Consider the following 55,371-nt stretch of genomic DNA (forward strand, 5'->3'; position numbering starts at 1 on the left):
TTCGCCGGGTCCGAGCGTGGCGGGCAGCGCGCCGCCGCCATGTATTCCCTGATCGGCACGGCCAAACTGAACGGTATCGATCCGCAGGCCTGGCTCGCCGACGTCATCGCCCGCATCTCCGTATCCGTCCGGTCTGACTGGTGTTGACTTATTCGGCCTTGATAGGAGACATTCTGTCGGTACCAGGTCGGAAAGTGATACTATGGTCGAACTACATTCGAACCATTGAAAGTCTCTTGGTCCGTATTCCTGGCGCAGTTGCTATCTACGGAGCGACCCCGAATGATGAACGTCAGGAAATAGCGCGGCGTTTTCAAGAAGACGCAGAAACGCGGGTTCTGATTGCGAACCCAGCCGTTGCTGGCACTGGTTTCACCTTCACCGCCGCCAGCTTCACAATTTACGAGTCGTTGTCTTGGCGCTACGACCACTATGCGCAAAGTCAGGATTGCAACCATCGCATCGGACAGACTGAACCCGTCACCTATATGAGGTTACTCGCTGCCGACACCATTGAGGAAGCCGTCGTGATCGCACTGGAACGCAAGTCCGCACTGGCACGTGGATTGCTTGGCGATGAAGGAGCAGACGCATCGGTGTCACAATTGTCACAGGCAGAAATGTGTGAGTTGCTTGCGTACAATCGCCTTCCTGAAAATGAAGCAACAGACCGCTCCACTATGGTGCTCTCGTAGACAATGCACCAGATCACGCCAAGGTAGCGACCAAATAGCGTATCTCACATTTGATCCCGGGACACAAAGCTAATGTCCTACGCAATAGGTTTTGAGTAACTATCTCAAATTAAATGATAATTTGGTGCGGGCGGTGCGCATTGAAGGCTTAAATCATCACGCTTCACCATGTATCAAATTTAATATACTTCAATAGCTTACGCTCAACCTCCCACTCCACGCTGTTGCATTCTGCTCCATACTATACCACATCCTGAGGGGGACGCTAAGGGGGACGGAATGACGAGAGCATTGAACAAGTTATCTGCGGCTTTCGTAAAGTTTGCGCCACTAGGAAAACACTCCGATGGCGGTGGTCTCTGGCTTCATCGACGAACCGATGGTGGCGGGCAGTGGGTTTTGCGCGTGACTGTTCACGGGAGGCGGCGTGAGATGGGGTTGGGTTCTGCCACCAACACTCCGTTAAAGCAGGTCCGAATTGAAGCCGAAAAATGGCGGGCAGTAGCCCGTGACGGCAAGGATCCGATTAAGGAACGCGAAAGACAGCGCCGCCTTGCCGAGCGCAGTATGCACATTCTGAGCGATGTGGCTCGCGATTGCTTCGAAACCCGCAAAGCCGAACTCAAGGGCGAAGGGAAAGCCGGGCGCTGGTTTTCGCCTTTGGAGCTGCACGTCCTGCCGAAACTGGGCAAGGTTCCCGTGGCGGAGATCGATCAAATAGATGTCAGAAACACCCTTTTGCCGATCTGGCATAGCAAGGCCGCAACAGCGCGGAAGGCTATGGAGCGTCTGTCGGTCTGCCTGCAACACGGCGCGGCACTCGGTCTGCACGTGGATCTGCAAGCCCCGGCCAAGGCCCGCGCCTTGTTGGGAGCCCAACGTCACAAGGTCACCCATATTCCGTTTTTACCTTGGCAGGAAGTTCCTGCTTTCTATGCATCGCTAGATCAGGACACCGTTACTAATCTTGCGCTTCGCCTTCTGATCCTGACGATTGGTACAAGGTCCGGTCCCTTGCGCTTTTTGCGAGAAGAACAGATTCACGATGATGTCTGGATTGTGCCTGCCGACGAGATGAAGGGAAAACGCAACTCCGGGTCAGACTTTCGTGTACCGCTGTCCCGCCAGGCAATGGCTGTGATCAACAAGGCGCGCTCCCACGAAAGGGACGGGTACCTGTTTCCCAGCGTTCGCAAGGGTGTAATATCGGATGCCACAATGTCTCGACTGATGGAAAGACGCGGTATGGAGGCACGGCCACATGGTTTCCGCTCCAGCTTTCGAACATGGTGTTCAGAGGCTGCAGAAGCACCTTGGGAGATCGCTGAAGAGTGTCTTGCACATAGTACGGGCGGCAAGGTGGAACGGTCCTACAAAAGGACGGATTTTCTGGAGCAGCGACGGAAACTGATGCAGCGATGGGCAGACTTTGTGGTGCCAGCATGAGCGCACAGTCGAAGTACATGGCAATCGCGAGTCTCGCTGATCGAAGACACCCGGAGCGAGAGCGTATTGACTGGCAGCACTACGAGGATTTGGCGAATCAGGAAACGGATACCGAGACCACATTGGTCTTTTCCGAAATGGCAAAGTCAAAGATAGTCGAAGCTCTTGATCTGATGGCCCGAAGCACGCTCGAAAAGTCGCAACGAGTCACACTAGAAGACCTAAAAGACCAGACCCAACTGATCTTCAGTATGATCAAGGACCTGCCCGATCAGGAAATTCTAGAAAACCCAGACTTGTTCGGGGCAAACAAGGAATTGGAGGAAGTACTGTTACAAATTCTAGGACATACGACATCGTCGGTAGACGTCGAGAAATCGATCCCACAACGAACGAGAATCTTCCTGAGTTACTTGCGCAATAGCCCGCAGGATATGACCATGCATTTGCCGTCTTCAGAGGCAATGGCCGCATACGAAATTCGTGAGGCTTTCAAAGTTTCAGGGATGAATATAAAAATCCGGCATACTCGTCCCTCCTCTATCCCAGAAGGTTGCGAGCCGATCAGTGCCTTCGAGAAGTTTGTCTTCGACTTCATACTAGTTGAGGTGGGGACAGATTCAAACGCCCGCAAGATACTCTACCGACGTCTTATTGAAGCTGACAAGGCAGTCCGATCGAAGAGATAAAATACTGCAATAAAATGATAAAAACCCGTCCGTGGCGAGCAAGGCATCCTGTGACATCCTGAGATCACCCAATACAGGAGATCACAGCATGACACGTTATCTAGCAGCAACCCAAGTTCAAGAGCGTTTCCAAATCAGCCGCTCCACTCTGTATCGCTGGCAAGTATGTCAAACGGTCGCATTCCCTCGCCCTGTAAAGATCGGTCACCGCATTCTTTGGCGTGAAGCCGACCTTACTGCTTTTGATGAGAAACTCGCCACCAGTGGCACGACCTGACGGTCTGCCAGACTCTGCGCAGCCGTTTCTGAGTCAACGAATGCCGCGCATCAATATCTGAAATCACAACAAAATCGGAGGCTCTTAATGAGCGAACAAAACAACGCCCCTGGGCGACGGTGCCATCATGTCTTCAAATTGGTCTTCGGACCCGAATTCGAAGCAGAATGGTCAGACACGACGTGGAGAGATACGCCATCCAAGGTCGTGGTCAGACCCGGAAAAGTCGCGACCCTCGTTGGATTTGTGGCCGCCGATGGCGAAGCACGGCGCGGCTTCCTGCTTCTACCGGATGAGGCGATCCACCTCGGTCTCAGTCTGCAACGCAATGGCGCCCTTTCAAAGGCTATGGGGGATTTCACATGAACCTTCCCCCACGCTTTCTGAACTGGCGCATAGTCGATGGGCGCAAGGTGCCCTGTCGTGCGGATGGAACCATATGCAACGCTCACGCCCCTGCGAACCATACGGACTTTGCGACAGCATCGACGTCACAATACGGTGTGGCTTTCGACGTCCGTGCCGAGGACGGTCTGTTTTTTCTGGACATGGACAAGTGTCGGGACGACGCGGGCAACTGGACCGCCAAAGCCACGGCTATATTCACATCGTTCAATGGTGCGTGGGGCGAGGTCTCGCAGTCCGGCAAGGGTCTACATATCATGGGGCGCTGCGATCCGTCGCGTCTCGCTGATAGAAGGAACAAGTGGGATGGGTGGCTTGAATTTTATACGGACGGCCGGTTTGTCGCTTTTGGTGGAGCCGGATGGGCACCCATTGGTGGCGAAGCCAGACCGGACCAAGACTGGACCGACCAGCTCCTGAAATTGGTTCCTGCGCGCAAACATCGTGGGGAACTTCCCCGAGGTGTGGATGACCGCTACACAGGCAACTGGACTGATGAAAAGTTGATTGAAAGGATGTTCGCTGCGAGTGGTGGTGCCGGGGCAGCGTTCGGGCTCAAGGCGACCGTGCGTGATCTATGGGATGCCAAGGCGGACATCCTCGGGCGCCTCTATCCCGCGTTCGACGGCAAGGGTGACTTTGACCACTCGTCGGCTGATGCGGCACTCATGGCGCACCTGGCGTTCTGGACCGGCAAGGACATGCCCCGCATGGACCAACTGTTCCGACGCAGCGCACTGATGCGCGAGAAATACGAGAAGCGCGCAGACTATCGGCGCGATACAATCCAAAACGCAGCACGTCTGTGCGAAGAAGTCTATTCCGTTGGCGGAAACGGACAATCGGCTGACGAAACCCAGAACGGTTGGGAGCCTTTACCGTCAGCCTTCACACAAGCAGACCTGTTGCCAGCCCCAATGCTTGAATTGGCGGCGTTTCTACCCCCTGCCCTCGCGCAGTGGATCGATGATGCCGCAAAGGCTAAGAGCGCGCCGCCAGACTATGTATTCTTCGCATTCCTGAGCGTTTCGGCTTCGCTCATTGGCAATGCCCGCAAGGTCAGCCCCAAGCCGTCCTGGTCACAAGCAGTATCTATCTGGCCCATGTGCATCGGCAACCCTTCATCGGGTAAAAGCCCAGCACTGGATGCGGTAATCGACCCACTACGCGTGGTCGAAAATCCGATCCGAAAGAAGGCTGAAAGCGAGTTTGCAGAGTGGAAGTCGAAGAAGGCACTAGCGGACATGGCGGAAGACGGATGGAAAAAAACGGTAAGATTGGCATTTGCCAAAAATGAAACGCCCCCTGAAAAACCCAAAGCCATGACCATAGCGCCAGAACCCCACATGCCCCGTTTGATGGTATCGGATTGCACGATAGAGAAATTAGCAACGATTTGTGCAGCGCAGCCAAAGGGTATCTTGCAGTTTCGCGATGAGCTCTCCGGCTGGCTGCTGGGTATGGTTCGCTACAGCAACAGCAGTGACCGGCCTTTCTGGCTGGAAGCAAACGGCGGACGATCCTATTCGGTCGAACGTGTTGGCCGCGATACCGTTACTATTCCCAGGCTGCTTATCAACGTATTAGGTGGAATTCAGCCTGACAAGCTGAAGTCGCTCCTGATTGATGGTGATGACGATGGGTTGTTGGCGAGATTCATCCCTGTGTGGCCCGATTCCGTTCCCCTCGAAGATCACCTGGAGGGCTATTCAGATACTTTGGCGGTGAAGGTATTTGAACGCTTGTGTGGGTTAGAAATGTACACAGACGAAGCTGGAGATTCCATTCCGATCACTCGTGCCTTCGATGCCACCGCGCGCAAGGAGTTCCACGCCTTCCGCGAACGGTTAATCCAGTTGGAAGCCGACGCTTCCGGAGCACTGGTGCCCTTTCTTGGCAAGCTACCAGGACTGACCGCGACCTTTTCCCTACTAAGAGGGTACATTCGTTGGGCAAATGATAACAGCATGACCGAACCGGATATTGTCAGCAGTGATGATGTTGTCTCCTCAATAGCGCTCGCCGAACGCTATATCATACCAATGGCCCAGCGCTGCTATTCCGCATTTGGTGCAACCAAAGAGATATCCAACGCCGTAAGACTTCTCAATATAATCAAACAGCGCGGCTGGACGGAGTTCACACAGCGCAAGTTACAGCGAACTTTGGGCAACCGGATTTCCAGCGCACGCGAACTTGAAGCACAGATCAAAGAGCTGAAGGCTGTCGATGCCGTACGTGAAACCGTGTCACAGACAAACTCTCAAGTTGGCCGTCCGTCCAAACGCTTTGTCGTAAACCCCTACGTCTATCAGGAAGAATGAGAGACGACCCAAGTGACAAAATTGACAAAACCCATCCATCTCAAGAGTATTGTCAGTTTTGTCATCCTGCGTTGTGAAATTAGCTAGAATTTTCAGCCGCTAGAATTCCAGTGTGGTCGCGCGTTACCCTCGCCCGGTCACGCTGTGGGAGGACCCAAAGCTAACGATCTCGCCCGGCGTGGCGGATGACAGCGCTCGGCCGATTTCGGTAAAAAAAAGCTCTTCAATCAGAAATTTGCCTCGAATATTTGGGACATCGCTCCTGAAAATACCCGTTTGGCAGAAATAATCTGCGAAATAGCCGCTCCACGGAATGTTGTTCTGCCGACTTATCCGCTTTCCGCCGAATGGGAAGTTTTGCAACGAAATCGGCCCGAAGCCAACATCCGTCTACCTGTTTTACTGCTGTGATGCGGCCGTGCGCGGCATGAGCGAAATCTAGGGCTGAACGAACAATGGGAATGCGGACGAAAACGGGCTTTCACTGCATTTAGAGTTAAAGTCTAGTCCATTCCTTTCATCGCTGAACATCGAATATCTGTTCAACGAGCAGCTTCTTCAGTCATACACTCTCGTCCTCTAGTCATTTGAGCCGTCTATCATCGGAAACCGTCACGCCACCGCACTATTCTTTCCAAGCATAAGAGGTATGTTCTGACATCCCATATTTGCGGCAAGGGGCCCTCGCACCTCACACCAGAGTCACATTCAGCCAGAATGCCAATTATCTGCTCTCCGCCGTACCTCAGTCGCTTCTTTGCCGGTCGCTTCGTTGGGCCGGGCTCTGGTTCCAAGAGGGGGAAAATCTGATGGCAGGTCAGCGTCCCTGAAGCTATGGGAAGTCAATCAGAGGTTATAAGTGTCCTTGATTTGAGTAAGACACCGACCACGTGACATCTTCGAACGTCCTGGTCTAGTTTTGTTGAGTTCTTTACAAACGAATGTATCCCAAAGAATGTTGAATGCTTTGTTTTCCGCCGATGCATCCCAGTCTTCTCGCTGCCGCCAGTCAATGGCCCAGCGTCTACACATCTCGCCAAAGAGCTCTCGGTTGAACGTGAGTACCAGCGTATCTACAGCTTCCACTGTTCGCTGTAGCAATGCAAAATTAACCGCGATCCTTACTGGCTCGCTATATCGCTTCGCCTGAATCTTAACGGCATTCCGACCCGGTAGGATTCCTCCATTATGGACAATTCCGTGCCGCAAATGACAAACAATGTCATATTCCCCAAGCGGGCCCTCAAAAACGGAATCCTTCAGTGCAAAACGCAAGTATCCCTTAGAGGCCTTGGCAATTTCATCTTTGGAGCTGAAGGATAAGTGTTCAAAAGCGCTTCTCCTAAATTCTGAATAGCCGTGCCAGAGAACCCCTCCAAGATTGATCTGTTTTTCCGCTGCAACCTGCCTAGATATTGGGCAGGTCTCTAGCGTTGCCGAGAGGATGGATCGAAAATACGCTTCCGCCGCAGAAACCGAGCCTAGCAACAACAATCCGCCTAAGTGCGGATTCTGAGACAGCCTATGCGGCGTTCCATATTCGAGTAAACTGCGCGAGTGCTTGACATAAGCGTCTATTGGGCTGGGAGATCGGATCTCTTGTAGGAAAGCGTCCACTGACCCGATGCTGCTCGAAGACGGTGAGGCATTCACATAGTCCAATATCGAAAGAGTCATGAAACATGCTCTTCAGCATGACCAACAATTATTTGGGCTCTTATTTTCCCTACATATGGAATACCTAGAAGTGTCTCCTTATTAGCGTCAATTAGGATGTCACGGACTTTGCGAATGTTGGAGTTTTCTTTGATCCTCTTTTCCATTCGCTTGGAGATCGGAAGGGCGGAAATGTTCTGTTGAACAAGCGCTTCGTATGTTGAAGATGGCTTCAGTTGTGCTCCGCAATTAGAGCAAAACCTTGCTTCTGGATTGCTTCTTGGTGTGGCGCAAACATGGCACAAGGGTAGAGAAAGTACAAAATCATTTCTGTCTACATCCGCTCCCTCAAGGATCGAAGCGTTAGTAAGACGAGGCCACGCCTGATGTTTCGTAGCACGGATGACGGTCAAAAATGAGGATATGGATTTTGTTCTTCTGCCGACAATGATATTCTCGGCTGTGATATCACCAAGATGGACTTGATAATGCTGAAATGAGCCTTTTTCGCCTTTAAGTATTGACCCCGACGGCATGATAAGTCCGGAGTATTGTAGGAAACCAAATACCTTGTCGAGGTCGGAATCGACTGGCGACTTAACTGCAAATTGGAAGCCCTGTCTTTCAAGTTCTTTACCCTTATTGTATTCCTTAATTTGGGTGAGGATCGCCTGATATATTTTTGATCCATTCTGGACATAACTTGTGTAAGAGGGAAGTTTGGAGGTCAAGGAATCAAAAACAGCGTGTGACATGTCTCGACCTGTGCGAGACAGCCGTAAAATTTTGTTCTTATTCAAAGAACCGTCTGACGTTGTATAGGACTCTTGTGAATTGTAGATAGATCGAAGCATCCCCAGAAAGCCTCTTGGGATGCCGAAAGATGCGTAAGCTAGAAATCTTATATCTTCTTCGTTATCACTTACAAAGTTAAGCCCTGTATCCAAAAATCGCTTTTCTGCGAGTGAAACCATGAAATCTTCGTATTCAACTCCAGAAGGCCTTACCCAAGCATCGATCTGCTCAGCGTCGTGCCCTACGTGGAAACTGGCAGAATGAGACGTAATGCCAGGGTATACCGCAGCTTTTGGAGATATAAGGCGAGACTTTATCGCCCTAAAAAAGTCGAAAAAATCCTCTTGCTGTTTTTCTGAAAATGAGTGCGCGGCGTCATCAATTAGGATGACCACTCGGCTTAAGTTATTTTCAATAGCTAAGTCATCTACTAGTTCAATAAGGTAGCTGATCGTGAATTCGTCAACTAAGTCTCCATCCGCTCGACTCGCTTCGAGAGAATCAATCAACTTCGACAGCTTAGCCTTAGAGGGGAAATTTGCCGGAAATGATAGACTGGCTAACTGTTCCTTGGTGCCCCAAATCGCTGCGATCACTTTCAGCACCAACCAAGCCCTGAACCAATAAGATGCATTGGGGCCGTTAACGTAAAAAGGTTCGAGTTTGAGCGCCAATTTGAAATTCACGTAGACTGGAAGGGCCGAGTCATTCTCGCTTTCAAGAATCTGATAGAAAGCTTTCCTCATCAATGTGCTTTTGCCGCATCCCCTAGGGCCTATGAGTAGTTTTGCGCCGCCGCCTTTAAGCTTCCGGAGGATACTGGCCTCATAGGGATGCTCAGCAGCGAGCGCGAGGAACCGGTCTCTTTCAATATACTCAGCTTGCTCTACGAAGTTTTCTTCATAAGGCTGCAATTCATTCGGTTCGTCGTTAAGGCCGGTTGTTGTCATTGCCGTGCTTTCTAGTGTGATCCGAATTTGATCCGATTATCAGTGTATTGCTTCAGGTGGCAACAATGCAGCTTTATCCGACAACGTGCAACGACTAGAGTGTCCGTTGTTTGGGTCCTCTTTCCATCCGGCGGCTGGCTAGGTCGCAACAGCAGCTAAAGTCAGCTTGCCGCCTGCCGACCAATTCTGATCGCGGTTACGCACGACTCTAACGCAACGCCATGGGGGGATGGTGGGGTGGACATGAATTGTAGACTGCAGCATAACCTACTGTATTTATTTAACTTAGGTAAATAAATTGGTGCGGGCGGTGGGAGTCGAACCCACACGGGCACAAGGCCCAACAGATTTTAAGTCTGGTATGTCTACCATTCCATCACGCCCGCATCTGGCGTTGTTCTTAAATTTTCAGTTCCGGGCCTATATCGGGCCTGAAAACAGCCTCTTAGTCGCAACGCCTTGTTCCGTATGCGTTTTACCGCACAGACTCAAGGATTTTAAGTCTGGTATGTCTACCATTCCATCACGCCCGCACTGGCGCTCTTGTTACTGCAACAAATCCGGCACCTCAACGACCCTCGCGCGGTTAGGGGTAAATCGGTGCCAGTGCCGCATCTTCCTTGACTGCCTGCATCGCCACATAGGTCGATGTGCCTGCCACATGCGGCAGGGTCGAGATTTTCTCGGCCAGAACAATCCGGTATTCCGTCATCGACCGGGTCCTGATCTTCATCAGATAGTCAAATTTCCCTGCGATCAGATGCACCTGCTCGATCTCGCCGATCTTGGCCACAGCCGCGTTGAACGCCGCCAGTGCCGCTTCGCGTGTATCGTGCAGGCGGACCTCGACGAAGGCCACGTGATCCAGCCCCAGTCGGATCGGATCAATCAACGCGCGATACCCTGTGATCACCCCATCAGTCTCCAGCCGCCGCAGCCGTGTCTGTGTCGGCGACTTGCTCAACCCAATTCGCCGTGCGAGGTCTGCTATGCTGATACGACCGTCCTCTGACAGCACCTCGAGGATTCTGCGGTCATATCGGTCGAGACCCGGCCAGTCGTTTTGCATTGCCAATCACCAGTTCTTTGGGCCATTGACCCGCCATTTGCGAAAAATCGGGACAAACACCCGCATTATTCTGTGTATATTGCCCGAATAGCCCGGAGGCCAGACATGAACGCAACACCTACACTTCGTCACCGAATTGATGCCGAGAAATTCGCGGATGAAACCGCCGTCATCGCCCGCCTGGTCGAAAGCGCCGGGCTGACCGAGGCCGATCGCGCCGCGATCTGCGCCTCTGGTGCCGACCTTGTGCGCAACATCCGCGCCAGCACCGCACCGGGGCTGATGGAGGTGTTTCTCGCCGAATATGGCCTGTCCACCGACGAAGGCATCGCCCTCATGTGTCTGGCCGAAGCTCTGCTGCGCGTGCCGGATGCGGATACCATTGACGCTCTGATCGAGGACAAGATCGCGCCCAGCGATTGGGGCAAGCACCTCGGCCACTCCTCTTCTTCGCTGGTCAATGCTTCGACCTGGGCATTGATGCTGACCGGGAAAGTTCTGGATGACGACGCGCCCAGCCCGGTGCGCGCCCTGCGCAGCGCCGTCAAGCGGCTCGGCGAGCCTGTGATCCGCACCGCAACCACCCGCGCCATGAAGGAAATGGGCCGCCAGTTCGTGCTCGGCGAGAACATCAACTCGGCGATGAAACGCGCCGCCGGGATGGAAGCCAAAGGCTACACCTACAGCTATGACATGCTGGGCGAAGCCGCGCGCACCGAGGCCGATGCCGCCCGCTATCATCTCAGCTATTCGCGCGCGATTTCGGCCATCGCCACCGCATGCAATTCGGATGACATCCGTGAAAATCCCGGCATTTCGGTCAAGCTGTCCGCCCTGCATCCCCGTTACGAGGTTGCACAGGAGGCGCGCGTGATGTCCGATCTGGTGCCGCGCCTGCGCTCTCTGGCGCTGCTCGCGAAATCCGCCGGCATGGGGCTGAACGTCGACGCCGAAGAGGCCAACCGCCTCGCCCTGTCGCTTGACGTCATCGACCTTGTGCTGAGCGAACCGGCGCTTGCCGGATGGGACGGCTTCGGCGTCGTTGTGCAGGCCTATGGCCCGCGCGCCAGCAGCGTCATCGACGCGCTCTATGACATGGCCAACCGCCATGATCGCCGCATCATGGTGCGTCTGGTCAAGGGGGCCTATTGGGACACCGAGGTGAAGCGCGCGCAAGTGGACGGCATGTCCGCCTTTCCGGTCTTTACCCGCAAGCCGATCACCGATGTCTCTTACATCGCCAACGCCCGCAAACTGCTGAACATGACCGACCGGATCTATCCGCAATTTGCCACCCATAACGCGCATACGGTCGCGTCGATCCTGCATATGGCGACTGACGCCAAGACCTATGAATTCCAGCGCCTGCACGGGATGGGCGAAACCCTGCACCAGATCGTCAAGACCCAGAACGCCACCCGCTGCCGCATTTACGCGCCCGTCGGCGCCCACCGCGATCTCTTGGCCTATCTGGTCCGTCGCCTGCTGGAAAACGGGGCAAACAGCTCGTTCGTGAACCAGATTGTGGATGAAAACGTGCCGCCGGAAACTGTCGCGGCCGATCCGTTCGAGCAGATCAATATCGACGCACCGCCATTGCCGACCGGGATCGAAATCTACCAACCGGAACGCCCGAACTCTCGCGGCTTTGACCTGACACACGCGCCGACATTGGCTATGATCGACGAGGCACGCGGCCCGTTCAAGACCCACAGTTGGGCATCCGGCCCATTGTTGGCGGGCCCCACTGCCCCCGAAGCGGCGCAACCGGTGACCAACCCCGCCAACGGCACCCAGACCGGCACCGTCGCCCCGTCCAGCGCTGCGGATATCGAAACCGCGCTGACCAATGCACAGCCCTGGGCCGCCCCGGCCGCCGACCGCACCGCGATACTCAATGCCGCCGCTGACCTCTACGAGGCAAATTTCGGCGAGATCTTTGCGCTGCTCACGCGCGAAGCCGGGAAATCCCTGCTCGACGGAGTTGCCGAACTGCGCGAAGCGGTCGATTTCCTGCGTTACTATGCTGAGAATATCCCCGATGCGGCCCCCGCAGGCACATTCACCTGCATCAGCCCGTGGAACTTTCCACTGGCCATCTTCACCGGCCAGATCGCCGCCGCTCTCGCCACAGGCAATGCCGTGCTCGCCAAACCGGCAGAGCAGACCCCGCTGATTGCCCATTTCGCCGTCACCCTGCTGCACAAGGCAGGCGTACCGGCCACCGCGCTGCAATTGCTCCCCGGTGCCGGCATGGTCGGCGCGGCGCTCACCTCGGACGCCCGAGTGGACGGCGTTGCCTTTACCGGCTCGACCGCAACCGCGATGAAAATCCGTACTGCGATGGCCGACAATCTTGCTCCCGGCGCGCCCCTGATCGCGGAAACAGGCGGGTTGAACGCCATGATCGTGGACAGCACCGCGCTGCCCGAACAGGCGGTTCAGGCGATTGTCGAAAGCGCCTTTCAGTCGGCGGGCCAGCGCTGCTCTGCCCTGCGCTGTCTATATGTGCAGGAAGACGTGGCTGACGATCTGCTGGCGATGCTCAAGGGTGCGATGGATGCACTGTCGATCGGTGATCCCTGGTTGCTCTCCACTGACTCGGGGCCGGTCATCGACGATCTCGCGCTCAAGGGGATCAACGCCCATGTCGACGCCGCGCGCAACGACGGCCGCGTGATCAAGGAACTGCGTCCTCCTGCTGGCGGCACCTTTGTCGCGCCAACGATGATCTCGATCAGCAGCATCGGCGATCTGGAACGCGAGATTTTTGGCCCGGTGCTGCACGTCGTCCGCTTCCGCTCACGCGATCTGGACCAGGTGATCGCGGACATCAACGCCACCGGCTATGGCCTCACCTTCGGGCTGCATACGCGTATCGACGACAGGGTACAGCATGTGACCGAAGCCGTTCATGCGGGCAACATCTATGTCAACCGCAACCAGATCGGCGCCATCGTCGGCAGCCAGCCCTTTGGCGGCGAAGGCCTCTCTGGCACCGGCCCAAAAGCGGGCGGTCCAAACTACATGCCCCGTTTCTGCGCGCCCGACCGGCAGCAGGCGCCCTCCGATTGGGACAGACCCGCTGGCAAGCTGCCCGCCCCCGCCGGTGGCAAGACGCAGCCGCCCGCCCGTATCCTTCCCGGTCCCACCGGCGAGTCCAACCGGCTCAGCATGCTGCCGCGTGATCCGTTGCTGTGCATGGGTCCGGGTGCCGAGGCAGCGGATGCACAGATGCGCGCCGTGCAGGACCTTGGGGGTGTGGCGATCCGCTGCGACGGGCGCATCGATCCCGGCGCGCTCTCCGGCCAGATCGGAATTGGAGGTGTGCTGTGGTGGGGCGATGCCGATACCGCGCGCGCTATCGAACAGGCGCTGGCCCGCCGCGACGGACCGATCATTCCGCTGATCCCCGGCAAACCCGACATCGCGCGGGTGATGGGCGAACGCCACGTCTGTGTCGACACAACGGCAGCGGGCGGCAACGCCGCGCTCCTCGGCGGCAACGCCTGAAAGCGAGGCCCGAAAGCAAGGCCTGTCGGTCACATCGGTTGATCGGCAGGCCCACACTCATTGCCACCAGAACCCCGAGAAACAAGGCGAGCCAAGGTGGTAACCTTGAGCTGCTCCATCCCGAGCGTCTGAAACTCCAATTCATGATCGCCAAATCACATGGCATCAGGCAATGTAGCCCCGAGAATGATGCGGCCGACGGGGAACAGGATGGACAAGGTGAATTTTACCCGGATGAAGGACGGCACCAAGGAAGATTACGAATTCCTGACGTCCCATGAGATCGAATACACGAAGGGAACGGCCGATCGGCTTCTGCGGGCGCTGGAACAACTGGATGAGAGCCTGTCGGGCTATCAGGTGACGCGCCTGGGCCACTCGGTGCAATCCGCGACGCGGGCATGGCGGGACGGTGCAGATATCGATTGGGTCGTGGCAGTGCTCTTGCATGACATCGGCGACATCTTTGCGCCCTATAACCATGACGAATATGCCGCCACGATCCTCAAACCCTTTGTGCGGGAGCAATGCCGTTGGTGCGTCCAAGCCCATGGTGATTTTCAGATGCTCTACTACGGACATCACCTGGATGGGTTTGATCAGAACAAGCGGGACCGCCATCGGGGCCACAGATATTTCGACGACTGCGCCGAATTCTGCGAACGCTGGGATCAGGCAAGCTTTGACCCGGACTACAGTTCTTTGCCACTGTCGTTTTTCGCGCCGATGGTGCAGCAGGTTTTCGCGCGCACGGCCTATGACCCGGAGGTCACTCGGGCACCCGATCAGCCTCTGACCAACAGGGATATTGCAGCCGAACGCGCAAGACCGTGACGATTGCGTCCTGACGAAGGACCATAGGCGGTTCAGTTGCTCGGCGCGTGACCACTTGACCCCAATCCGCTTTCAGACCAGCGTCGCCGCATGTTTCCGATCCGCGATCACAACCCGTCGGGGCGCACGCCCTATGTTGTCTACGGCCTGATGGCGGCCAACATCCTGATCTTTCTCAGCTATGCGAGCATACTGAACGACAATCACGCGCTCTACAGTCTGTTCGACAGATGGGCGATGATCCCTGCAAGCATCAGCAATGGGATGAACTATCACACCCTCGTCAGTTCGATGTTCCTGCATGCAGGGTGGATGCACCTGATCGGCAACATGCTGTTTCTCTGGATCTTCGGCGACAACCTCGAGGACGAGCTCGGCCATGTCAAATTCCTCGCCTTCTACCTCGCCTGCGGCCTTGGCGCCGGGCTGGCGCATGTGCTGGCGGCCCCCTATTCCAATGTGCTTACGGTCGGTGCGTCAGGCGCAATTGCCGGTGTGATGGGCGGCTACCTGTTGCTCTTTCCACGCGCACGCGTCGATGTGCTTCTGATCGTGATCATCTTTTTCCGCATTTTTGCGATCCCCGCGTGGATCGTCCTGGCAGTCTGGTTCGCATTCCAGTTCCTTGGCGGACTTGGGGCTGACCCGGAAACCGGGGGCGTTGCCTATTGGGCGCATGCAGGTGGCTTTGTCATCGGGTTGGTTCTTGCGGTGCCACTCTGGCTTCGCCTCGGAGGACCGCGATTCTGGCAGCGAACACATGGACAACCACCGCACCCGGAGGCCAGCTATCGCCTCGGTGAAAGCAGCATACCGAAAATTCGCAGAAAATGACGCCCGAGGTGGAAGCCTTTGCCCAGTCCAAGCGCCTTCATCTTTGCAGGAAATACTCCCGCCGGAGGCACCTGTCACCAGCCGCTTGCGCTAACCGCGGATGACCTTTGCAAAACTGTCAAATATCGCCTCGTTTGCGCAGATCACCGCGCCATCCTCCAGGATGTTGCCGCGCGGCTCCATCGGCTGCAACAGACCACCGGCTTCGCGCACGATGACAACACCAGCTGCCAGGTCCCAGGCATTCAGCTGCCGTTCCCAGAAACCATCATACCGCCCCGCCGCAACATAGGCCAGGTCCAGCGCTGCGGAACCCCATCGCCGCACCCCTGCACAGCCCGGCAACACCCGTGCAAGGTCCTGCAAGGTTTCGGGCAAATCGGCGCGCCCGCCAAACGGCAGACCTGTAGCAAAAATACTCTCGATCATCCGATTGCGCCCGGACACTCGCAACCGGGTGTCGTTCATCCAGGCGCCTGCACCTTTCTCGGCAATGAACATCTCGTCCTTGGCGGCGTCAAAGATGACTCCGGCCACGACGTCGCCCTTGTGTTCCAGCGCGATCGACACCGCCCAATGCGGCAGCCCGTGCAGAAAGTTCGTCGTGCCGTCGAGCGGGTCCACGATCCAACGCCTCGTCGGGTCCTTGCCGTCGAGCGCGCCGCCTTCCTCGGCCAGCCAGCCATAGGTCGGGCGCGCGCCCAGCAATTCTTCCTTGATGATCGCTTCGGCCGCCAGGTCGGCCTTTGAGACAAAGTCTCCGGCCCCCTTCATCGACACCTGCAGGTTCTCGACTTCGCGGAAATCCTTGACCAGCGACCGGCCCGCCTTGCGCGCGGCCTTGATCATCACATTGAGATTTGCACTGCCTACCATATCACGCCGCTCCTGTCCGGGTCAGGCCGCGCGTATACGCCCCGCGAGGGAGCTTGCCAAGCGATCTCTGTCGGGTGTGACGCTGCGGCCGGCCCCTTGTCAAACCAGACGTGTACCGGCACCGTGTTCCCAAACTGACAACAAGGAAGTCGTCCATGACCGATCAGATGCATCACGTAGCGCTTGCCAGCCGCCCGACCGGCGCACCGACCGCGGAAAATTTCAACCACGAAGCGAAACCCGTGCCGGTCCCCGGCGCCGACGAGGTGCTGATCAAGGTCCATTACATTTCGCTTGATCCCTATATGCGAGGCCGCATGGATGACGCGAAATCCTATGCTGCGCCGGTGCCAATCGGCGGCACAATGGAAGCTGGCGGCGTGGGAGAGGTCATTGCCTCCAACAGCCCCGACTTCAAACCCGGCGACTTTGCATTTGGCATGCTGGGCTGGGCGACGCACGCGGTGCAACCGGCCAAGATGCTGCGCAAGCTGGACCCGGCGCAGGGCCCGATTACCTTGGCTCTCGGCGTGCTGGGCATGCCCGGCTTTACCGGTTGGCACGGGCTTACCGAGTATGGGCGTCCAAAGGCCGGCGAAACCCTCGTGGTGGCCGCAGCCACCGGCCCGGTCGGCTCGATGGTCGGCCAGGTTGCGAAATCGTTGGGCCTGCGCACCGTGGGCATTGCGGGTGGCGCCGACAAGTGCAAGCTGGCCACCGACACGTTCGGTTTTGATGCCTGCGTTGATCACCGCGCCCATGAAAACGCGGCGGACCTGCGCAAGGCACTCGCAGGCGAGTGTCCGGACGGCATCGACATCTATTTCGAGAATGTCGGCGGCAAGGTGTTGGAAGCGGTGTTGCCCCTGATGAACAACCACGGTCGTATCCCGATCTGCGGCATGATCTCCTGGTACAACGCCGGTGGCCTTGGCGCTGGCGCCTCGGATCAGGGCCTTACCGGGCCTGCAATCTGGCGGACAATCCTGATCAAGTTCCTGTCGGTCAACGGCTTCATCATCTCCAACCACTGGGACCGCTACCCGACATTCCTGGCGGAAGTCGGACCCAAGGTGGCCGCCGGAGAAATCGCCTTTCTCGAAGACATTGCCGAGGGGCTGGAAAATGCGCCGGACGCGTTCATGGACTTGCTGCAAGGCAAGAACGTTGGCAAGCAGATCGTCAAGATTGCCTGAGCCGGCGCCGTTTCCGGAACGTAGGATCTGACCATGGCCCGCCAGTTTTGGCGGGCCTTTTCACAGTATTGGTTTGAGGTGCGAAACCAATTGGTCCGCGATCGCTTCATGAGCCTGCGGACCCAGGGACAATTCTGCAATCGGTGCCTGCAGTGGCCCGAAAAACATGCCATCCAGATCACCGGACTGACCGGCAGCTGCAACGGATACTTCAATCACTCCCCCGGAATTCTCGGACAGCGCCTCAAGCATCGAACGGGTAATCATCAACGGATCACCACCCAGGCTCGCCTGCGCCCCCCCGGTTTCAGGCGGATCATGCCGCACCCACAAGAGCCGGGTTTGCGCACCGATTCGATCCAGCAACAGCCGCATCCGGGCAAGCCACGCCTGCTGGATCTGCTGTCGAACGGCGCGGAACCTGTCGGCCGACAGATCGTGCAACGTGGTCAGCATGTGTTTGTTGAAATGGAACTCCATGAAATCCACTTCGGGATAGATCGCGCGCAGCGTGGGCGAGGCCGACAGGAATCTGTCATTTCGGCGCGGGTGCACGCGATAGAGCGCATTTGACATGTTCTGCGCGCCGCTGACTTGCAACACTACGAGTTTGGCCGCCCCCGCAATATCGAGAACGTCCTGATCGTTGAGCAACGCGTCGACCCCGGCGTTCGCGCAGCCAAGATTGACGCAGGTCAAGCCGATCTCGGATTCGGCCAATGCGACGAAGGGATGCATGACAAAACTGCCATATGTGTCACTGCTGCCCAGAAACGCGACATAGGGATCTCGCAGCGACCTGCGCGGCCCCCGGACCAGCAATCTAGACGTTCTGTATCGACATGGGATGTCGGCAAGCGCACGCGCGCCTGATACTTCAAAGCTCATATTACCCACCAAATTTCAGTTCACCCAACCCCAGTGATCGCGGGAAGAGGTTGCGATTCGGCTAACCTGCAAATTTGATGCAAAACGATATGAATACAGCCCCTTGTCCCTGACCGGCTGCGACCGATATGGTCGGGCGATACAAGGCGGAAGGCGGAGCTATGACAATCAAGTCAATCGGCGTGATCGGGGCAGGACAGATGGGCAACGGGATTGCCCATGTAATGGCGTTGGCCGGGTATGACGTCATGCTGAACGATATCAGCCAGGATGCTCTGGATGCTGCGATTGCCGGTATCGACGGCAATATGGGCCGGCAGGTCGGGCGCGGCAAGATTACCGAAGCGGATATGCAAACCGCAATGAAGCGCATCGAAACCACGTTGTCCCTGCCCGATCTTGGCAGAACCGATCTGGTGATCGAAGCCGCGACCGAACGCGAGAGCGTCAAGAAGGCGATCTTTGCAGATCTGCAACCGCATCTGAAACCCGAAACCATACTGACCTCGAACACATCCTCGATTTCGATCACCCGATTGGCCAGTCGCACCGATCGGCCTGAACGCTTCATGGGCTTCCATTTCATGAACCCCGTGCCGATCATGCAATTGGTGGAACTGATCAGGGGCATTGCGACGGACGAGCCGACCTATACCGCCTGTCGCGAGGTTGTGGACCGGTTGGGCAAGACCGCCGCCAGTGCCGAAGATTTTCCGGGCTTTATCGTGAACCGAATCCTGATGCCGATGATCAACGAGGCGGTCTATACGCTCTACGAGGGTGTCGGGAATGTGAAATCCATCGACGAATCGATGAAGCTGGGGGCCAATCATCCGATGGGGCCGCTGGAACTGGCCGATTTCATCGGACTGGACACCTGCCTTGCGATCATGAACGTGCTGCATGACGGGTTGGCGGATACAAAGTACCGCCCCTGCCCGCTTCTGACCAAATATGTCGAGGCCGGATGGCTGGGCCGCAAGACGAACCGCGGGTTCTACGATTACCGCGGCGATGAACCCGTGCCGACAAGATAGGCGCACCTGGGCCGCGTCATGGCACCGTCAGAACGATCTTTCCGACATGCCCTTTGCGGGCGAAAGCCTCTTGCGCTTGCGTAATGTCCGCGAGGGGAAAGATCTCGGCAACCAGCGGCTTGATCTCTTCGCGCTCAATCCTCTGCATCAGGTTGGCAAACACCCCGGGCGCAAGCACCGTGCACCCGAAAAAACTGAGATCCTTGAGGTATAGCGTGCGTACATCCAGTTCTACGATCGGCCCTGCGATTGCCCCGGACACCGCATAGCGCCCACCGGGCCGCAGGACGTCCAGGAGCGTGGGCCATGTGGGGCCCGCTACCAGATCGACGACGACATCCACACTGTTCTCACAAAGTTCAGCGGCTAGATTATCGTCACGGCCCAGCGTTCTTTGCGCCCCCAGTTCGGTCAGGATTTTTGCCTTGGACGCGCTGGTCACCGCGATCACATGCGCGCCGCGTGCGATTGCCAACTGGACCGCGGCCGAGCCGACACCACCCGACGCACCGGTTACCAAGACCGTTTCACCCTCGCTTACCCCCGCGCGGATGAGCATGTTTTCGGCGGTTGAGTAGGAACAGGGAAAGGACGCAAGTTCCACATCCGTCAGATCGCTTTGGATGGGATGGGCATAGCGCGACGCCACGCGTGTGAACTGTGCAAACCCGCCATCGCATTCCGAGCCGAAATACCACGGCATTTCGAGCGGTTTGCCATTGGCTTCCCGCAGGCAGGGTTCGATCAGAACACGCTCGCCGATGCGGGCCTCGTCGATCCCGTCACCAACGGCGCTTATGTGCCCACAGATGTCCGCCCCCTGGATACGGGGAAAGCGCAGGGCCGTGCCTGCCCAACTGGCATCGCCTTCCTCGGCGTCGCCTTTGGAATACCAGCCGATGCGGGTGTTGATGTCGGTATTGTTGACCCCCGCTGCCGCGACGCGGATCACGACGTCACCTTTCGTCGGGGTTGGAACCGGCAGGTCGTCCCGCCACTCCAGCTTTTCGGGCCCGCCATGACCCGTGAGCGCCACGCCAAACATCGTTTCCGGTAGGGTCATGTTGTTCTCCCTGTTCATCCAGCGCATGAGCGGTTCAGAAACCGCAGCCCGTCACTCAGCCGGCGCAGGAACGCATGCACGATGAACGTGGGACACGGTGCTCGCGCCCGGCGAGTATCAGGGCTTGCCGAGATCCAAGGTGTGCTGGCGCAACCATGCCATGAACCCGCGCGGATCGGTTTCGAGCAGTTCCATGTCCTTGTCGCTGATCGGCTCACCCACGACCGGCGCCTGCGGTTTGTTGCAGGATCGGACGATCTCGTGAAGCAGGAGCCCCTGGCGCAAGATCGGAGAGACCTGGCAGGCAATCTGGTAAGCGCGCGAATTTCGGCCCGGAAAGAACAACGGCACGACCTTGGCACCCGACCTGCGGATCATCTTGGCCGTGAACACGTTCCACTCGCGTTCGACCGGGTCGCCGAACCAGCTGTCCGACGACATCACGACACCGGATGGAAACAACGCAACAACGCCGCCATTCTTGAGGTGATCCATGGCAGCAGCGCGCATTTCAACCATCTTTTTCTGCGCATCCGGGTCATGTGGAAACGGCACGGGAATCATGAAAGAGGTGGCGGCCTCGTCCAGCCCTGTCAGGACGGAGCGCGTGAGAATGCGGTAATCCTGTCGCACGCGTCCAATCAAATCCGCAAAGATCATGCCATCGACCATCCCGTGCGGATGGTTTGCAACCACCACCACCGGCCCCTCTTTGGGGATATTTGCAAGCTGCTCGGGCGGAGTCGTCAAGTCGATCCCCATGACATTCAGGGCACCGCGCCAGAATTTCTGCCCGCGATACTGATCATTGGATTTCTCAAACGCGCTGACCATACGCAGGATCGTGATCTTGCCGGTAAGCCACTCGATCGCCTTGATCGCGAAGGACGTCCATGGATCGTCAAAGGAATTGGCATATGTCAGCGTACGACGGTCATAAATCTCCCCCTGAGGCGGCTCTGCCTCGGGGAGTGCGGTCGTGCGCGTATCATGTGTGGAGTCCGCCAAATCGCTTTTCCCGTATCATGTCCGCCGGGCGGCGTCAGAACCCCTCGCCAAACTTGTCCGCAACCAGTGTTTCCAACGCATCCGCGAGTGCCTCAGCATCGGGACCGCTGGTCTGAACGTCAATAGTCGTTCCCTTGGACGCTGCCAACATCAAAAGACCCATGATACTGTCGCCAGAGGCCGACAGGCCGTCGCAAGAGACCTCTGCGCGCGCGTCAAAGCCGTCGACCACCTCAACCAGCTTGGCTGAAGCACGGGCATGCAGCCCCTTTTCGTTGACGATCTTGAGTTTGCGTTCGGTCATCTCGGTATTCGGCTTTCACTCGGAGCTAATGTTCTTGGCGAAGATGTATTTCTTACCAGCGTCGATAGCGATGCGCACAGCATCCGCAACCGGCTCGTCGCGATGTTTCGCCAGTTGGACGAGAAGCGGCAGATTGACGCCGAAAACGATGCGGCGTTTCTCCGGTCGCACCGCCTTGAGGGCAAGGTTGCAGGGAGAGCCGCCATGCAGATCGACGACCACGACGACGCCGTCGCCGGTATCAACCGCATCGGCGGCGTCACAGATTTCCTGTTCTACGGCGGCTCTGTCATGAACCGCTTCAATCCCGATGGCGCAAATTCCGTTCGGCTTGCCAATAATGTGCTCAGTCGCTGCAAGAAACTCTCTTGCAAGCCCGCCATGCGCCACGATCACAATTCCGATCAACTCGGCCCCTCGTCCCTCTTGCAGCCTTACAGCTCGCGGTGCCTAATTGACACCTGCTGTCCGTCGTCCGCAAGGGCTTTGGCCAAGGTTTCCGCAAGGAAAACCGACCTGTGTTGACCGCCGGTACACCCAAAGGCGATCGACAGGTGCGATTTACCTTCTTCCTGGTAGGCAGGAAGCAGCAGGCGGGTGAGATCAACCACTCGATCAAAGAACGGGGTGAAACGGGTATCTTGGCGGATATGGGCAGCGACGTTCGGGTCACGGCCATCAAGCGCGCGCAGGTTCTTGTTCCAGTAGGGGTTTGACAGGAACCGGCAATCGAACACCATGTCGATGCCCCGCGGCAGGCCGCGCTTGTAGGAAAACGACTGAACTGAAACCGCCAGTCGATTGCTGCCTGCCGCCGCGAACCAACGCTCGATTTCGGCCCGCAACTGGTGAACATTCAAGTCCGAGGTGTCGATCAGAATATCGGCGAGTTCGCGGATCGGGGCCATCAGGTCAAGATCCCGCTCGACTCCGATCTCCGGGCTTTCGGCGGGCGCCAGGGGATGCCGGCGGCGGGTTTCGGAAAACCGTCGCAGCAGGACATTGCGGTCGCAATCCAGGTAAAGAACCGTCAGTTCTGCACCTTCCTGCCTGCCCAGCCGCTCCACGAGCTCACGCAGCGCCGCCGTCGAAAAATCCCGGTTGCGGGTGTCCACGCCGAGCGCCAAAGGGCGATCAAGACCGGGGCCGTCGAGCAGGCGCGGCAGCAGGTGCAGCGGCAAGTTGTCGATCGATTCAAACTCCAGATCCTCGAGCACATTGATCGCGGTGGACCGACCTGCCCCGGAAGGTCCGGTGACCAGTACAACCGGTGTCGCAGCGCCTGTGTTTTGATCGGTCATGGGCTCTTCCGTCCGGATTTGAGAAACTGCATCAGAGCCGGTGCAAAATGCGGGCCACAAACCCGGTGCAACAGGGTGACAGGCTCCCCGAGCAGCTCCGTGGTGCGCGCTTGCGGCAATCGCGCAGTCTCTACCGTGTCCATATCCACCACAACCCCGATCACGACCGCGTTCGCCGGTTCGCATGTCAATATCCCAACGCCGCGCGCCTCGATCAGGCCCCGGATCGCCGGAGGAGCAGAGGCGCGAATGCCCGTCGCAGACCGCTCAAGAACAACCCGATCATCAGCGATCAAACTGGCTCCATACCCCATCAGGGACAAGGCCAAAGACGATTTGCCGCTGGCTGATGCACCGATGATCAGACACCCACGCTTTGCAACGGCGACACAGCTCGCATGCACGATGGTGGGCTCGGTGCCGTGCTGGCTTTGGTCAATGGCCATGACGTCAGATCGGAAGGCCCACGACAAAGCGCGCGCCCAGCGGTGCGGAAGTGATGTCAGCCTCGGTCGGGCGGATGTTCTCGGCCCAGATCACGCCGCCATGCGCTTCGACGATCTGTTTGGAAATCGCCAGCCCAAGGCCGGAGTTGTTGCCGAAATGCTCTTCCGGACGTTGAGAATAGAACCGTTTGAATACTTTGGAGAGGGAATCGTCGGGAATGCCCGGACCGGTATCCTCGACCACAACAAGCACACGGTTCTCGCGCTTGCGGGCCCAGACGCGGATCGCATCGCCATCTTCGCAAAAGGAAATCGCGTTGGTTATGAGATTGACGAATACCTGCGCCAACCGCGCCTCGAGCCCCTGAATGACGACCGGCTTGTCCGGCAGGTCGGTGATATAGTCGATGTTCTTGCTTTTTGCATCCTCGCCGAGAAACTGGTTCAGGTTCTCGATCATCTTGACGAGATCGAATGTCTCCTCGTCTTCCTTGACCAGTTCCGCGTCAAGCCGCGAGGCGTTGGAAATATCGCTCACCAGCCGGTCAAGACGGCGCACATCATGCTCGATGACACCCATCAGCTTTTCCCGCTGATCCTCGCGATTGACCATGCGCAGCGTGCCGACCGCTGATTGCAGGCTGGCCAGTGGATTCTTGATTTCATGTGCCACATCGGCGGCGAACTGTTCATTGCCTTCGATACGATTGTAGAGCGCGCCGACCATCCCGCGCAGGGCACGCGACAGGCGTCCGATCTCGTCTGGTCGTCCGGTCAGATCTGGAATGCGTATTCGTCCCAACTGGCTGTTGCGGGCGTTCCGGTCGCGACCCAGCTCTGCGGCCTGCGCCAGGTCGGCCAGCGGATTGGCGATGGTGGAGGCCAGAACAAGGCTCAGCCCCACCGACACAAGAGTCGCGATGACGAACATCTGCAAGACCCGCTCCCGTTCGCCCCGCACCAGTGCGTCGATTTCGCCAGATGGGCTGGCCATGCCGACGCTGCCAACCACGCTTTTGCCACGCATGATCGGGGTAACTGCGGAAATGACGGTTGCACCAAAGAGATCCTGCCCGGAATCTACACGTGTCTGACCGTCTTCTGCTCCGGGGATCATTCCGCGCAACTGTGTCTCGACCGAACCGCGGACATCGTTCTGTTTGGCCGCAAACGGCCCGGAGACCATCGCCCACAGCGCGGTGAGGCCGTCACTGATATAGGTTCTGCCCGCCTCCTTGGGCGCAAGGGCGGTCAGCGCAGCACTCTGGTTGGTGCCTTCGGTCTGCCCGATGAGCATTTGCTCATTGTCAAACACGTAAACTTCGATCCCGTTGCGCAAGTTTAGGGCACTCAACATCGTGGCCACGCGCTCGCGTTCTGCCGCCAGCGATATCGGGCCAGTTTCCGGCAGCTGGGCCTCGAACACGTTGGCAACCAGCTCCGCGTCACCGACCAGTGCGCTGGCACGTTGCAACACCAGATTGTCGCGCGTCCCGTTGAGGTAGAGAATTCCGGCGACAAGAATGTTCAGAGCAATGAGATTGAACATCACGATCTTGCGGGTCAGCGGAGAGGTTCTCAGCGACAGGAAACCGCGCCCGGCGCGGCGGGCACGCAGACCCTCTTCGTCCACGCCATCCGGCGACACCCAATCATCACCGAGCACCACATCACCGCTGCGGCGTCTCTTGTTGGAGGAGTCTGTGTTGCGCACGAGCGTCCTTTCAGCGGGGCTCATGAAAGGGGCTTACTCTTCGTTGTACCGGTAGCCGATCCCATAGAGCGTTTCGATCGCCGAGAACTCGCTGTCCGCCGTGCGCATCTTCTTGCGCAGACGCTTGATGTGGCTGTCGATGGTCCGATCATCAACATAGACCTGGTCATCATAGGCCACATCCATGAGTTGATCGCGGCTTTTGACAAAGCCGGGTCGCTGGGCGAGCGCCTGAAGCAGCAGGAACTCCGTCACCGTCAGTGACACGTCCTTGCCTTTCCAGCTGACCGAGTGGCGCAGCGGGTCCATCTTCAGCTCTCCGCGCTCAATGACCTTGGCCTCCGGACCGCTGCCGTCGGCATCGCGATCCACGGCCTCCTGCCGCCGCAGGAGCGACCGTATGCGTTCAACGAGAAGCCGTTGGGAAAAGGGCTTCTTCACGTAGTCGTCGGCACCCATGCGCAACCCAAGTACCTCGTCGATCTCATCATCCTTGGACGTGAGAAAAATCACAGGCATCTGGGTTTTCTGGCGAATCCGCTGCAACAGTTCCATCCCGTCCATGCGCGGCATCTTGATATCCAGAACCGCAAGATCGGGCATCTTCTTGTTAAAGGCCTCGAGCGCCGCCAGACCATCGTTATAGGTTTCCACATCGAACCCTTCTGCCTCGAGCGTCATCGAAACCGACGTCAAGATATTCCTGTCGTCATCTACCAATGCGATCTTTGACATAAGAACAGCCTCTCTTGTTGACCCACGCGCTACAGATTTAGCCAAGTCTTCGTGACTTTGGAAATCCGAATCAATCCCAAACCGAGAATCGGCGTGCTTCGAACAACCAATCCGGGCAGAAAGATGGTGGTAATGACTGAATTGTCGCACTTTTCTGATCAGTGGTTCCGCGATCCATGGTATGGTTGCGCTAAACATCGCCTTGGTGGCGCTAACTCGGGAAACCGGCCTGTTCACCGCATTGAGCCACGTGTAAAAGGCAGCGCATATGGTGCCCTGACGATGCGGCCGATTGAGCGGACATGGTCGATGCCGGCGCCGAAACAGGAGATACGACCTAATGACATCTGGACGGGTAAACCCAAATTTTCGCCTAGAGGATCAGGGCATCGCGGGGGTTGAGAACGTACACTACAATCTCCTGGAGCCTGCGCTCATCGAGAACGCCTTGCGTCTCGGCGAAGGCGCGTTGGGCCGGGGCGGATCATTCATGGTCGAAACCGGCAAATTCACCGGGCGCTCTCCAAAGGACAAGCATGTCGTCATGTCCGACACCACCAGGGACACGATCTGGTGGGACAACAACGCAGCGATGGAGCCGGAAGCGTTCGATCGCCTCTATGACGACATGATCGAGCATATGAAGGGCCGCGAGTATTTTGTTCAGGACATGTATGCCGGGGCCGATCCGATCTATCGCGAGAACGTCCGCCTGGTAACCGAACTGGCCTGGCATGGCCTCTTCATCCGCCACATGTTCCGCCGCCCCGATCGTGAAGATCTTGACAGCTTTGTCGCGGATTACACTGTCATCAACTGCCCCAGCTTCAAGGCCGATCCCGAGCGCCATGGCTGTCGCAGCGAAACCGTGATCGCCGTGAATTTCGATCGCAAGCTGATCCTGGTCGGCAGCACCGAATACGCGGGCGAAAACAAGAAATCGATCTTCTCGATGCTGAACTACCTGCTGCCGGAAAAAGGCGTCATGCCGATGCATTGCTCGGCCAATCATGCGGTTGGAAATCCGGTCGACTCGGCGATCTTTTTCGGCCTGTCCGGCACCGGCAAGACCACCCTGTCTGCCGATCCGGACCGGATCCTGCTGGGAGATGACGAACATGGCTGGTCTGAACGTGGCATCTTCAACTTCGAGGGTGGCTGCTATGCCAAGACCATCAACCTGAGCCCCGAGGCAGAGCCCGAGATCTACGCGACGACATCCAAATTCGGGACGGTCATCGAAAATATGGTCTATGACGCGGATACGCGGAAACTGGACTTCAAGGATGACAGCCTGACCGCCAACATGCGCTGCGCCTATCCGCTGGACTACATCTCGAACGCATCGGCTACGGCGATTGCCGGTCATCCCAAGAATATCATCATGCTGACCTGCGATGCCTTTGGTGTGTTGCCTCCGATCGCCCGGCTGACCCCGGCGCAGGCGATGTATCATTTCCTCTCCGGGTTCACCTCCAAAATGGCCGGAACCGAGCGCGGTATCACCGAAGCACAGCCGACGTTCTCGACCTGCTTTGGCGCACCGTTCATGCCGCGCCGGCCCGAAGTCTATGGCAACCTGCTGCGGGACAAGATCGCCCAGCATGGCGCGACCTGTTGGTTGGTGAACACCGGCTGGACCGGCGGCGCCTATGGAGTCGGAAGCCGGATGCCGATCAAGGCGACCCGTGCGCTGCTCACCGCCGCGCTGGATGGTTCACTGAGCGATGTGGAATTCCGCAAGGATCCCAACTTTGGCTTTGAGGTTCCCGTCGATGTGCCCGGCGTGCCCGACGTCCTTCTGGACCCGCGCCGCACATGGAACGACACGGCAGGTTATGACAAGCAAGCGGCCAAACTGGTCACAATGTTCTCGGACAACTTCGAGCAATACCTGCCGTTTATCGACGAAGACGTGAAGGCCGCTGCAATCGGTTGAAACTTGTATATCTTGAGACTCAAATCGCCCCGAGTTTCGGGGGGATTTTTTTTGAGGAATGTCCGCAGGCTGTATTGATCCGCGATGCAGGACAAGGCGGTCATAGGGTTGTGTCAATGACGCCAACCGTTCAGTGTCTCAGCCCTATTGTTCTTCTCTAATGGGCAGAGGTACCATCCATGCAAATCGTCACACATTCATGGCTCTTTTGGGCTATGCTCGCGGCAGTCTTTGCGGCATTGACGGCAGTTTTTGCCAAGGTGGGGGTGGCAGAGATCAACTCGAACTTCGCGACCTTTCTTCGCACTATGGTCGTTGTAGTTGCATTGGGTTTGCTGGTCTCGGCTACCGGGGAAACGCAACCACTCTCAACGATTTCGATCAAGACGAGCTTGTTTCTGGTTCTGTCTGGCTTGGCGACCGGTGCTTCCTGGCTGTGCTATTTCCGGGCACTCCAACTCGGGAAAGTCTCGCAGGTGGCACCAATAGACAAGCTTAGCGTCGTCATTGTGGCTCTGATCGCTGCGATGTTTCTTGGCGAGAAGATGTCGATGACCGGCTGGAGCGGTGTGGGTTTGATCGGCATCGGCGCATTTCTCGTCGCAGTGGCTTAAAGCGTTCCGCGTTAAGCCTGAATCACCTAACGCTGCCTGAAATCATAGATTTCAACGCGTTAGGTGACACCAGATGATCCAAATTAAACGCGAAACGTTCTAGATCAGTTTTTTGGGAAATCGGGGCTCAAAACAGCTCAACGCAGTAGCCGGACACGCCGACTTTTTCCAATCCAGCGGCCGTCGTGCCGCGTCTCTGCGCTCGCGAACTACCCCATCAGCCCGCGTCGCACGAGGTTCAGCCCGGCGACCAGCAACACCACCAGCGTCACCTTGCGGAACGTTCGCTGGTCGATCCGATCCTGCAGCCGCCCGCCCGCCCACATGCCAAGCATGGCCGGCACGACAAGCGCGACAGACAACGGCAAAGTCGTCGCCCGCAATACGCCCGAGCTGACATGCGCACCAAGGAGCGCCAGCGCGCCCAGCCCATAGATCACGCCCTGCACGCGCATCTGTTCCGCCTTGGGCGTGTTCAGCGCCGTCAGATAGGCCACCGTCGGCGGCCCCCAGATGCCGGACAGCCCGCCGATGAAGCCTGCGACGGCTCCGATCAGCGCCTCCACCCATTTGTTGGGTTCGCGCAGGGTAAATCCGAGCCCCGCAAGTTGCGCAAGCGAGAAGAACGAGACCGGTATGCCGATCATCATGAAGAACGTTGCGTCCGACACGCTGCGCAGGAGTTGGGCACTGCTGACCAGAAAGACGAACCCGACGATCAGGAACACACCAAATCGCCGGACCGAGGCAAGCGCCGCGCGCGGTCCATGCCCAAGCGCCTGAACGCAGTTGGCAGTCACCGTCGGCAGAATCAGCCCGGCCAGCACCAGTTCCGGGGCAAGGAACATCCCCAGTCCTGAAACGATGATCATAGGCAGGGCAAACCCGACCATGCCTTTAACAAGTCCCGCAACCGCCGTAATTGCAAATGCAAGAAGAAAGGCACTGGGACTCAGCAGGGCAAAAAGTGATTCCATGCCTGTTATTACCACCACAGTCGCGTGCTGCACCGCCAAAATGACGCGCAACTTTCGAACATAGGGCGCGGCATCAACGTATTTTTGTTGCGCTGCAACTGCGAAATGATTAGGACCGGGCGGAACGAAAAGGAAGAGTGTCTCATGGCCCACGACGGACAGGATCAGACGATGACAAATCAAGAGAACGGGGCGGTGATTCTGCCCGATCTGCTGAAACTCACCGCCGCCGCCCTGCCTGCGGTTCAGAGCTATCTTGACAAGGCGCGCGACAGTGTCCGCACCCGGGTTGTCGAGGGTGACCGCGTATCGGGCGCATTGATCGAGGCCAACCAGACAGCGGCGCACGGGCTGGCGTGGCTGGCGACCTACGCGCAGAGCCTGCAACAGATGCAGGCTTGGGCCGACCGGTTGCAGGCAGACGGCAAGTTTGGCGAGATCGAGCAACTGATCCACCAGATCGCCTTTGGCGAGTACCTGCACCAGATTGCGGGCGGCATCCCGATGAACCAGGGCGAAATCCTGAGATTGCAGGAGCTTGGCCTGAGTTGGGACGCCCTGTCGGGATTTCACTGCGCCGAGGTGCAAACCCTGATGGCCAGCGGAAACACACAGGCGGTGCGCACCCGTCTTGTCGACCTGATGCAGGAACAATCCGCCAATTTCATGTTTGGTGCATCCGGACTCGACGACGAATTGGAAATGATCCGCGAACAATTCCGCCGCTATGCCATGGACAAGGTCGAACCCCATGCGCACGAGTGGCACCTGAAGGATGAATTGATCCCGATCGAGATCATTGATGACCTCGCCGAAATGGGCGTATTCGGCCTGACCATTCCCGAGGAGCATGGCGGGTTCGGCCTCTCGAAGGCGTCGATGTGCGTGGTGTCCGAAGAGTTGTCACGCGGCTACATCGGTGTTGGCAGCCTTGGCACCCGCAGCGAAATCGCGGCCGAATTGATCATCGCGGGCGGCACGGACGAGCAAAAGGCCAAATGGTTGCCCAAGATTGCCAGCGCAGAGATCCTGCCCACCGCTGTGTTTACCGAACCCAATACCGGGTCCGATCTCGGCAGTCTGCGCGCCCGCGCAGTGAAGGACGAAAACGGCAATTACAAGGTCACAGGCAACAAGACGTGGATCACCCATGCCGCACGTACGCATGTCATGACCCTGCTGGCACGAACCAATCCTGACAGCACCGATCACCGGGGGCTGTCGATGTTTCTGGCCGAAAAGACGCCGGGCACCGACAGCGAGCCATTCCCGACACCGGGCATGACAGGTGGCGAGATCGAGGTGCTTGGGTATCGCGGCATGAAGGAGTACGAACTGGCGTTTGACGGGTTTGAGGTCAAGGGCGAGAACCTGCTTGGCGGCGAAGAGGGAAAGGGTTTCAAGCAACTGATGCAAACCTTCGAATCCGCCCGTATCCAGACGGCCGCCCGCGCCATCGGCGTGGCGCAATGCGCGCTGGATATTGCCATGCAATATGCTCAGGAGCGCAAGCAGTTCGGAAAATCGCTGATCGACTTCCCACGCGTTTCCGGCAAGCTGGCGATGATGGCGGTCGAGATCATGATTGCACGCCAGTTGACCTATTTCTCGGCTTGGGAAAAGGACAACGGGCACCGCTGTGATCTGGAGGCCGGAATGGCAAAGCTGCTTGGCGCGCGGGTGGCCTGGGCAGCAGCAGACAATGGCTTGCAAATTCATGGCGGCAATGGATTTGCGCTGGAGTACAAGATTTCCCGTGTGCTGTGTGATGCCCGCATTCTGAACATCTTTGAAGGTGCCGCAGAAATTCAGGCACAGGTGATTGCCCGGCGCCTTCTGAGCTGATCCGAGAGGCACACGCCAAGATTTGGTGCGGCAAGGCCATTTGGGCTTTGCAACGTCAATCGATCCCCAAAGGTCGCTCCTGGTCGCGACAAGTACCGGAGAAACCCATCCCAAAGGATAGGTTCCTACCCTATCGCGCTTGCAACCTATACGTGGGTTACGGTGTGTTCACTCCCGCAATACTGTATTCACTTTCTGATATGTTGATGGGAGACTACCGGGGAATGGAACACTCACAGGATTTGGGTTGGATCGTGGACGCACTGATTGACCTGAACATCTATTGCGAACGCGAAGGGCTTGCCGGCATCTCTGATCATCTCATTCAAGCCATCGAATCCATCGCTCCGACCGTTCGTAATTTGCCGATTACCAGTCTTCATCCGAAAATTGCTCCGGAACATCTCAAGGTTCTCGCCGTGCTCGAACAACGCGGATAAGCTGACTCTTCGCTTGCAACGTGTAGGGCAAGGTGCCAATCCCGTGAGGACACATGCACCGAGCCTGTTTGATCATCGTGGCGCTGAGCCTGACACACTGCACCCGCGACGAAACGGTCGCTGCCTATGGCGGCGCGGACCGCGTCTGGATACTTGCGGAGCTCGGCAATCAGCGCGTTGGAACCCCGATCACCCTTACCTTTCCCGGTTTGGGCAGGATTGCCGGACAGGGTCCCTGCAACACCTACACCGCCAAAATGCTGGCGCCCTACCCCTGGTTTGAAACCGCGAATATTGTCCGAACTCGAACAAACTGCGCTGACCTGGCATTTGAAGATCAATATGTCGAAGCGTTGGCTGGCATGACCCAATCCGAAGTGAGCGGTTCAACGCTTGTGCTTCGAAACGATGCAGGGCGGGAAATGGTGTTTGTTGCGCGCGATTAGTGCATTCGACACAGCATTGGCACATCCGAACATCTTGCGCCTCAGCCGCGATCTGCCTTGAGCACCTCGACAAAGCGCAAGCGCGCTTCAGGCGGTGGCTTGTTTCCCAAAGCAGGGGCGAGCCGCTCTTTCAGGAAATAGCCGGTGGTGCCGAGCGCCTGAAGGATCTCGTCGTCAGACGCGTCGCCCTCGCCCCGCAGGATCGGCGGCAGGGGCAACATCCGGTCGGCCCATTGGCCGGCCCCGGCACGGGACACCGCACGGCCTGATTTGGGAGAGACATAGATCAGCCCATCCGTGACCCCGGTTGCCGCGCAGCTGGAAAGATCAAGGCCAAAGCCCATGTCATCAAGCAACGCAAGTTCCCACCTCAGATAGGCCAGTGGCCAGACTTCGTTCTGACCAAGGAGATCCAGCAATTGTTCGCTGCGCTTGTAGAGCGCCCCATGTGCCTCGCGCTCGGGCAAGCAGAAGGACAGCAACGACGTAACTGCATTCAACCCGGCGAGCGCCATCCGCCCCGACATGGCAGCAGCCGCACGGCTGCGCAGCGGCTCCACCTGATAACTTCCGATGTGATCTTCGAGACGCGCGCGCCAGAGCAGATCAAGCTGAGCACCCGGTTGCAAAACCGGCGCGATCTTGCGACTGGCACCGCCCCGGACCACGCCCGCATGGCGCCCGTGCTCCTCGGTAAAGACGTCGATGATCGCCGCGGTTTCTCCGTGACGACGCATGGTCAGAAGGATGCCGTGATCGCGCCATTCCATACCGCACTAACTCATGCAAATCAGCCGAATTCAAGAGATCGCCGTGAGGGTCAGACACGGGCGCAATTCGGGCTAGTCAGCCAATCCCGGTTCGTCCAGCAAATTGCGCCCGGCACGGTCCTCTATCTCGACCACCCAGAGATCCGGGTCAAACCCACGCTGGCGGGCAATCGCGGCATCCACCTCGAATTCGGACCCCTGCAACAACGTAATCCAGCGCCGATCGCCGGTCATGAGATCAAAACTGCGTTGAAAGGCGGTCGCCTGCCCATCCAGCGTGTTGAGCTTGATCAGAACGGCCCCCGCCGTGTCATCCCCGTGCGCGACAACAAAGGCGGGAATATCCATGCCACGCAGGCGCGCCAGATAGGACTGCACCCAAAATTGCGCGGTCAGGCGGACCATCAGGCACCGTCTTTGAAATCGAGACCCATTTCGGAGTAGCGCTCTGACTCTTCCAGCCAGTTGGGCCGCACCTTGACCTGAAGGAACAGATGAACCTTGCGCCCCAGAAACTCACTGAGGTCCTCGCGCGCGGCCTTGGACACGGCCTTGATGGTCTCGCCCCTGTGGCCCAGCACGATGCCCTTGTGCCCATCGCGCACCACATAGATGATCTGATCGACCCGGGCCGAGCCATCCTTGCGTTCTTCCCAGTTCTCGGTTTCCACTGTCATCTGATAGGGCAATTCCTGATGCAGCCGCAGGGTCAGCTTTTCGCGCGTCATCTCGGCGGCGATCATGCGCATAGGCAGATCGGCGATCTGGTCTTCAGGATAGAGCCAGGGCCCCTCGGGGACTTCGCCAGCCAGCCAGTCTCGCAGCGTTTGAATCCCATGCCCTTTTTCGGCGGAAATCATGAAGGTCTCGGCAAAGCCGTAGCGGTCGTTCATCTCCTTGGCCAGGGCCAGCAACACCTCGGATTGGACCCGGTCAATCTTGTTGATGGCCAAGGCAATCTTGCGGCCCTTGCCGATATCGGACAGCCCTTCGAGAATACGCTCCACGCCTTCGGTGACACCGCGATGGGCCTCGATCAGCAGAACCACCACGTCGGCGTCCGCCGCTCCGCCCCAGGCGGCGGCAACCATGGCCCGGTCAAGGCGGCGGCGCGGTTGGAACAGGCCTGGTGTGTCGACAAATACGATCTGGCTGTCGCCTTCCATCGCCACACCGCGAATGCGTGCGCGGGTGGTTTGCACCTTGTGGGTGACGATCGAAACCTTTGCCCCGACCATGCGGTTCAAAAGTGTCGATTTACCCGCGTTGGGCTCCCCGATCAGCGCGACAAATCCGGCGCGTGTCATGTCTGCTTCTCCAGTTTCTGCAACAGCGCGGTGGCCGCGCCTTGTTCCGCCTGCCGTTTTGATCCGGCGCTGGCCCTTGCCTCTGCCCCGCTTTCCAGCTGCGCGGCAATGGTAAAGACAGGGGCATGATCAGGGCCGCTGCGTTCGAGTTCGACATAGGTTGGCGGCATCTGGCCGCGTGCCTGCGCCCATTCCTGCAAGGCCGTTTTGGCATCGCGTGCATCGGCCTCGACCCCGGCGACACGGTCGCCCCAGAGACGCAGGATCATGTCGCTGGCGGCCTCAAGACCGGCATCGCGATAGACGGCAGCAATCACCGCCTCCATGGCATCCCCGAGCAGCGCCTGTTTGCGTCGCCCGCCAGACAACATTTCCGAACGTCCCAGCTTGAGTACCGCGCCAAGTTCGATCTCTCTGGCCACATCGGCGCAGGTTTCCTTGCGCACCAGCGCGTTGAAACGCGGTGCCAACTGGCCTTCGCTGGCCGCCTCGTCCTTCTCGAGCAAGGCCGACGCCATCACCAGACCCAAAACCCGGTCCCCCAGAAACTCGAGCCGCTGGTTGTCCGACCGCGTCGGCGAGGACACAGACCCATGGGTCAGCGCACGAACCAACAGCTCTGGCCGAGCGAATTCATGGCCGATCCGGCGTTGAAACGCCTGCAGGTCGGCCCCCAGCTTCACTGCACCGCCTTGAAGAACCGATCGCCACGCCAGGTCCAGAAGAACAGCATGGAGCGGCCCGCCGAACTGAACATGATACGATCCGCGCGCCCGATCAGGTTCTCAAACGGCACGAAACCGACACCACCCGCGCTTTGAGGCACGCGGCTGTCCATGGAGTTATCGCGGTTATCACCCATGAAGAAATAATGCCCTTCCGGCACCAGATAGACGCCGGTGTTGTCCAAACCCTGATTGCCGATTTCCAGAATGTCGTGCGAGTTTCCATCCGGAAAAGTCTCGATCAGGCGCTGCTTTTCACAAGCTGCCCCCGGACCGACCGGCCCGTTGGAACAGCGCGGGCGGCTGCCCTGCGGCCCTTGCGGTTCGTAGGTTTCGATGAATACGCCATCGTCCTGCAACTGCACCGGCTGATCGTTGATCGACAACACACCGCCATTGATCTGAATCCTTTCGCCCGGCAGACCGACCAGACGCTTGATGAAGTCACGACCCGATACCGGGTGGCGGAACACGACCACATCCCCGCGCTCGGGCTCGGATCCGAACAGGCGGCCATTGTTCTGCGGGAACACGCCACAGACATCTTCGGCGTCGATATTGATGCCGATGCCCGGCATGATCACACTGGGACAGGACGCGTAGGAGTAACCGTAGGCCATCTTGTTCACAAACAGGAAGTCACCGATCAGCAGCGTCTCCTTCATCGAACCCGAGGGAATCCAGAAGGGCTGAAAGAACAGCGTACGAAACACACCGGCGATAAGCAGGGCGTAGACGATGGTCTTGATCGTCTCGACAATCGCGTTTCCTTTTGTGGCTTTCTCGGCCATGCGGATCTCCGGTATTGCTGGGTTGGGCGCTACATGCGGGGCGGCATGGTCAGTGTCAAGGCGCAGAGTCAGGGTTGGCGCGCGGGCGCGCCTCGATCACGACAAAGGCCTGGGCCCAGGGATGATCGTCGGTCAGGGTCACATGGATTATCGCCTCATGCCCCGGCGGCGTCATCTGTGCCAGCCGGTCAGCCGCCCAACCTGTGACCTCCATGACCGGCTGGCCGGAGCGCAGGTTGCTGACGGCCATGTCTTTCCAGGCGATCCCCATGCGCAACCCGGTTCCCAACGCCTTGGAGCACGCCTCTTTCGCGGCCCAGCGCTTGGCATAGGTCCCGGCCGTGTCCCGGCGTCGCTCCGCCTTTTGCTGCTCAATCTCGGTGAACACCCGGTTGCGGAACCGGTCGCCAAAGCGCTCAAGCGTCCCCTGGATGCGTTCGATATTTGCAAGATCGGTGCCGATGCCGAGAATCATTGATCTGTGGCCCCTTCATCGCCCCACCAATTGCGCAGGTATTCTGCGGTGTCTGCGGTGAAAGTCTCGTTCGCCCACTCTCTGAATGCGTCCCTGGCTTCGGATGCCCTGGTGCTCCAGTCGGGTGCCACCAGGCCGTCATAATATTCTGCAGCGGCGTCCCAAGCCGCTTGGGGCGTTGTCGTCACAATCCTCAAGAGCTCTTCGCCGCTTGGCAGTTCCTCGAAATCCGGCAATTGCTCGCGGATCATTGCGGTGCAATCAAACGCGTCCGTAGCCAACTGCCGCGCGGTCTCGTGGTCGGCTTCGGCGGCAAGTGCAGCTTCCAGTCCGGCCATATCGGCGGCGGTATCGCAGGCGTCCTTGACCTCAAGCGACAGTGCCCCGGCAATGACGGCTACCCCCACGACTGGAATTGCCTCGCCCGCGACCGATGAAATGTTGCGCACCGCACCGCGCTGAACCCGACGGCTGACGCGTTTGGTCGTTTCACGTCCGATTTTCTGCGCGGCCTTGCGCCGGGTCAGCCTTTCGCCCGCTTCGCGCGCCGCGACGGTGGTGACGCCCACGGCATTCAACGCACTGGAAGCGGCAGCATAGACCCCTGTCACCGTGAGAGTGGCGACGTTGAAGGCCAGAGAGGCAACCAACGCAAGAACCGCGAAAATTGTGGCGAAACGGCGGATCAGACGAAACGGCAGGCTCAGAAGCCAGAGGACGCTGCGCATCACACTCTCACGATACCCGGGCCTGATCCATCAGCCGCCGCATTTCGGAAATCGCGGGCTTCAACCCCAGGAAAATGGACTCGCCGATCAGAAAATGGCCGATATTCAACTCGCGTACCTCGGGAAACGCGGCCACCGGAGCGACGGTGTCATAGGTCAGCCCGTGACCCGCGTGTACTTCAAGCCCCAGAGAGTGGGCATAGGCCGACATCTCGCGCAAGGCGTCGAGTTCGCGTTGATGATCCTCCATCCGACCTTCCGAGAAGGCATCGCAATAGGCACCGGTGTGAAGTTCGATCACCTCGGCCCCGATCCGGTGCGCGGCCTCGATCTGACGTTTGTCTGCCGCGATAAAGATGGAAACGCGACAGCCGACGTCGCGCAGGGGGGCAATGAAATGCGCCAACCGGTTTTCCTCACGCGCGACCTCAAGCCCGCCTTCGGTGGTGCGTTCTTCGCGCTTTTCCGGCACGATACAGACAGCATGGGGTTTGTGACGCAATGCAATCGCCTGCATTTCATCGGTGGCCGCCATCTCGAAGTTCAGCGGGATGTTCAGTACGTCCATCAGCCCGTCGATATCTGCATCGCTGATATGTCGCCGATCTTCGCGCAGATGCGCGGTGATCCCATCCGCGCCCGCCTCTTCCGCCAACCGCGCGGCGCGCAGAGGATCGGGATATGTGCCGCCACGGGCATTTCTGACGGTGGCGACATGGTCGATATTCACGCCAAGGCGCAACTGGTGCTGTGTCATCTTACGGCTCTCGCTTCTCGGTCCAGCGGCAGCCTAGTGCATTTCAAAAGAAACATGAATCGTCTTTCGCAGCCTCGCTCCAACGAATTGTATCCGCGCATCCTATTCCGAGCGCCGAGCGGCGTCCTCCTCTGCCTCCGCCAATCTCCGGATCGCATCGAATTTCTTCTTGATCTGCTTCTTGCGCCGCTTTTGATAGGCACGGATGACCGGCACGCTCAAGACATAGCAAACCGTCGCCGCAATCATTCCCGGGATAATCCCTCCGACGAGATATGGCAGGAAAATCTCGCTATAGAAAACACTCAAACCCTGCCAGTCGGGCTCGCGATCTGAAAAGATGGCGACAAAATTGCTCTGGAGATCATGCGCGGCATCGATGAACTTGCCGCCAAATGACCTTGCGGCACCCTCTTCGAATTCCGTACCCAGAATGAAATGTCCGGTCTTGAGCGAGGCGAATCCGATCGGCACATAGGTCAGAGGATTCCCGAAGAATGTCGCCATCAATGCCGCGAGGATATTGCCGTGGATCACTCGGGAGATCAGGAACGCCACCAGAAAATGCATCGTATAAAATGGCGTGAACGTCGTGAAGACCCCAGCCCAAATTCCGCGCGCTATGCGTTCGGGCGTGTCTGGCAGACGTCTGACGCGATGTTTGACGTAGTGAAAGGCGCGGGTCCAACCCCCTTTGGGATATAGGAAATCCGCAATCGCGCGCAGCACTGAGCGTCGGTCACGGCGTCTAAATACCAAGGCGGTTTCCCCTTCGGTCCCGGTCCTGCTTAGCTGACCGCGGCGTGAACCTTGGCCTTTTCTCGAAACCGCTCGACAGCAGCAACATCGCTTTCCGCCTCGAGCGCCAACATCAGCGAGAGCAGTTGTTCCACATCCCGCAGTTCTACGTTGACAATAAGACGATAAAAATCCGGTTTCCTGTCAACGAACTCAAGATCGCTGATATTGGCCTTTTTTTCTCCGATCAACGTGCAAATTCGACCAAGCACTCCAGCGTCATTGCCGATTGTCAGATCCAGCGTCGCGCCATAGACCGCCGGATGGGTGCCGCTGTGCCAATGCAGGTCAACCCAGCGTTCCGGTTGTTCTTCATACTCGCTGAGCCGATCACAATCGATCGCATGCACCACGACGCCTGTGCCACGAAAGGTGATGCCGACAATCCGTTCGCCCGGCAATGGCTGGCAACAGGGTGCGCGTTCAAACGACTGTCCGGCGTTGAGACCGATGACCGCGCGCCGCAGCGGAATCTGATCGCCCTCGTCAGGGGCGAGATCGGGATAGACCGCCTGTACCACATCATGCGCGGTGAGCTCAGCGCTGCCCAACCGGGCCAGCAGCTCCTTGCGGTCCTTGAGCCGCAAATGCCGGGCCGCCGTCGCCAGTGCCTTGTCGGTCGCTTTGCGGCCAACATGATCAAACGCGGCACGGGCGAGTTCCTGGCCAAGTTTGACAAACCGCTCGCGGTCGACTTCCCGCAAGGCTCTGCGAATGGCGGTTCGCGCCTTGCCGGTCGTGGCGATGTCGAGCCATGTGGCCTGGGGAGTCTGGCCTTCCGCAGTGATGATCTCGACCGATTGCCCGTTCTTGAGCCGCGTCCAGAGCGGTACACGCAACCCATCGACCTTGGCGCCGACACAGGCCCCGCCGATGCGGGTGTGAATGGCGTAGGCATAATCAATCGGTGTCGCGCCACGCGGCAGTTTCACCACGTCTCCCTTGGGGGTAAAGCAGAACACCTGGTCCGAATACATCTCGAGCTTGACCGCTTCGAGAAAATCTTCGTGATCTTCCTCGGCATCAAACTGTTCGGTCAGGCTCGAAATCCATTTGGCGGGATCGACCGCGAAGGGGTTCTCGGTACGGACCCCGTCGCGATAGGACCAGTGGGCCGCCACGCCGGTCTCGGCCACATCATGCATCTGGCGTGTGCGGATCTGGACCTCGACGCGCTTGCCGTCCCGGCCCGAAACAGTGGTATGGATCGACCGGTAACCGTTGGATTTCGGTTGGCTGATGTAGTCCTTGAAGCGTCCTGGCACCGCCCGCCAACGCTGATGAATTGCACCGAGCGTGCGATAGCAATCCTCTTCGCTGGCCGTGATGATACGGAAACCGTAGATATCGGACAGACGCGAAAACCCCTGCTCCTTTTCCTGCATCTTTCGCCAGATCGAATAGGGTTTCTTGGCGCGGCCAAAGACCTCGGCCTCGATCCCGGCCTTGTCCAGTTCGCTGCGCATGTCTCCGGTGATCCGATGAATGACGTCGCCGGTTTCCCGCTGCAACGTGATAAAGCGTCGGATGATCGACTGACGGCCTTCGGGATTGAGCACGCGAAAGCTCAGGTCTTCGAGTTCCTCGCGCATCCACTGCATCCCCATGCGGCCGGCGAGTGGCGCATAGATGTCCATGGTTTCGCGCGCCTTTTGCACCTGCTTTTCCTGGCGCATGGACTTGATGGTGCGCATGTTGTGCAGACGGTCGGCCAGCTTGACCAGAATGACCCGCAGGTCCTTGGACATCGCCATGAAAAGCTTGCGGAAATTCTCGGCCTGCTTGGTCTCGTGGCTGGACAGTTGCAGGTTGGTGAGTTTCGTCACCCCGTCGACCAGTTCGGCCACTTCGCGCCCGAACCGGCTCTCGACCTCCTTGAAGGACGCCTTGGTGTCCTCGATCGTATCGTGCAGGAGCGCGGTGATGATCGTGGCGTCATCCAGCCGCTGTTCGGTCAGAATGGCGGCGACAGCAATAGGATGGGAAAAATAGGGTTCGCCGGATTGGCGAAACTGGCCGTCATGCATCTGGGTGCCGTAGTCATAGGCGGCTGCGATGCGAGCGGCGTTTGTTTTCGGGTTGTAGTTGCGGACCAGCGCAATCAAGTCTTCAACTGCAATCATCTGGTCCGCACCCCGGAGTGTCGCGCTCTGGTCAGCCCTGGCCTTGGGCCTCCATCAACTGACGCAGCAACATCTCTTCAGACATGTCATCCTCGGCGGGCTTGTCGGCCTCTGCCCCCATCAGCAGCGCCATGGAGTCGTCTTCGGGCTCGTCAACTTCGATCTGGGTCTGGTTGCTCTCGATCAGACGCTCGCGCAGATCATCGGCACGCTGGGTTTCCTCGGCGATCTCGCGCAGGGAAACGACAGGGTTCTTGTCATTGTCGCGATCAACGGTGATCGCACCACCCGCGGAAATCTCGCGCGCACGGTGGGCGGCAAGCATTACCAGCTCGAACCGGTTCGGGACCTTGTCAACACAATCTTCGACCGTAACGCGGGCCATAGGCGACTCTCCAACAGCAAGTTTCTTTCAGAAAGAGGACGTTTAGTCGGGATCGCACCGATTGACAAGCGCAGAATGCCGCGGCGCAAAGCCCTAAATCGGACGCACGGCCGCCCTTTCATCCTCCGGCAATGCCGCACAAAGCGCGCGCACTGACACCTTGAGCACTGGATGCACCCAGTCCGGAGCGACATCTGCCATCGGTACAAGCGCAAAGGCCCGATCCTGCAAGCGTGGATGAGGCAGGATGAGCTCGTCCGGAGTCGCCCTGATCTGTTCCGCCGCAGGCAGGTCGCGCCAATGTGATTGCCGCGTGAGGTCTGGCAGGATCAATTGATCAAAGGCAAGCAAATCCGCATCCAGTGTCCGCATGCCCCAACGCTGAATCCGCTCACGCTGAAAGGCGGCCTCGACCTCGTGCATCCGGTCCAGCAGTCGCTCTGGCGAAAGCGACGTTTCCAGAGCGACAGCCGCGTTCACATAGTCCGGCCCCGCACCCGCAGGGAAACACGGCGTCGCATAAAAGCGGCTGACAGAACGAATCACCACATCGCGACTTGCCAGCATCTGCACTGCTTTCCGTAGCGTCGTTGCCGTAGGGGAACCCTGGAATGGCAGGTTTCCGCCCAGCCCAACAACGATATTTGACCGATTTCCGAACATTTTTGACCCATTTTCACAATACCGGTACACTTGCGGTACTTGTCGAATTTCCTATTTTAAGCGTACCGACGCGTCAATTTTTACCACTCACTCACTCACGGAGCGTGTCGGGCCGTATTACCGGAAGGATCATTTGATGTTTTATAAGGACGAACGGCTCGCGCTGTTCATCGACGGTTCGAATCTGTATGCCGCCGCCAAGGCGCTTGGCTTCGATATCGACTACAAGCTATTGCGACAGGAATTCATGCGCCGAGGCAAGATGCTGCGTGCATTCTACTACACCGCTTTGCTTGAAAACGATGAATACTCGCCGATCAGGCCACTGGTGGACTGGCTTCACTACAACGGGTTCACCATGGTGACCAAACCCGCCAAGGAATATACCGACAGCATGGGGCGTCGGAAGGTCAAAGGAAACATGGATATCGAGCTGACGGTGGACGCGATGGAACTCGCGCCGCGTGTCGATCATATCGTGCTGTTTTCCGGCGACGGCGATTTCCGCCCCCTCGTGGCCAGCCTGCAACGTCAGGGGGTACGGGTTTCGGTCGTCTCCACGATTCGCAGCCAGCCTCCGATGATCTCGGATGAACTGCGTCGGCAGGCGGATAACTTCATCGAGCTCGAAGAGCTCAAGGAAGTGATCGGACGCCCGCCGCGGGAAATGCCGAGTGAAGCCCGAACCGTTGCAACGGCGGCAGCTGGCGGTCGGTAAAGGACCGTCGCACAGGAAACAGGCAGGGGCGGCGTAATCGCTGCCCCGACATCGGGGTGCGCTGCACTCCGATTGCTGTATCGTTGAGCACGATCGGTTGTGCCGGTCTCGATGATGCCGTTGGCGCAAGAGAATCGAGCGGCGACTCTGGACCATCGGGGCGCAAAGACCTAGGTCTCTGCCCAAGGAGACCACAGATGCCAAAACCCCCGATGACCCTCTACCTTGCAGCCCCGCGCGGGTTTTGCGCCGGTGTCGATCGGGCGATCAAGATCGTCGAAATGGCCCTGCAGAAATGGGGCGCACCGGTCTATGTACGCCACGAAATCGTGCACAACAAATTCGTTGTCGACGGACTGAAAGCCAAAGGCGCTGTCTTTGTCGAAGAACTGGATGAATGCCCCGATGACCGGCCGGTGATCTTTTCCGCGCACGGCGTCCCAAAATCGGTCCCGGCGGCAGCCGCCGCGCGGGAGATGATCTATGTGGATGCCACCTGCCCTCTGGTCAGCAAGGTTCATATCGAGGCGCAGCGCCACGCGGAAAACGGGCTGCAGATGATCATGATCGGCCACAAGGGACACCCGGAAACTGTCGGCACGATGGGCCAGCTTCCTCCGGGCGCGGTCCTCCTGGTGGAAACCGTTGCAGATGTCGCAACCGTGAACGTCCGCGATCCGGACCGGATTGCCTTTGTCACCCAGACCACCCTGAGCGTCGACGACACCGCCGATATCGTCGTGGCCCTGACAGAACGCTTTCCGAACATCGTCGGCCCGCACAAGGAAGACATCTGCTATGCCACCACCAATCGTCAGGACGCGGTCAAGGCGATGGCCCCCTTGATCGATGCGATGCTGGTGGTGGGGGCCCCGAATTCATCAAATTCCCGACGTTTGGTAGAGGTCGGGCTCAAGGCGGGTTGTCCCTATTCCCAACTCGTGCAGCGCGCTGACGATATTGACTGGCGTGCCCTTAAAGGGGTCACGAGCATCGGCATCACCGCCGGCGCTTCTGCACCAGAGGTCCTGATCGACGAAGTGATTGCCGCCGTGCAAGCTCGCCATGACGTCACCATCCAAAAGTTGGAAACCGCCGTTGAAACGGTCGAATTCAAGGTTCCACGGGTGCTGCGAGCCTAGGAAGAGGGGCAGATGATGACCGGCATTCCCAGGGTTCCGCTGATCCTCGGCCTGGCTGGCCTGGTTCCTTTTCTCTGGGGGGCGGCAACCTATCTGAACGGTGATCTTGCCGCCTGGGGCGCATCGCGGTTCGGACCGCGCTTTGTCGGCCCCTATGTCCAACTCTTTTACGGGTCGGTGATCCTCTCGTTCATGTCCGGTGTTCTCTGGGGCTTTGCCGCCATGGCGCGTGGCACGCGGGCAGCGTTCGGGTACGGGCTGTTGGTGATCCCCGCGCTCTGGGCGTTCTTCATGACGGGCGGTGGACCAATCACTGCGGGAACCAACCTGATCTTCGGATTTGCCGGTCTGCTGCTTCTTGATTTTGCGTTCGCGCACTGGGGACTCGCGCCGTCCTGGTGGACACGGCTGCGCGTACTGCTGACAACTGTCGTCATCTTGTGTCTGCTGGTCGGAGTGCTGCTATGAGCGAACGTGAAACCCTGAACGTCTATGACGATCAAGCCGAGACCTATCAGAAGATCATGGCCGATTGGGACGACCCCGCATTTGCCGATTTCCTTGCGGAAATGCCCCGGGGCGGCGCGGTGCTCGATCTCGGTTGTGGCCCGGGACACGCGGCAGCGCGCATGGCCGACACCGGGCTGCACGTCATCGCAACAGATGGTTCACTGGAAATGATCCGCCTTGCCGCACAACATCCCGGCGTCTCGGCCAGGCAGGCGACCTTTGACGAGATTGACGGTCAGTCGATCTATGATGGCATCTGGGCGAGCTTTTCGCTGCTCCATGCCCCGCGTGCAAAGTTCCCCCTGCACCTTGCCGCCCTTCACCGCGCCGCCAAACCCGGTGCACGGCTGCATCTGGCGATGAAACTCGGCCGCGGCGAGGCGACAGATCGGCTGGGCCGGTTCTACAGCTACTACAGCCGCGACGAGTTGGAACAGTATCTGCAAGAGGCCGGTTTCACGGTTGCATCCCACCGCACCGGCAGGGAAAAGGGGCTGGCCGGAACCCTTGATGAATGGATCGCCATAGCCGCCCATGCCTGATCTGATTGCCTATACCGACGGAGCCTGCTCCGGAAATCCCGGCCCCGGTGGCTGGGGTGTCTTGTTGCGTGCGATGGACGGCGAACGCGTCATCAAAGAGCGCGATATATGCGGCGGCGAAGCCGATACCACCAACAACCGGATGGAGCTGCTGGCGGCCATAAATGCGCTGAACGCGCTGGATCGCGCCAGCCCGATCACGATCGTGACCGATAGCCAGTATGTTAAGAATGGCGTCACCAGCTGGATTCACGGCTGGAAAAGGAACGGCTGGAAAACCGCAGCGAAAAAGCCGGTCAAGAATGCCGACCTCTGGCAGCAACTTGACACGGCACAGGCGCGGCATAACGTGACCTGGGAATGGGTCAAGGGCCACGCCGGACACCCGGAAAACGAACATGCCGACGAACTCGCCCGCGCCGGGATGGCCCCGTTCAAGACCAAGGCAGCAGGCAAATGAGTTTTCTGGCGCTGCTGGATTTCAGCTCGGTTCTGGTCTTTGCCCTGACCGGCGCGCTGGTTGCCAGCCGGGCGCAGCTCGACCTTGTTGGCTTTGCCTTTATCGCCTGCCTGACGGCCGTTGGTGGTGGGACCGTGCGCGACGTTTTGCTGGGGCGCGATCCGGTCTTCTGGGTCGGGCAGCCCGCCTATGTGTTGATCTGCGTGGCGGCGGCGATCTTTGTGTTCTTCACCGCGCATCTTGTCGAAAGCCGCTATCGCTGGCTTTTGTGGCTCGACTGCTTTGCGCTTTCAATTGCCGTCGCGGCGGGGACAGGCGTTGCCCTGTCCTTTGGTCAGCCCGGTGTGATCGTCGTGCTGATGGGGGTCGCAACCGGCTGTCTGGGCGGGCTGATGCGCGATGTCGTGGTCGGTGAAATTCCTCTGGTACTGAAGCAGGGAGAGCTTTATGCCACCGCAGCCCTTGCCGGATCGGGTGCCGCGATGATTGCGCTGAGTGTGGGCATCCCAACGCGCCCCGCACTGCTGATCGCGGCGGCCACATGCGGCATACTGCGTGCAGGGTCCCTGATCTTTGGCTGGAGCCTGCCGGTCTATAAAAGCCGCCCGCCGAAGGTCTAATCGGTCATAGATGCCCAAGAAAGCAGCGTGCGTGAAACTGGCGTGCCACCAAAGGGCAAGGCCGCGCATGTCTTTTTCGTCGAATTCTGAAACGATCTAACGCCGATAGCGCTGCCAAAGCCAGATCAGCAACATCGCGCCCAGCACCGCGCCGACAAATCCCGCCATTGCGCCCATGATCGTGGTCAACGTCCGCAGGATCAGTCCGCCGATCAATGCGCCCGCAATCCCGATGAACATGGTGGTGGGAATATCCGATTCGAAGCGCATCAGCCGGGTTGCGATGAACCCGGCCGCCGCCCCGACAACCATTAGCATGATGATGCCCATATCACCGCCCTCCGCGGCGCCAGTGAGTTGGCACGATGATCAGGGCGCCGACCGACGAGGCGATGGCATTGAGACCGGGCGATCCGAACCCGATGCCGAACATCAGCCGCACGAAATAGAACAGGAACGCCCCGCCGATACAGATGATGATCGATGGCAGATACCCGTTGCGGGTAAACCCGGTCTTTTCCCCGACATAGCCGACGAGTCCGGCAATCACCACGGTCCCTATCAGGGTCGGAAACATCGTGCCTCTCCTAAAGCTGCGTGCCCTTTGGCACCGGGCATCCGCGCAGGAATGTCTCTGCATCCTGCGCGCCTTTGCCTGCCCGCTGCAAGCGCAAGAGCGATATTGCGCCGTTTCCGCAGGCAACGGTCAGGAAATCGTCCTGCACCTGGCCCGGCGGCCCCGCCCCGGAAGCAAGCCGTGAGGCCAGCACCTTTATCCGCTGTCCCGCAATTTCGGTCCATGCTCCGGGAAAGGTCGACAGGCCGCGAATCTGGCGGTCGATTTCGACCGCTGGCCGCGCCCAATCGATCCGTGCCTCGGCCTTGTCGATCTTTGCGGCATAGGTGACGCCCGTGTCCGGCTGCGGGGCCGGTGGCAGGTCATCCAACCGTTCCAGCGCCTGCACGATCAGGTCGGCTCCCATCGCGGACAACCGATCATGTAATTCTGCGGTGATTTCCTCTGTGCCGATCGCGGTCTCGGCACGCATCAGGACCGGGCCGGTGTCCAACCCAGCCTCCATCTGCATGATGCAAACGCCGGTTTTCGCATCTCCGGCCATGATGGCGCGGTGAATTGGGGCAGCTCCTCGCCAACGCGGCAACAGGCTGGCGTGGATGTTCAGACAGCCGCGTGTCGGGGCGTCCAGTATCGCCTCTGGCAGAATGAGGCCATAGGCGACAACAACAGCGATATCGGCATTCAGCGCCCGCAACGCGACCTGTGCCGTCTTGTCGCGCAGCGATACCGGATGCCTTACGGCAAGACCTATCGCCTCGGCGCGAGCCTGTACCGGGCTGGGGCGCTCTTTCTTGCCGCGTCCGGCGGGTCGCGGGGGCTGGCAATAGACGGCCGCGATCTCATGTCCGTCCGCAACCAGCGCATCCAGCACCGGCACCGAAAAATCGGGCGTTCCCATGAAGATAATGCGCATGTCTGCCTCCGTCAGGCGGGGATTAATCCGCCAGTTTCCTTGCCTTGCGCAAGAGCATGTCGCGCTTCACCTTGGACAGACGATCAAAATACAAGCGCCCGTTCAAATGGTCGATCTGGTGCTGCACACTGGTCGCCTCGATGCCCACGAAATCGCGCCGCGTGATCACACCGGTTTCGTCCAGATAGCGCACCGTCACAGCGCGTGGGCGCGTGATCTTGGCGGACAGGCCCGGCAAATTCGGGCTGGCTTCCTCATGTTCGCGCAGTTCGACCGAGGCATGCAGGATTTCCGGATTGGCAAGCCGAACGGCCTTGCCCCGCTCGGTCGAGCCGTCCACAACTGCCAGACGCAGCATCACGCCGATCTGCGGAGCCGCGAGGCCAACGCCCGGCATTGCCTCCATCGTGTCGATCATGTCGTCCCAGATCGCGCGGATCTCGTCAGTGATCTTATCGACCTTTGCCGCCGGCGTGCGCAGGCGTTTGTCGGGCCATGGAATACAGCGGCGCATGGTCATGGCTGCACCGCATATCGGGATTCGGCCGCCTTGCGTGTGGGCGCGTCCAGATGCTGGAGTGTCACGATACCGTTCAGATGATCCAACTCATGCTGCGCGCACCGCGCCCATGTCCCGTCAAACCTCTGGGCCTGCTCTTGGCCTTGCGCATCGGTCCAGACCATGACCACCCAATCGGGCCGGTTGATCGTCGTGGTGATACCGGGAATGGACAAACATGCTTCCTCGGCGTCCGATTTACGCTCGGACGTCTCGATGATCCGCGGGTTTACAAAAACCATCGGGCTGGGTTCCGCTTCCTTCCAGGAGACGTCGATCACAAACAGGCGCTTCATCACCCCGACCTGAGGTGCCGCCAGACCACGACCGGGCGCGGCATACATGGTGTCAAACAGGTCGGCAATCAGATCGCCAATGTCCTCGCCCGCATTCACCGGTTCGCAGATCGTCTTCAACCGCGTATCGGGCCAGCGCAAAATCGGCAGAACGGCCATTTCAGTCGCGCGCCCGTTCGCGTTTCAGTTTTTGCATCTTGCGTGTGATCATCTGCCGTTTCAGGGGTTTCAGATAGTCGATGAACAGCTTGCCGTTCAGATGGTCGATCTCGTGCTGCACACAGGTCGCCCAGAGCTTGTCAAAACTCTGCTTTTGCGGATTCCCCTGCTGGTCGACCCACGCCACCTCGACCTCGGCGGGCCGGGTCACTTCCGCATATTGGTCCGGAATCGACAGACAACCTTCCTCGTAAACGCTGGTTTCGTCCGAAACCGCGACGATCTCGGGGTTGAACATCACGGTGGGGCGCGGGGCCGCGCCTTCTTCCTTGACGCAATCCAGCACGATCAGCCGCTGCATCACGCCAACCTGCGGCGCGGCAAGGCCAATGCCCGGCGCGTCATACATGGTCTCAAGCAGGTCATCCGCCAGTTTGCTCAGTTCACCGGTGATGTCGTCAACCGGGGAACAGACCTTTTTCAGGCGGGGGTCGGGATGGATCAGAATGGGCCTTTTCATGCCGTTTCATTTAGGCGATTGCCCCGCGCATCGCAACGCCCCTTGCACCGCGGATCAAACCCGATAGCTTGCGCCGCAAACAAGGAGAGCCGCATGACCTTCAACGACCCGATCGACCGCCGCGGGACCCGGAGCAGCAAGTGGGACAAAATGGAGGCGCTGTTTGGTGTCTCGGCCGTTGACGGGCTGGCCATGTGGACCGCCGATTCCGACTACCCCACCGCGCCCTGCGTGATCGAAGCCCTGCGGCAGGCAGCGGATCTTGGAGTCTTTGGCTACTCCTGGGAATATCCGGAATATCTGGCCGCCGTGAAATGGTGGATGCGCAATCGCCATGGGTGGGACGTCGACACCGACTGGATTCTCACGTCGCAGGGCCTCGGCAATGCCATTGCCCTCTGTCTCGATGTCTGGAGCAAACCGGGCGATGGTGCGGTCATCTTTACGCCCGTGTACCACGAGTTTGCCGCCAAGATTAAAAAGACCGGGCGCGAAGTCGTCGAATGCCCGCTGGTCCGCGAGGGCGATACCTATGCACTTGATCTCGACGATGCTCAGAGCCGGCTGAGCGGGACCGAAAAACTGCTGATCTGGTGCTCTCCGCAAAACCCGTCGGGGCGCATCTGGACTGGCGACGAATTGCGCGCCGTGGCCGGTTTCGCCGCGCGCAACGGCCTGATCCTGATCAGCGACGAAATCCACCATGACCTGATCATGCCCGGTAACAGCTTTGTACCCATGGACATCGCCAGCCCCGGCACCCGCGCCAATGCGGTCTATCTGACGGCCGCATCAAAGACGTTCAACATCGCAGGCCAGCGGACCGGCAACATGATCATCCCCGACGCGGATCTGCGCGCTGCCATGCGCAAACGGCTCAGCACACTTGACTATGCCCCGAGCGCCCTGGGGGTGAGAATGATCGAGGCGGCCTATTCCCCCGAAGGCGCCGATTGGGTGGACGGGCAGATACGGCATCTGGATGGCAACAGAAGGCTTTTTGACGACGCCATAGCATCGATTCCGGGACTCTGGTCGATGCCGCTTCAGGCAACTTACCTTGCCTGGGTCGACTTTTCAGGAGCCGGCATGGATGACCCCGAAATAGAGAAGAGGCTGCGCGTGGACGCCAGGATCGCGACCTCGCCCGGCGTCGGGTTCGGTACCGGGGGACGGCAATTCCAGCGTTTCAACCTGGCGACTCAGAGATACCGGGTCGAGGAGGCCTGCAATCGTCTGCGCGAGGCGTTCTCGGACCTGCAGTAATCAGTCGCGGGGCAGCAAACCCATGGGCGCATCCGGTTCTCGATAGTGATCCAGAGGCGCCTTGTCCGACGCGGCCGTGTTGCGTTTGAATTCATATCGCCGTTCACCGGCCTCGGATTCCGAGGCGATGATCAGGCACTGACAGACGTGCCGCCCTCCATCGTAAAGGTCAACGAGCCCGCGCAGCAAGGGCGCGGTTTCCTCTTCGACAGAGAAACCGTCGCGCCACTGTCTCAGAACCGGGAAATAGATGTCACCAACCTGGACCCGCAGGCGGCTCACCTTTTTCAACGCCGCAAGGCGCGCCACATTCAATTGCAAACGAACATCATCAGAAACATAAGTCGACACGAGCTTGACCTCCCCAGGCTGCGAGCAAAGCCTGCCGCCCCCCCGGATTATTTCAACCCCTTTTCTGACCTTGGCGGCGTTTCCGCACAGGATGTGTTGCGAAATGGCTCCGTGATCGTCGAGCGATGTGCAGACGTGCAGGGGGCCTGCGCGCAACTGCCGATTGGCGGCGCAGGCGCATCGCACTAGGTCTGTCTGGTAATCACGGAGACTGCAATCATGGGACAACTGGTGGGCGGCATCTGGCAAGACGCGCGGATCAACACGGTCAAATCAGACGGCAGCTTTGATCGCGCCAGTTCGGTCATGCGCAACTGGGTCACACCGGATGGCCAGCCCGGCCCGACAGGGCGCGGCGGATTTGCCGCCGAATCCGGGCGCTATCACCTTTATGTCAGCTATGCGTGCCCCTGGGCGCATCGCACGCTGATCTTTCGGCAACTCAAGCAGTTGAGCGATCACATCCCGGTTTCCGTGGTGCATCCGGACATGCTCGGCTCGGGCTGGGCCTTCGAGAAGGATGAGCATGGCGCGACCGGAGATGATCTCTTTGGGTCCGACTTCATGCACCAGATCTATACCCGCGCCGATCCGAGCCATACCGGGCTAGTCACGGTGCCGGTCTTGTGGGACAAGGCGCAGGAAACCATCGTCTCTAACGAAAGCGCCGAGATCATCCGCATGTTCAACTCTGCGTTTGACGGGCTAACAGGAAACACCGATGATTTTTGGCCTGCCGAATTGCGCGACGGAATTGATGCGGTGAACGCGCGGGTCTATGACACTATCAACAACGGCGTTTACAAAGCCGGGTTCGCCACCAGCCAATCGGCCTATGACGCGGCGGTCGGACCGCTCTTCGAAAGCCTCGACTGGCTTGAAGACCGTCTTTCAACGCAACGCTACTTGCTGGGTGATCGGGTTACAGAGGCCGATTGGCGATTGCTGACAACACTGCTGAGGTTTGATTCCGTCTATCATCTGCATTTCAAATGCAACCGTGCGCGGCTGATCGATTACGTCAACTTATGGGACTATACCCGCGAATTGTATCAGTGGCCGGGCATCGCGGCGACGGTCAACATGGAACATATCGTCCGCCACTATCACTATAGCCATGAAACCATCAATCCAAACCGGATCATCCCGATCAACCCGATTGTCAACTGGTCAGCCCCGCATGGGCGCGATCAGCGTGGCGCGGCGTAATGTTCGACCATCGCCGCCAGGTCCTCTGGCGGCGTTTCGCTCTGAACATAGGCACAGGCATTGGGAGAATGGGCAAAGATCGACCCGTCCGAAAAGAAGCTGGTGTTGGTGACAAAGATCACCCGGGCGTCCGGTCTGCGATAACTCGCAAAATCCGCGACCGCCAGCGCGCTGCCATTGTCGAGCACCAGATCAAGCACGATGATCTCGTAGTCATTGGCGGAGAGCGACATGATCGCCGCCTCCTGACTGTGAACCAAACTCACATTGGCACCTTGTCTTTCAAGATGGCGGCGCCACAATAGACCTAATTCTGGTCTGCTTTCTACAATAAGCACTTTCATACAATCACCCGGGCACCGTTCTAAGTTCTACCTTCCATGTGTGCCTCTTACCCCTACCTAGACTGATGTTCCCAATCCCTTAACAAAACCTTAACGGCACTCGGCGGTGGTTCACCCTACGACAACATCCTTGTGATTCCGGCGAAAATCCGCTTGAACGTCCGCAAATCTTGACGAAAACGTGAAGTCTCATCAAATGCCTTTCTTGCCCAAGCACAGGAATCCCGCCGACCTTGAGAGCGACGGACGAATCAACACATCTGTTCGGCATTGCGCCCAAAACCGAGACGAATGGATGGGCTTGCCCACCGGGATCAACCCCGCGCCCGACCCGCTTTTGCAAGTTTGCGTGCAGGTCTGGAGGGCACGACCGGACGCCGCCGCCGCATGGCCAAATTGGCTGAAAGAGCGGCACATCTGGTCGCGTCGCTTCCCCTGCTCCACAAGGTCTCTGCGCCCCGGAATGCAAGCGGCCGATAACCGGCAGGCGTCGGCGTGACCACTGCCCTGGCTCTTGTGCTTGCATTGATTATTGACGCTTTGCTGGGCGAGCCCGGCTGGCTATGGTCTCGCCTGCCCCATCCGGCGGTGCTTGCCGGGCGGGTCGTTGGCTGGCTGGACCGGATGCTGAACAGCGGCATTGCGCGTCGGCTGAAAGGTGTGCTCGCGATGCTGATCCTGATTGCAGGTGCCGCTGGCGTGGGAACTCTGCTTGCGTCCGGAGGGCCGGTTCTCGAAATCCTGTGCGCCGCGGTCCTGCTCGCCCAAAAATCCCTGGTCCAGCATGTCTCGGCGGTCGCAAAGGCACTGCGCCTGTCGTTACAGGACGCGCGCATGACGGTGGCCATGATCGTCAGCCGTGATTGCCGCGACATGACCGAGGCGCAGATCGCACGCTCGGCGATTGAAAGCGCTGCCGAAAATCTCAGCGATGGTGTGGTCGCACCCGCCTTCTGGTTCCTGATCGGTGGCCTTCCCGGCATCCTTGTCTACAAGGCGGTGAACACTGCAGATAGCATGATCGGGTATCGCAATGACCGTTACCTCGCATTCGGATGGGCGGCGGCCCGGCTTGACGATGTATTGAACCTGATCCCCGCCCGCCTGACCGGCCTGATGATCGCGCTTCTCGCGGGACAGTTGCGCCAATGGCCGGCAATTGCGCGGGACGCACACCAGCATCGCTCGCCCAATGCGGGCTGGCCCGAGGCGGCCATGGCCCGCGCTCTTGATCTCGCCCTTGCAGGGCCGCGCAGCTATGATGGCCAACTTCGGCAACTCGCATGGGTCAACGGTGCCGCGCGCAAGGACATCGGCGCCAGCGACATCGAGGGTGCCGTGAACATCCTCTGGCGGGTATGGGCCCTGTTGCTTGGTTTTGTGATTGCGATTGCAACGCTGCTTGTGCTGCCGATAAGTTGACGAGACTGTCATAACCGACCGGGCTTTTCATGCGCATTTTCCCTTTTTTCCTGTTCGCCTTGCTTGCCGCGGGCCCACTCCATGCAACCTGCGGGGGGTCATTCTCCACATTCGTCGCCGCGTTCAAGACCGAGGCGATCGCGGCAGGATACGCCCCCGAAACCGTCGAAGATTTCTTTGCATCCGCACAACAGGATCAAGGTGTTCTGCGCGCGGATCGGTCTCAAGGGGTGTTTCAGAAACCTTTCATCGAATTCTCGCGCAGGCTGATCTCGCAAAACCGGATTGACCGGGGTCGCCGCAACGCCACCAGGTACAAATCCGTATTTGACCGGATCGAGGCGGAGTATGGGGTGTCGCGCGGCGTCCTGCTCGCCTTTTGGGCGTTTGAAACAGACTTCGGAGCGATTCAGGGAGATTTCAACACACTGAATGCGTTGCTGACGCTGTCGCATGATTGTCGACGTCCCGATCTGTTTCGCCCGCAGGTTCTTGCCGCACTGGAGTTGTATCAGCGCGGAGATTTCAGCCCGACCCGAACCACCGGAGCCTGGGCAGGCGAAATTGGCATGGTCCAGATGCTGCCAAGCGACATTCTGGAAAGCGGGATTGACGGTGACGGCGACGGGCATGTGACCCTCAAGACGTCCGCCGCGGATGCCCTGATGTCTGGCGGGCGCATGTTGGCGGCGCTCGGTTGGCGCGCAGGCGAACCCTGGCTTCAAGAGGTCGTGATTCCCGGTTCGCTGGACCTGTCACACACCGGCATCAACCATACCAAGACGGTCGCCGCCTGGGCTGCGCTTGGCGTCATGGCGCGACAAGGCGAAATGGCTGCGGGTGATTTGCAGGCATCGCTGATCCTGCCACAGGGACACAAGGGGCCGGCATTCATCGCCTACCCGAATTTCAACGTCTATTTCGAATGGAACCAGAGCTTTGTCTATGTACTGACGGCCGCATACTTCGCGACGCGGCTTGAAGGGGCAACCGTCTATGACGCCGGAAATCCCAACCCGGGCCTGACCGGTGCGCAGATGAAGGCGTTGCAGGCAAAGCTGCAGGACCGTGGCCATGACGTCGGAAAGATCGACGGGATCCTGGGCGCGCGTACCCGCCGCGCTGTTCAAGCCGAACAGGTGCGAATTGGCCTGCCAGCCGATGCCTGGCCGACCGCCGCACTGCTGTCCCGCCTCTAGGATCGTCCGGGGCAGATTGGAGCACGGTGCCGGTCTTCACAAAAAAATTTGCGAGACGTGGAACCGAACCAGCAGTGTGCCTGTTGTCCTGCCATATGAAGACGACGCCGGAACACAGAGACCGGCGCACTCGAACCGAAGGAGAAATCGAGATGAAACAGTTGCTTGCAACCACAGCTCTTTCCTTGGCCCTTGTCGGACCGGCATTTGCGACGGACACCGCCAAGAAGGATGAAACCGCGCTTGAACAGACCGGCGATGCGATCAAGCAAACGGCGAGCGACGCCGCCGAGGCAGTCGAGAACACAGCCGACGATGCCGTTGCCGCAACCAAAAAGGCTGCTGATGCGACCGCCGAAAAAACCGAGAACGCCATTGACGCAGCCGGCGATGCCACCCGCGAGGCGAACCAGGAGTTGACCAACGACGCCACGCCGGGAATGGTCACGCCACCTGCGGCCGTACCGCTGGAAGGCTATGCGCTTGTCGAGCCGACCGAAGTCACCGCCGAAGAGCTTGACGGTGCCCGCGTCTATGACAGCAAGAACGAATGGATTGGCGAAATATCCGAGATCGTCTTGAACAACGATGGCGAGATTGAAACCCTGGTCGTGGATGTGGGTGGCTTTCTGGGTATCGGCGAAAAGCCCGTTGGTCTTGGCTTTGAAAGCTTCAGCCTGCAGAAAGAACAGGAAACCGGCGAATTGCGAACCATGGTTTCGT

The 55,371-nt window shown here is 58.7% G+C and carries 61 protein-coding genes, 1 tRNA gene and 1 pseudogene (1 of these 63 only partly in view); 28 read left to right on the plus strand and 35 right to left on the minus strand.

Annotation, left to right across the window (positions count from 1 at the left end; genetic code table 11):
• From QO231_RS02685 to QO231_RS02715, 7 genes and pseudogenes are all read left to right on the plus strand, one after another.
• Positions 1 to 120, plus strand: a pseudogene (locus QO231_RS02685) (transposase domain-containing protein); the annotation flags it as partial.
• A gap of 20 nt (positions 121 to 140) precedes the next feature.
• Entirely contained in the window at positions 141 to 695 is a 555-nt protein-coding gene (locus tag QO231_RS02690) for a DEAD/DEAH box helicase (RefSeq protein WP_316773089.1), read from the plus strand.
• A gap of 279 nt (positions 696 to 974) precedes the next feature.
• Positions 975 to 2,141, plus strand: a complete 1,167-nt coding sequence (locus QO231_RS02695; RefSeq protein ID WP_316773092.1) for a tyrosine-type recombinase/integrase — start codon at positions 975 to 977, stop codon at positions 2,139 to 2,141.
• A complete protein-coding gene (locus QO231_RS02700; protein WP_316773094.1) occupies positions 2,138 to 2,830 on the plus strand; it encodes a hypothetical protein in 693 nt (230 codons plus the stop codon). Before QO231_RS02695 ends, QO231_RS02700 begins: the two co-directional genes overlap by 4 nt.
• An 88-nt stretch (positions 2,831 to 2,918) precedes the next feature.
• A complete protein-coding gene (locus tag QO231_RS02705) occupies positions 2,919 to 3,107 on the plus strand; it encodes a helix-turn-helix transcriptional regulator (RefSeq protein ID WP_316773097.1) in 189 nt (62 codons plus the stop codon).
• An 87-nt stretch (positions 3,108 to 3,194) separates the two neighbouring features.
• On the plus strand, positions 3,195 to 3,473 hold the full coding sequence (locus QO231_RS02710; protein ID WP_316773099.1) for a hypothetical protein: 279 nt from the start codon (positions 3,195 to 3,197) through the stop codon (positions 3,471 to 3,473).
• A complete protein-coding gene (locus tag QO231_RS02715) occupies positions 3,470 to 5,836 on the plus strand; it encodes a phage NrS-1 polymerase family protein (RefSeq protein ID WP_316773101.1) in 2,367 nt (788 codons plus the stop codon). Before QO231_RS02710 ends, QO231_RS02715 begins: the two co-directional genes overlap by 4 nt.
• Positions 5,837 to 6,682: 846 nt before the next feature.
• Here QO231_RS02715 and QO231_RS02720 read toward each other — a convergent pair.
• From QO231_RS02720 to QO231_RS02735, 4 genes are all read right to left on the minus strand, one after another.
• Entirely contained in the window at positions 6,683 to 7,513 is an 831-nt protein-coding gene (locus QO231_RS02720; protein ID WP_316773103.1) for a hypothetical protein, read from the minus strand.
• Positions 7,510 to 9,237, minus strand: coding sequence for an ORC-CDC6 family AAA ATPase (locus QO231_RS02725; RefSeq protein ID WP_316773105.1), 1,728 nt, complete (start codon positions 9,235 to 9,237; stop codon positions 7,510 to 7,512). Before QO231_RS02725 ends, QO231_RS02720 begins: the two co-directional genes overlap by 4 nt.
• A 299-nt stretch (positions 9,238 to 9,536) precedes the next feature.
• A tRNA-Leu gene (locus QO231_RS02730) sits at positions 9,537 to 9,623 on the minus strand.
• A gap of 200 nt (positions 9,624 to 9,823) precedes the next feature.
• Complete coding sequence (locus QO231_RS02735) at positions 9,824 to 10,306, minus strand: Lrp/AsnC family transcriptional regulator (RefSeq protein WP_316773107.1); 483 nt, start codon at positions 10,304 to 10,306, stop codon at positions 9,824 to 9,826.
• 105 nt (positions 10,307 to 10,411) lie between these two features.
• On the opposite strand from QO231_RS02735, the gene putA reads away from it, so the two are divergent.
• The 3 genes from putA to QO231_RS02750 all read left to right on the plus strand — a co-directional run bounded on the left by putA (position 10,412) and on the right by QO231_RS02750 (position 15,487).
• Positions 10,412 to 13,819 carry a bifunctional proline dehydrogenase/L-glutamate gamma-semialdehyde dehydrogenase PutA gene (gene putA, locus QO231_RS02740; protein WP_316773109.1) on the plus strand — a complete coding sequence of 1,136 codons (3,408 nt, stop codon included), beginning with the start codon at positions 10,412 to 10,414 and terminating at the stop codon, positions 13,817 to 13,819.
• A gap of 210 nt (positions 13,820 to 14,029) precedes the next feature.
• Entirely contained in the window at positions 14,030 to 14,653 is a 624-nt protein-coding gene (locus tag QO231_RS02745) for an HD domain-containing protein (protein ID WP_316773111.1), read from the plus strand.
• Between the two features lie 90 nt (positions 14,654 to 14,743).
• Positions 14,744 to 15,487, plus strand: coding sequence for a rhomboid family intramembrane serine protease (locus QO231_RS02750; RefSeq protein ID WP_316773113.1), 744 nt, complete (start codon positions 14,744 to 14,746; stop codon positions 15,485 to 15,487).
• A 90-nt stretch (positions 15,488 to 15,577) separates the two neighbouring features.
• Here the strand turns inward: QO231_RS02750 and QO231_RS02755 are convergent, their stop codons facing one another.
• Positions 15,578 to 16,363, minus strand: a complete 786-nt coding sequence (locus QO231_RS02755; RefSeq protein WP_316773115.1) for an inositol monophosphatase family protein — start codon at positions 16,361 to 16,363, stop codon at positions 15,578 to 15,580.
• Positions 16,364 to 16,518: 155 nt separating this feature from the next.
• Here QO231_RS02755 and QO231_RS02760 point away from each other — a divergent pair, with 155 nt between their 5' ends.
• Positions 16,519 to 17,559, plus strand: a complete 1,041-nt coding sequence (locus QO231_RS02760; protein ID WP_316773117.1) for an NADP-dependent oxidoreductase — start codon at positions 16,519 to 16,521, stop codon at positions 17,557 to 17,559.
• 60 nt (positions 17,560 to 17,619) lie between these two features.
• Here the strand turns inward: QO231_RS02760 and QO231_RS02765 are convergent, their stop codons facing one another.
• On the minus strand, positions 17,620 to 18,447 hold the full coding sequence (locus tag QO231_RS02765) for a DUF6473 family protein (protein ID WP_316773119.1): 828 nt from the start codon (positions 18,445 to 18,447) through the stop codon (positions 17,620 to 17,622).
• Between the two features lie 161 nt (positions 18,448 to 18,608).
• On the opposite strand from QO231_RS02765, the gene QO231_RS02770 reads away from it, so the two are divergent.
• The gene (locus QO231_RS02770) at positions 18,609 to 19,484 is read left to right on the plus strand and encodes a 3-hydroxybutyryl-CoA dehydrogenase (protein ID WP_316773121.1); all 876 of its coding nucleotides are present in this window, start codon (positions 18,609 to 18,611) and stop codon (positions 19,482 to 19,484) included.
• A 16-nt stretch (positions 19,485 to 19,500) separates the two neighbouring features.
• On the opposite strand, the gene QO231_RS02775 is transcribed toward QO231_RS02770, so the two are convergent.
• From QO231_RS02775 to QO231_RS02810, 8 genes are all read right to left on the minus strand, one after another.
• Positions 19,501 to 20,547, minus strand: a complete 1,047-nt coding sequence (locus QO231_RS02775) for an alcohol dehydrogenase family protein (protein WP_316773123.1) — start codon at positions 20,545 to 20,547, stop codon at positions 19,501 to 19,503.
• Positions 20,548 to 20,664: 117 nt separating this feature from the next.
• Positions 20,665 to 21,555: a lysophospholipid acyltransferase family protein gene (locus QO231_RS02780; protein WP_316773126.1), complete on the minus strand. Its 891-nt coding sequence runs from the start codon at positions 21,553 to 21,555 to the stop codon at positions 20,665 to 20,667.
• Positions 21,556 to 21,589: 34 nt separating this feature from the next.
• Positions 21,590 to 21,859, minus strand: coding sequence for an HPr family phosphocarrier protein (locus tag QO231_RS02785; protein ID WP_316773128.1), 270 nt, complete (start codon positions 21,857 to 21,859; stop codon positions 21,590 to 21,592).
• 15 nt (positions 21,860 to 21,874) lie between these two features.
• The gene (locus tag QO231_RS02790; RefSeq protein WP_316773130.1) at positions 21,875 to 22,267 is read right to left on the minus strand and encodes a PTS sugar transporter subunit IIA; all 393 of its coding nucleotides are present in this window, start codon (positions 22,265 to 22,267) and stop codon (positions 21,875 to 21,877) included.
• A 26-nt stretch (positions 22,268 to 22,293) separates the two neighbouring features.
• Complete coding sequence (gene rapZ / locus QO231_RS02795; protein ID WP_316773132.1) at positions 22,294 to 23,160, minus strand: RNase adapter RapZ; 867 nt, start codon at positions 23,158 to 23,160, stop codon at positions 22,294 to 22,296.
• A complete protein-coding gene (locus tag QO231_RS02800) occupies positions 23,157 to 23,606 on the minus strand; it encodes an HPr kinase/phosphorylase (protein ID WP_316773134.1) in 450 nt (149 codons plus the stop codon). Before QO231_RS02800 ends, rapZ begins: the two co-directional genes overlap by 4 nt.
• A 4-nt stretch (positions 23,607 to 23,610) precedes the next feature.
• Positions 23,611 to 25,344, minus strand: a complete 1,734-nt coding sequence (locus QO231_RS02805; protein WP_316773135.1) for a sensor histidine kinase — start codon at positions 25,342 to 25,344, stop codon at positions 23,611 to 23,613.
• Between the two features lie 9 nt (positions 25,345 to 25,353).
• The gene (locus tag QO231_RS02810) at positions 25,354 to 26,055 is read right to left on the minus strand and encodes a response regulator transcription factor (RefSeq protein WP_316773137.1); all 702 of its coding nucleotides are present in this window, start codon (positions 26,053 to 26,055) and stop codon (positions 25,354 to 25,356) included.
• A gap of 340 nt (positions 26,056 to 26,395) precedes the next feature.
• Here QO231_RS02810 and QO231_RS02815 point away from each other — a divergent pair, with 340 nt between their 5' ends.
• Together QO231_RS02815 and QO231_RS02820 are read left to right on the plus strand one after the other, a co-directional pair.
• Entirely contained in the window at positions 26,396 to 27,994 is a 1,599-nt protein-coding gene (locus QO231_RS02815; protein WP_316773139.1) for a phosphoenolpyruvate carboxykinase, read from the plus strand.
• Between the two features lie 179 nt (positions 27,995 to 28,173).
• Positions 28,174 to 28,608: an EamA family transporter gene (locus tag QO231_RS02820; RefSeq protein ID WP_316773141.1), complete on the plus strand. Its 435-nt coding sequence runs from the start codon at positions 28,174 to 28,176 to the stop codon at positions 28,606 to 28,608.
• Positions 28,609 to 28,817: 209 nt separating this feature from the next.
• Here the strand turns inward: QO231_RS02820 and QO231_RS02825 are convergent, their stop codons facing one another.
• The gene (locus tag QO231_RS02825; protein ID WP_316773143.1) at positions 28,818 to 29,585 is read right to left on the minus strand and encodes a sulfite exporter TauE/SafE family protein; all 768 of its coding nucleotides are present in this window, start codon (positions 29,583 to 29,585) and stop codon (positions 28,818 to 28,820) included.
• Between the two features lie 144 nt (positions 29,586 to 29,729).
• On the opposite strand from QO231_RS02825, the gene QO231_RS02830 reads away from it, so the two are divergent.
• The 3 genes from QO231_RS02830 (at position 29,730) to QO231_RS02840 (ending at position 32,316) form a co-directional block, all read left to right on the plus strand.
• Positions 29,730 to 31,430, plus strand: a complete 1,701-nt coding sequence (locus tag QO231_RS02830; protein ID WP_316773145.1) for an acyl-CoA dehydrogenase family protein — start codon at positions 29,730 to 29,732, stop codon at positions 31,428 to 31,430.
• Between the two features lie 254 nt (positions 31,431 to 31,684).
• The gene (locus QO231_RS02835) at positions 31,685 to 31,870 is read left to right on the plus strand and encodes a hypothetical protein (RefSeq protein WP_316773147.1); all 186 of its coding nucleotides are present in this window, start codon (positions 31,685 to 31,687) and stop codon (positions 31,868 to 31,870) included.
• 53 nt (positions 31,871 to 31,923) lie between these two features.
• Positions 31,924 to 32,316, plus strand: coding sequence for an META domain-containing protein (locus QO231_RS02840; protein WP_316773149.1), 393 nt, complete (start codon positions 31,924 to 31,926; stop codon positions 32,314 to 32,316).
• Between the two features lie 41 nt (positions 32,317 to 32,357).
• Here QO231_RS02840 and recO read toward each other — a convergent pair whose 3' ends face one another.
• The 12 genes from recO to folK all read right to left on the minus strand — a co-directional run bounded on the left by recO (position 32,358) and on the right by folK (position 41,838).
• Positions 32,358 to 33,086 carry a DNA repair protein RecO gene (gene recO, locus QO231_RS02845; RefSeq protein ID WP_316773151.1) on the minus strand — a complete coding sequence of 243 codons (729 nt, stop codon included), beginning with the start codon at positions 33,084 to 33,086 and terminating at the stop codon, positions 32,358 to 32,360.
• Between the two features lie 72 nt (positions 33,087 to 33,158).
• The gene (locus tag QO231_RS02850; RefSeq protein ID WP_316773153.1) at positions 33,159 to 33,491 is read right to left on the minus strand and encodes a DUF1491 family protein; all 333 of its coding nucleotides are present in this window, start codon (positions 33,489 to 33,491) and stop codon (positions 33,159 to 33,161) included.
• Positions 33,491 to 34,393: a GTPase Era gene (gene era / locus QO231_RS02855; RefSeq protein WP_316773155.1), complete on the minus strand. Its 903-nt coding sequence runs from the start codon at positions 34,391 to 34,393 to the stop codon at positions 33,491 to 33,493. Before era ends, QO231_RS02850 begins: the two co-directional genes overlap by 1 nt.
• Positions 34,390 to 35,076: a ribonuclease III gene (gene rnc, locus QO231_RS02860; RefSeq protein ID WP_316773157.1), complete on the minus strand. Its 687-nt coding sequence runs from the start codon at positions 35,074 to 35,076 to the stop codon at positions 34,390 to 34,392. The genes era and rnc overlap by 4 nt, the downstream gene beginning before the upstream one ends.
• Positions 35,073 to 35,909, minus strand: a complete 837-nt coding sequence (gene lepB / locus QO231_RS02865) for a signal peptidase I (RefSeq protein WP_316773159.1) — start codon at positions 35,907 to 35,909, stop codon at positions 35,073 to 35,075. The genes rnc and lepB overlap by 4 nt, the downstream gene beginning before the upstream one ends.
• A gap of 55 nt (positions 35,910 to 35,964) precedes the next feature.
• The gene (gene acpS, locus QO231_RS02870; RefSeq protein ID WP_316773161.1) at positions 35,965 to 36,384 is read right to left on the minus strand and encodes a holo-ACP synthase; all 420 of its coding nucleotides are present in this window, start codon (positions 36,382 to 36,384) and stop codon (positions 35,965 to 35,967) included.
• Positions 36,381 to 37,112 carry a hypothetical protein gene (locus tag QO231_RS02875; protein ID WP_316773163.1) on the minus strand — a complete coding sequence of 244 codons (732 nt, stop codon included), beginning with the start codon at positions 37,110 to 37,112 and terminating at the stop codon, positions 36,381 to 36,383. The genes acpS and QO231_RS02875 overlap by 4 nt, the downstream gene beginning before the upstream one ends.
• A gap of 7 nt (positions 37,113 to 37,119) precedes the next feature.
• The gene (locus tag QO231_RS02880; RefSeq protein ID WP_316773165.1) at positions 37,120 to 37,869 is read right to left on the minus strand and encodes a pyridoxine 5'-phosphate synthase; all 750 of its coding nucleotides are present in this window, start codon (positions 37,867 to 37,869) and stop codon (positions 37,120 to 37,122) included.
• 102 nt (positions 37,870 to 37,971) lie between these two features.
• Complete coding sequence (locus QO231_RS02885; protein WP_316773168.1) at positions 37,972 to 38,628, minus strand: DUF2062 domain-containing protein; 657 nt, start codon at positions 38,626 to 38,628, stop codon at positions 37,972 to 37,974.
• Positions 38,629 to 38,657: 29 nt separating this feature from the next.
• The gene (locus QO231_RS02890) at positions 38,658 to 40,790 is read right to left on the minus strand and encodes a RelA/SpoT family protein (RefSeq protein WP_316773171.1); all 2,133 of its coding nucleotides are present in this window, start codon (positions 40,788 to 40,790) and stop codon (positions 38,658 to 38,660) included.
• Positions 40,791 to 40,821: 31 nt separating this feature from the next.
• Positions 40,822 to 41,175 carry a DNA-directed RNA polymerase subunit omega gene (gene rpoZ, locus QO231_RS02895; protein ID WP_316773174.1) on the minus strand — a complete coding sequence of 118 codons (354 nt, stop codon included), beginning with the start codon at positions 41,173 to 41,175 and terminating at the stop codon, positions 40,822 to 40,824.
• Between the two features lie 93 nt (positions 41,176 to 41,268).
• On the minus strand, positions 41,269 to 41,838 hold the full coding sequence (gene folK / locus QO231_RS02900; RefSeq protein ID WP_316773177.1) for a 2-amino-4-hydroxy-6-hydroxymethyldihydropteridine diphosphokinase: 570 nt from the start codon (positions 41,836 to 41,838) through the stop codon (positions 41,269 to 41,271).
• 136 nt (positions 41,839 to 41,974) lie between these two features.
• On the opposite strand from folK, the gene QO231_RS02905 reads away from it, so the two are divergent.
• The 6 genes from QO231_RS02905 to QO231_RS02930 all read left to right on the plus strand — a co-directional run bounded on the left by QO231_RS02905 (position 41,975) and on the right by QO231_RS02930 (position 45,830).
• On the plus strand, positions 41,975 to 42,556 hold the full coding sequence (locus tag QO231_RS02905; protein ID WP_316773180.1) for a LabA-like NYN domain-containing protein: 582 nt from the start codon (positions 41,975 to 41,977) through the stop codon (positions 42,554 to 42,556).
• A 197-nt stretch (positions 42,557 to 42,753) separates the two neighbouring features.
• On the plus strand, positions 42,754 to 43,698 hold the full coding sequence (gene ispH / locus QO231_RS02910; RefSeq protein ID WP_316773183.1) for a 4-hydroxy-3-methylbut-2-enyl diphosphate reductase: 945 nt from the start codon (positions 42,754 to 42,756) through the stop codon (positions 43,696 to 43,698).
• A 15-nt stretch (positions 43,699 to 43,713) separates the two neighbouring features.
• Entirely contained in the window at positions 43,714 to 44,166 is a 453-nt protein-coding gene (locus tag QO231_RS02915; RefSeq protein ID WP_316773843.1) for a DUF3429 domain-containing protein, read from the plus strand.
• Complete coding sequence (locus QO231_RS02920) at positions 44,163 to 44,750, plus strand: class I SAM-dependent DNA methyltransferase (protein ID WP_316773186.1); 588 nt, start codon at positions 44,163 to 44,165, stop codon at positions 44,748 to 44,750. The genes QO231_RS02915 and QO231_RS02920 overlap by 4 nt, the downstream gene beginning before the upstream one ends.
• Positions 44,743 to 45,210 (plus strand): ribonuclease HI, encoded by a 468-nt coding sequence (gene rnhA / locus QO231_RS02925; protein ID WP_316773189.1) that lies wholly within the window; start codon positions 44,743 to 44,745, stop codon positions 45,208 to 45,210. Before QO231_RS02920 ends, rnhA begins: the two co-directional genes overlap by 8 nt.
• Entirely contained in the window at positions 45,207 to 45,830 is a 624-nt protein-coding gene (locus tag QO231_RS02930; protein WP_316773191.1) for a trimeric intracellular cation channel family protein, read from the plus strand. Before rnhA ends, QO231_RS02930 begins: the two co-directional genes overlap by 4 nt.
• A 96-nt stretch (positions 45,831 to 45,926) precedes the next feature.
• Here the strand turns inward: QO231_RS02930 and QO231_RS02935 are convergent, their stop codons facing one another.
• From QO231_RS02935 to def (QO231_RS02960), 6 genes are read right to left on the minus strand one after another with little or no spacing between them, the layout of a single operon-like run.
• Complete coding sequence (locus tag QO231_RS02935) at positions 45,927 to 46,160, minus strand: GlsB/YeaQ/YmgE family stress response membrane protein (protein ID WP_316773193.1); 234 nt, start codon at positions 46,158 to 46,160, stop codon at positions 45,927 to 45,929.
• A gap of 1 nt (position 46,161) precedes the next feature.
• Positions 46,162 to 46,407 carry a hypothetical protein gene (locus QO231_RS02940; RefSeq protein WP_316773197.1) on the minus strand — a complete coding sequence of 82 codons (246 nt, stop codon included), beginning with the start codon at positions 46,405 to 46,407 and terminating at the stop codon, positions 46,162 to 46,164.
• Between the two features lie 10 nt (positions 46,408 to 46,417).
• Complete coding sequence (fmt, locus tag QO231_RS02945) at positions 46,418 to 47,323, minus strand: methionyl-tRNA formyltransferase (RefSeq protein ID WP_316773199.1); 906 nt, start codon at positions 47,321 to 47,323, stop codon at positions 46,418 to 46,420.
• A 22-nt stretch (positions 47,324 to 47,345) separates the two neighbouring features.
• Complete coding sequence (gene def, locus QO231_RS02950) at positions 47,346 to 47,843, minus strand: peptide deformylase (protein ID WP_316773201.1); 498 nt, start codon at positions 47,841 to 47,843, stop codon at positions 47,346 to 47,348.
• On the minus strand, positions 47,840 to 48,337 hold the full coding sequence (gene def / locus QO231_RS02955; protein ID WP_316773203.1) for a peptide deformylase: 498 nt from the start codon (positions 48,335 to 48,337) through the stop codon (positions 47,840 to 47,842). Before def (QO231_RS02955) ends, def (QO231_RS02950) begins: the two co-directional genes overlap by 4 nt.
• A gap of 1 nt (position 48,338) precedes the next feature.
• Positions 48,339 to 48,857, minus strand: coding sequence for a peptide deformylase (gene def, locus QO231_RS02960; RefSeq protein ID WP_316773204.1), 519 nt, complete (start codon positions 48,855 to 48,857; stop codon positions 48,339 to 48,341).
• Positions 48,858 to 48,950: 93 nt separating this feature from the next.
• Here def (QO231_RS02960) and QO231_RS02965 point away from each other — a divergent pair, with 93 nt between their 5' ends.
• Positions 48,951 to 50,123: a MalY/PatB family protein gene (locus tag QO231_RS02965; RefSeq protein WP_316773206.1), complete on the plus strand. Its 1,173-nt coding sequence runs from the start codon at positions 48,951 to 48,953 to the stop codon at positions 50,121 to 50,123.
• On the opposite strand, the gene QO231_RS02970 is transcribed toward QO231_RS02965, so the two are convergent.
• Positions 50,124 to 50,474, minus strand: a complete 351-nt coding sequence (locus QO231_RS02970; RefSeq protein WP_316773208.1) for a hypothetical protein — start codon at positions 50,472 to 50,474, stop codon at positions 50,124 to 50,126.
• Positions 50,475 to 50,693: 219 nt separating this feature from the next.
• On the opposite strand from QO231_RS02970, the gene QO231_RS02975 reads away from it, so the two are divergent.
• The gene (locus QO231_RS02975) at positions 50,694 to 51,683 is read left to right on the plus strand and encodes a glutathione S-transferase family protein (RefSeq protein ID WP_316773211.1); all 990 of its coding nucleotides are present in this window, start codon (positions 50,694 to 50,696) and stop codon (positions 51,681 to 51,683) included.
• Here the strand turns inward: QO231_RS02975 and QO231_RS02980 are convergent.
• Entirely contained in the window at positions 51,665 to 52,027 is a 363-nt protein-coding gene (locus QO231_RS02980) for a response regulator transcription factor (protein WP_316773214.1), read from the minus strand. The genes QO231_RS02975 and QO231_RS02980 overlap by 19 nt on opposite strands.
• Positions 52,028 to 52,522: 495 nt before the next feature.
• Between QO231_RS02980 and cbiB the strand changes: the two genes are divergently transcribed.
• The 3 genes from cbiB to QO231_RS02995 form a co-directional block, all read left to right on the plus strand.
• Positions 52,523 to 53,449: an adenosylcobinamide-phosphate synthase CbiB gene (gene cbiB, locus QO231_RS02985; protein WP_316773217.1), complete on the plus strand. Its 927-nt coding sequence runs from the start codon at positions 52,523 to 52,525 to the stop codon at positions 53,447 to 53,449.
• Between the two features lie 29 nt (positions 53,450 to 53,478).
• Positions 53,479 to 54,648 carry a lytic murein transglycosylase gene (locus QO231_RS02990; protein ID WP_316773219.1) on the plus strand — a complete coding sequence of 390 codons (1,170 nt, stop codon included), beginning with the start codon at positions 53,479 to 53,481 and terminating at the stop codon, positions 54,646 to 54,648.
• A gap of 152 nt (positions 54,649 to 54,800) precedes the next feature.
• Positions 54,801 to 55,371, plus strand: the 5' portion of a protein-coding gene (locus QO231_RS02995) for a PRC-barrel domain-containing protein (protein WP_316773222.1). Its footprint extends 44 nt past the window's final position; the window shows 571 of its 615 coding nt (coding positions 1–571); it begins with the start codon at positions 54,801 to 54,803; its stop codon lies beyond the right edge, outside the window.

Origin of the sequence: Sedimentitalea todarodis, assembly GCF_032595355.1 — a bacterium.
Taxonomy (GTDB): Bacteria; Pseudomonadota; Alphaproteobacteria; order Rhodobacterales; family Rhodobacteraceae; genus Sedimentitalea; species Sedimentitalea todarodis.

Excerpts from the sequence above, each read along its gene's own strand:
- QO231_RS02695 (WP_316773092.1), top strand. The coding sequence starts at position 975 with ATGACGAGAGCATTGAACAAGTTATCTGCGGCTTTCGTAAAGTTTGCG.
- QO231_RS02700 (WP_316773094.1), top strand. The coding sequence starts at position 2,138 with ATGAGCGCACAGTCGAAGTACATGGCAATCGCGAGTCTCGCTGATCGA.
- QO231_RS02705 (WP_316773097.1), top strand. The coding sequence starts at position 2,919 with ATGACACGTTATCTAGCAGCAACCCAAGTTCAAGAGCGTTTCCAAATC.
- QO231_RS02710 (WP_316773099.1), top strand. The coding sequence starts at position 3,195 with ATGAGCGAACAAAACAACGCCCCTGGGCGACGGTGCCATCATGTCTTC.
- QO231_RS02715 (WP_316773101.1), top strand. The coding sequence starts at position 3,470 with ATGAACCTTCCCCCACGCTTTCTGAACTGGCGCATAGTCGATGGGCGC.
- QO231_RS02720 (WP_316773103.1), bottom strand. The coding sequence starts at position 7,513 with ATGACTCTTTCGATATTGGACTATGTGAATGCCTCACCGTCTTCGAGC.
- QO231_RS02725 (WP_316773105.1), bottom strand. The coding sequence starts at position 9,237 with ATGACAACAACCGGCCTTAACGACGAACCGAATGAATTGCAGCCTTAT.
- QO231_RS02735 (WP_316773107.1), bottom strand. The coding sequence starts at position 10,306 with ATGCAAAACGACTGGCCGGGTCTCGACCGATATGACCGCAGAATCCTC.
- putA (WP_316773109.1), top strand. The coding sequence starts at position 10,412 with ATGAACGCAACACCTACACTTCGTCACCGAATTGATGCCGAGAAATTC.
- QO231_RS02745 (WP_316773111.1), top strand. The coding sequence starts at position 14,030 with ATGGACAAGGTGAATTTTACCCGGATGAAGGACGGCACCAAGGAAGAT.
- QO231_RS02750 (WP_316773113.1), top strand. The coding sequence starts at position 14,744 with ATGTTTCCGATCCGCGATCACAACCCGTCGGGGCGCACGCCCTATGTT.
- QO231_RS02755 (WP_316773115.1), bottom strand. The coding sequence starts at position 16,363 with ATGGTAGGCAGTGCAAATCTCAATGTGATGATCAAGGCCGCGCGCAAG.
- QO231_RS02760 (WP_316773117.1), top strand. The coding sequence starts at position 16,519 with ATGACCGATCAGATGCATCACGTAGCGCTTGCCAGCCGCCCGACCGGC.
- QO231_RS02765 (WP_316773119.1), bottom strand. The coding sequence starts at position 18,447 with ATGAGCTTTGAAGTATCAGGCGCGCGTGCGCTTGCCGACATCCCATGT.
- QO231_RS02770 (WP_316773121.1), top strand. The coding sequence starts at position 18,609 with ATGACAATCAAGTCAATCGGCGTGATCGGGGCAGGACAGATGGGCAAC.
- QO231_RS02775 (WP_316773123.1), bottom strand. The coding sequence starts at position 20,547 with ATGACCCTACCGGAAACGATGTTTGGCGTGGCGCTCACGGGTCATGGC.
- QO231_RS02785 (WP_316773128.1), bottom strand. The coding sequence starts at position 21,859 with ATGACCGAACGCAAACTCAAGATCGTCAACGAAAAGGGGCTGCATGCC.
- rapZ (WP_316773132.1), bottom strand. The coding sequence starts at position 23,160 with ATGACCGATCAAAACACAGGCGCTGCGACACCGGTTGTACTGGTCACC.
- QO231_RS02800 (WP_316773134.1), bottom strand. The coding sequence starts at position 23,606 with ATGGCCATTGACCAAAGCCAGCACGGCACCGAGCCCACCATCGTGCAT.
- QO231_RS02805 (WP_316773135.1), bottom strand. The coding sequence starts at position 25,344 with ATGAGCCCCGCTGAAAGGACGCTCGTGCGCAACACAGACTCCTCCAAC.
- QO231_RS02810 (WP_316773137.1), bottom strand. The coding sequence starts at position 26,055 with ATGTCAAAGATCGCATTGGTAGATGACGACAGGAATATCTTGACGTCG.
- QO231_RS02815 (WP_316773139.1), top strand. The coding sequence starts at position 26,396 with ATGACATCTGGACGGGTAAACCCAAATTTTCGCCTAGAGGATCAGGGC.
- QO231_RS02820 (WP_316773141.1), top strand. The coding sequence starts at position 28,174 with ATGCAAATCGTCACACATTCATGGCTCTTTTGGGCTATGCTCGCGGCA.
- QO231_RS02825 (WP_316773143.1), bottom strand. The coding sequence starts at position 29,585 with ATGGAATCACTTTTTGCCCTGCTGAGTCCCAGTGCCTTTCTTCTTGCA.
- QO231_RS02830 (WP_316773145.1), top strand. The coding sequence starts at position 29,730 with ATGGCCCACGACGGACAGGATCAGACGATGACAAATCAAGAGAACGGG.
- QO231_RS02840 (WP_316773149.1), top strand. The coding sequence starts at position 31,924 with ATGCACCGAGCCTGTTTGATCATCGTGGCGCTGAGCCTGACACACTGC.
- recO (WP_316773151.1), bottom strand. The coding sequence starts at position 33,086 with ATGGAATGGCGCGATCACGGCATCCTTCTGACCATGCGTCGTCACGGA.
- QO231_RS02850 (WP_316773153.1), bottom strand. The coding sequence starts at position 33,491 with ATGGTCCGCCTGACCGCGCAATTTTGGGTGCAGTCCTATCTGGCGCGC.
- era (WP_316773155.1), bottom strand. The coding sequence starts at position 34,393 with ATGACACGCGCCGGATTTGTCGCGCTGATCGGGGAGCCCAACGCGGGT.
- lepB (WP_316773159.1), bottom strand. The coding sequence starts at position 35,909 with ATGGCCGAGAAAGCCACAAAAGGAAACGCGATTGTCGAGACGATCAAG.
- acpS (WP_316773161.1), bottom strand. The coding sequence starts at position 36,384 with ATGATTCTCGGCATCGGCACCGATCTTGCAAATATCGAACGCATCCAG.
- QO231_RS02875 (WP_316773163.1), bottom strand. The coding sequence starts at position 37,112 with ATGCGCAGCGTCCTCTGGCTTCTGAGCCTGCCGTTTCGTCTGATCCGC.
- QO231_RS02880 (WP_316773165.1), bottom strand. The coding sequence starts at position 37,869 with ATGACACAGCACCAGTTGCGCCTTGGCGTGAATATCGACCATGTCGCC.
- QO231_RS02890 (WP_316773171.1), bottom strand. The coding sequence starts at position 40,790 with ATGATTGCAGTTGAAGACTTGATTGCGCTGGTCCGCAACTACAACCCG.
- rpoZ (WP_316773174.1), bottom strand. The coding sequence starts at position 41,175 with ATGGCCCGCGTTACGGTCGAAGATTGTGTTGACAAGGTCCCGAACCGG.
- folK (WP_316773177.1), bottom strand. The coding sequence starts at position 41,838 with ATGTTCGGAAATCGGTCAAATATCGTTGTTGGGCTGGGCGGAAACCTG.
- QO231_RS02905 (WP_316773180.1), top strand. The coding sequence starts at position 41,975 with ATGTTTTATAAGGACGAACGGCTCGCGCTGTTCATCGACGGTTCGAAT.
- ispH (WP_316773183.1), top strand. The coding sequence starts at position 42,754 with ATGCCAAAACCCCCGATGACCCTCTACCTTGCAGCCCCGCGCGGGTTT.
- QO231_RS02915 (WP_316773843.1), top strand. The coding sequence starts at position 43,714 with ATGACCGGCATTCCCAGGGTTCCGCTGATCCTCGGCCTGGCTGGCCTG.
- QO231_RS02920 (WP_316773186.1), top strand. The coding sequence starts at position 44,163 with ATGAGCGAACGTGAAACCCTGAACGTCTATGACGATCAAGCCGAGACC.
- rnhA (WP_316773189.1), top strand. The coding sequence starts at position 44,743 with ATGCCTGATCTGATTGCCTATACCGACGGAGCCTGCTCCGGAAATCCC.
- QO231_RS02930 (WP_316773191.1), top strand. The coding sequence starts at position 45,207 with ATGAGTTTTCTGGCGCTGCTGGATTTCAGCTCGGTTCTGGTCTTTGCC.
- QO231_RS02935 (WP_316773193.1), bottom strand. The coding sequence starts at position 46,160 with ATGGGCATCATCATGCTAATGGTTGTCGGGGCGGCGGCCGGGTTCATC.
- QO231_RS02940 (WP_316773197.1), bottom strand. The coding sequence starts at position 46,407 with ATGTTTCCGACCCTGATAGGGACCGTGGTGATTGCCGGACTCGTCGGC.
- fmt (WP_316773199.1), bottom strand. The coding sequence starts at position 47,323 with ATGCGCATTATCTTCATGGGAACGCCCGATTTTTCGGTGCCGGTGCTG.
- def (WP_316773201.1), bottom strand. The coding sequence starts at position 47,843 with ATGACCATGCGCCGCTGTATTCCATGGCCCGACAAACGCCTGCGCACG.
- def (WP_316773203.1), bottom strand. The coding sequence starts at position 48,337 with ATGGCCGTTCTGCCGATTTTGCGCTGGCCCGATACGCGGTTGAAGACG.
- def (WP_316773204.1), bottom strand. The coding sequence starts at position 48,857 with ATGAAAAGGCCCATTCTGATCCATCCCGACCCCCGCCTGAAAAAGGTC.
- QO231_RS02965 (WP_316773206.1), top strand. The coding sequence starts at position 48,951 with ATGACCTTCAACGACCCGATCGACCGCCGCGGGACCCGGAGCAGCAAG.
- QO231_RS02975 (WP_316773211.1), top strand. The coding sequence starts at position 50,694 with ATGGGACAACTGGTGGGCGGCATCTGGCAAGACGCGCGGATCAACACG.
- QO231_RS02980 (WP_316773214.1), bottom strand. The coding sequence starts at position 52,027 with ATGAAAGTGCTTATTGTAGAAAGCAGACCAGAATTAGGTCTATTGTGG.
- QO231_RS02990 (WP_316773219.1), top strand. The coding sequence starts at position 53,479 with ATGCGCATTTTCCCTTTTTTCCTGTTCGCCTTGCTTGCCGCGGGCCCA.